Raw genomic sequence first — 57,671 nt, 5'->3', positions numbered from 1 at the left:
CTGTGCTATTGCGGGCTGGAATACGCCCAATAGCCAGTTGCAGTACATTTCGTATATCCGTTCGGTTGATATCATCTTTATCTGTCAGCAATCCAAAATAATCATCAGTCACGTAAGAACTCACAGGATCAAGGGAAGCGGTACTTTGCCAGGAGGGCGCCTGGTTTGTATTATTTTTTACCCGGAAGCGATAATCGTAGGAGGCCGCGCCAAAAAGTAACAGGTATTGGGGCAATTGTCCACGGTCATACTGCATTTTGAGAAAATCCCGCAATGCTGTAGGATCAGGCGTGCCTGAAGAAAACTCGTTATATACCTGGTCCATCGTTATCACCTGCGCATTCAATCCCTGCTGCTGATGCCACTGCGCTAATCGCTGCGCCTGTGCAAAGAGCGCCGGCGTCGTGGCAATTATCATATCTGCCTTTACTGCATGCAGGTCCTGGTTCGTTACTTTACTCACGTAAGCCGGCTGCAATATGGATGCAGGTTGGAAGGCCAGCAGCTCTCTGGGCTTGTCTGAAAGCACAGTACAAGCAAGAGCGTCTCCGGAAAGGGCCGTTTTTAACTGAATGGGAGCCTGTATATTCGTCACATCCCATATCTGCGTTTGTGCATTAGCGTTACTAACGGTGAGGCCTGTCTGTACATTATCCAGCAACGATGCATCTGTACGGAAATCCAGCATTCCCGAAGCCGGTAACTGTGGCGGACATGCAGCAATGATTTCGAGATAATCCAGCCAGCCGCGCGCATTGTTGTCTCCCTGTAAAAAATCTACATCTGCCTGAATACCAGTACTGTTGAGATACACAGCGCCGGTACCGGTTGCCGCTGTGGCAAATGCTTCAAACACATTTCCGCTGACAGGCAGCAGGTATGCTGTGGCCGCATCTTGCTTATTCAAACTCACTTTAAAATTACTCCCGTTGATTCCCCTGGCCGCTACTCTCATATTTACGGTGACAGGCCCTTCTGGCAATGCCGGTAAAGTAAACCGATAGGTATGCCTGCTGCCAGCAGTGGGGTCCAGGCTAAATTCTTCCCCATACCATTGTTTACCGCTACGCAAAAAATTCAGGCTGTCATTTTCATAGAAGGAATGATAGGTATAGAGATGCTGTTCCTTCACTGGCGCCTCTCTCACGGTGGCTGGCAGAATTCTCGCTCCTGCCCCCGGCCCTACGCACAGGAAATACCAGGCGGTATCGCTATATATATTATACTGATGGGAATAGGTACGCGTGTCTGCATTAAAAATCCAGTTATGCGGACCCGGTGCATAAAACAAGAGCGCATCATTTCCGTTAATAATATTGTCGCCATTATCATTTAATTGGAGCGCTATTTCCGGCAGGTCGTCTGTACGGTCGCCATTATGTTCCGGGAGCATCCTTCCGCCGGTACCAAAAAGGCGGATCTGGTTGGCGGGAATTTGATCAGGATTCAGCCCCACTTTCCGAAGAAAGGCTGCGTCAATTTTATAAATACCTGGTTGGGAAACGGCAATTTTATACCACTGACCAGTGGCCAACACGGAGTTGCTCTTATACTTTCTTGATTGGGCAAGGGTTTGCCGGGAAGCATAAAGCAAAATTAACAGGGCCAATATAGTAATTCCGGACAGTTTCATTATCTTGTTCGGGACTTCTAAGTAATAGTCAGGGATGAATACACAAAGTATAAAATAGAAGATAAATTTTTCAAATATATCTTTTTATTCCTTTACAAATGAAGCAATATCCGTGAAAACCAGGCGATATATAAGGGACTGTTACAAATTAAATTATTTCACCATAAAATAAAAAAGATTACATTTGCGTTTACTGTAAATATAATCGACTAAAGCTGTATCACATGCGTAGATTAACCTCTTTGTCATTGCTCGTAGGTACCAGCGTAATGCTATCCATGACTGCCTGTCATAAAGACGGTGGTGGGCTTTTCGGCAAAAAGAAAGAAGCTTCTTCTGCTACCGGCTGGAACTACAACGACCCGAAAATGGGAGGTTTTACCGTAGCTAAGAATAAAAACCAACAGACGGGTCCTGGCCTGGTATTCGTACAAGGCGGTACCTTTGCCATGGGTGCTACTGAGCAGGACGTAATGGGCGACTGGAACAACATTCCTCGTCGTATTACAGTTTCCTCTTTTTACATTGACGAATCTGAAGTAGCTAACGTTCATTACCGTGAATATCTGTTCTGGGTAGCCCGCGTATACGGGGAATCTTTCCCGGATGTATTACGTCAGGCAATGCCGGACACCCTGGTTTGGCGTAGCGAACTGGCTTATAACGAGCCGCTGGTAGAATACTACTTCCGTCACCCTGCCTACAATGATTATCCGGTAGTGGGTGTAAACTGGAAACAAGCTACTGACTATTGTAAATGGCGTTCCAACCGTGTAAACGAAAAACTGCTGATGGATAAAGGTCTCCTTTCCAAAGCAGATGTTGGTAATCAGTCAGACGACAATACCTTCGACACCAAAGCCTACATGGCAGGTCTGTACGAAGGAACTCCGGGCAAAATGTCCAAAGGTTCCAAAAACGAATTCAAAAATCCTGACGGCACTCCCCGCAACGCACAGTTCGAAGACGGTATTATGCTGCCGAACTATCGCCTGCCAACAGAAGCAGAATGGGAATATGCCGCTCTCGGTTATATAGGTCAGAACCCTGGCCCTTCCAAAAAAGAAGGTAAACACGGGGAAGAGCTGATCATGAACAAACAGGTATATTCCTGGGGTACCAATACCAGCGGTCTGCGTGATATCCGCCGCGGTAACTTCCAAGGTATGTTCCTGGCCAACTTCAAACGCAGATCCGGTGATAACATGGGTGTGGCCGGAGGTTTGAACGACCGTGCTTCCATTCCTGGTCCGGTTCGCTCCTTCTTCCCGAACACTTTTGGTATCTATAACATGTCCGGTAACGTTAGCGAGTGGGTACTCGACGTTTACAGACCTCTCAGCCCTATCGATGGGGACGACTTCAACTACTTCCGTGGTAACAAATTCCAGACAGTATATCTCAATGGCGATAAGCAATTGGAGAAAGATAGTCTGGGCCGCATCAAAATGCGTGACGTTACAGACGAAGAATCTGCAAACCGTCTGAACTATCAGAAAGGGGATGTAATCAACTACCTGGATGGTGACTCTCTCTCCCTCGTAGAATATGGTTACGGTATAACTACCCTGATCAACGATAAATCTCACGTTATCAAAGGTGGTAGCTGGAACGACCGCGCTTACTGGCTGTCTCCTGGTACCCGCCGCTACATGCAGGAAGATATGGCAACAAACACCGTTGGTTTCCGTTGCGCTATGGACCGCGTAGGTAGCCCAGAAGGTAACAAATTCAAAACTGGTAACCTGTTCAAAAAACAACGCCAGAAGAGATAAGAACTTTCAATTTACTTCTCATAGAAAATCCCCGGACAATGTCCGGGGATTTTTATTTTTATCAACAATCTGAAGCCACAAAAAAACGGGCATTGACGTCTTTGCCAATGCCCGTTTCTATCTTTTTGTCAGAAGAATAATGGAATTATTTCCAGATCTCCAGTATTTCTTCTGTGTGATTCTTCGTGTCCGGCTTCTTGATGATATGATCAATCACACCGTCGCCATTGATAAGGAAAGTTGTTCTGTGAATACCATCATAAGTCTTTCCCATCATTGTCTTTTCACCCCATACACCATATTGGTTCACTATCTTCTTATCCTCATCTGCCAGTAAAGTGAACGGCAACTCATACTTCTCAATGAATTTCTGGTGACTCTGCTCACTGTCTGTACTTACCCCTACTACTGCATAGCCTTTTTTCAACAGATCAGTATAGTTATCACGCAGGTTGCAAGCTTGTGCAGTACATCCTGGCGTCATATCTTTCGGGTAAAAATAGAGTACCACTCTTTTACCTTTAAAGTCTGTGAGAGACACGGTTTTTCCGTGCTGGTCTTTTCCTTTGAAAACAGGCGCTTTTTCGCCTTCTTTTAATGCTGCCATTATCTGATAAGTTTATTGTTGTTAACGTTTAAATGTCAAACGGTAGGTGCCTTCATTGCCGGCAATATCGGTTACTGTCATCACAAGCGTATGTGTACCAGGAGCGCAATGCTCATCGAATGTATAAGTCAGTACATTTCCTTTACGGGAGAACATCAGCCATTTACCATCCAGCTCTCCACGGTAGCTTTTGATACCGCTTGCATCATTCATGGCAAAGGAAATTTTCCCTGCCTTGGACAAAACAGCGCCCGGTTTGATACCCAGCGGCGTTACTTTTGGCGCGATGGTATCTATTTCCAGATGGAATTTCCCGAAGTCGCGGAAGTTACCGATATACCAGCCATTTTCCAGCTTTGTTGCGGAGGTGCCACTGCCCTCTCCTTCTCTGACCATCACTACTTTGGATTGTAAGTCTTCCGGAATAGGTTTATTCGCTTTCAGTCTTACATCAAAGAAGTCGTGTACTGGAACCAGCGCGGTATGTAGCTGATAATCGTTGGATTTATCTTTTGGTCCGTTGGCAGGAATTTCTGCGTAGCGGAAACAGATGTTATCGTAGAGGGCACGTTCATCCAGATAGAGTTCCACCTGGTTGTTTTCGAAGATATTTTTGGAATCCGGATACATGGTATTGGCGCAAGTGCGCGGTGCAGTGGGTTCGCCGGATTGCTGTAAGGCAAATTTCACCACGCTCATATTACCATAGGCATCTTTCACTTGTAATTCCATTTGGTGTACGGCGCCATCAGAAAGATCGATGGTTCCATCTCCTTTTAGGTCATGGTAGATGTCCAGATGATTACCCGGCAGCGAGAACATTAATTGCAGATAAGGGCCACCGCCTTTCTTCACCTTGTAATCTATGTGAGCGTTGAGATAGCGCGTTTCGTCATAACCGATATTATCCAGTTCGAAATCGATATCTGGTTCATTATTATGGATCAGCGTAGCCTCATAGATACCGTAGGTATTGGGCGCATTATTCATGCGATCTACCGCGGTGAGGGCCAGGCCGGCCTTTGCAGCATTTACATGAATCACCGGTTGTGTGGTCACATAAGTGTTGCCCACTTTCTTTACCGGGATCATAAGCGGTTGTTGTTCATAGATACTTCTTTCCCTGTCATATACGGCAATGCGATATACGTCAGGCGCTTTGGTATCTGCGATATTAAAGCCAAACAACAGCGGATTCAATGGCTTTTCACTGGCTGTGTTCCGGATTTCGAAATGCAGGTGCGGCCCCGCAGAACCGCCGGTATTACCGCTGTAAGCTACGAGGTCTCCTTTACGCACCGGGAATTTTCCGGCAGGAATTTCCAGATCTGTAGCCCAGCTTTCGTTCTGATATTGCTGATGCTTGACATATGCCTGCAAAGCAGGAAAAAAAGTATTGAGGTGAGCGTATACCGTAGTATAGCCGTTAGGGTGGGTAATGTAGAGTACGTTACCAAAACCAGTGTGAGACACGCCTATGCGACTCACATAACCATCTGCCGCAGCATGAACCGGAAGATTTTCCTTTTGCTGGGTTTTAATATCCATTCCCGAGTGAAAGTGATTGGGCCTTAGTTCGCCGAAGTTCCCGGCCAGTTCTATGGGAATATTCAGGGGATTCCTGAAATAGCCCTGGGGGTAATTCTTCTCTACTCCGGGGGTCTGGGCACTTAACAAAGTCGGTAGTAAGCAAAATATTCCAATGACATTCTTCATAGCTGCAAATATAGCAATTCAGTGAGTCCATAAGTTACTGAATTGCGGTCAATTACCACTACGTATATACATCCACGTTATAACCGACAAAGCTGCCGGCTTGTGGCCAGGCAGCTTACAGGGATAAATGAACAGACCTGCATACAAAGTCAACCTAATGCTCCGAATGGCGGAAGGAGTATTTTAACGAGACGATGTATCGGTACTGACTTGACACAGGAAGGAGGTTCCTCCTGTGAAGAACATGAATAACATGAAACTACATTGTTGAATTACTTTTTGAAAACTGTTTGAGTACTGTCCTGTCTTTGCATTTCGTATAGGTATGCTGAATAATGCAATAGGTATGCCAATTTATAAATCTATGTTAAAAATATCATGTTTTAATCCAATTATCTGACGTTCAAAAAATATATAATAATTTCTCATTCAAATAGTTTGAAGTAAGTTTTATCCAGCGCAATAAAACCTCAATGCTTTTCGTACTTTAGATGCGCAAAAGAGGAAATACCGATGTCAATTAAGGTTTCAGCACTTACGAAGATATATGGAGAACAGAAGGCCGTAGACGCCATCTCCTTTGAACTGAAAAAAGGAGAAATAACCGGTTTTCTCGGACCTAACGGTGCGGGTAAGTCGACCACCATGAAAATGATCACGGGCTATCTTCCTCCAACCAGCGGCAACGCTACGGTATGTGGTTTTGACATTGTGAAAGAATCTCTTGAAGTGCGCAAGCGTGTGGGATATCTGCCGGAGTCCAATCCGCTGTATTACGATATGTATGTGAAGGAATTCCTGGAATTCATGGCGGGTGTACATCATCTGGGAAAGGCGGCTCCGAAAAGAATTGCGGAAGTGATTGAAATGACTGGATTGACGCCTGAAAGTCGCAAAAAGCTGGGCGCTTTATCCAATGGTTATAAACAACGTGTAGGTCTGGCCCATGCGTTGATCCATGATCCGGAGGTATTAATCCTGGACGAACCTACCACCGGCCTCGATCCCAATCAGCTGGCCGAGATCCGTCAACTGATTAAAAGTCTGGGTAAGGATAAAACCGTGGTATTGTCCACCCATATTATGCAGGAGGTAGAAGCGTTGTGCGACAGGGTGATGATTATCAACAAAGGGAAGATTATTGCAGATGATAAGTTATCCGTACTGCAGCAGGCTGGCGGCAATACGGGGTACTTACAGGTAAGCTTCGGGGAACCAGTGACGACAGAAGAGCTGATGCAAATTGGCGGGGTGAGTCGCACAGAAGCGCTGGAAGGGAATTATTGGCGATTACATACCGCTGAGGTGGAAGCAGTTAGAAAAAACCTGCTACAATTTGCTTTGATTAATAACCGGAACATACTTTCTTTGCAGAGCAATTCACAAAGCCTGGAGACAATCTTCCGGGACCTGACGAAGTGATCCCCTGGTTTTTGCAATGTAATTGCAGATATTATTAGCTCATTATTAAGCGTTTACAGTACTAGCCATATAACAAATTTATAATTTACGAACTATGAGTATTATTTCAGAGATTCACGCCAGACAAATTCTGGATAGCCGCGGTAATCCTACAATTGAAGTAGACGTAACTACTGAAGATGGTCACTTTGGCCGTGCAGCAGTACCTTCCGGCGCATCTACCGGTAAACATGAAGCAGTTGAACTGCGTGACAACGATAAGAGCGTTTATATGGGCAAAGGCGTACTGCAGGCAGTACAGAACGTGAACGAAATTATTGCTGAAGAACTGGTAGGCTGGGACGTAACTGACCAGGCTGGTATAGATAAAATGCTGATCGAACTGGACGGCACTCCAAATAAAGCGAAACTGGGTGCAAACGCAACCCTGGCGGTAAGCATGGCCGTAGCGAAAGCTGCTGCTGAAGAGTGCAACCAGCCACTGTACCGCTACCTCGGCGGTGTAAACGCTTTCACATTGCCTGTTCCTCTGATGAACATCATCAACGGTGGCGTTCACGCTGATAACAAAATCGATTTCCAGGAATTCATGATCGTTCCTGTAGGCGCTCCTTCTTTCTCTGAAGGTCTGCGTTGGGGCGTGGAAGTATTCCACCACCTGAAATCCGTTCTGAAAAAGAAAGGCTACAGCACTAACGTAGGTGACGAAGGCGGTTTCGCTCCTGAAATTCAGAGCAACGAAGAAGCTATCGAAACTGTACTGGAAGCTATCAAAGCTGCTGGTTACGTTCCTGGCGAACAAATCGCTATCGCTCTGGATGCTGCTTCCAGCGAAATGTTCAACGAAGCTGACAAAACTTATAAATTCTACAAAAGCTCTCAGAAAGTTCTTTCCAGCGACGAAATGGTGGCTTACTGGGCTGAATGGTGCGCTAAATATCCAATCGTTTCTATCGAAGACGGTATGGCGGAAGACGACTGGGCTGGTTGGAAAAAACTGACAGAAGCAGTTGGCGCTAAAGTACAGCTGGTAGGTGATGATCTGTTTGTTACCAACGTTAAACGTCTGAAAGAAGGTATCGACAATAACATCGCGAACAGCATCCTGATTAAAGTAAACCAGATCGGTACTGTTACCGAAACGATCGATGCGGTTAACATGGCACACAAAGCTGGTTACACTTCTATCATGAGCCACCGTTCCGGCGAAACTGAAGATACTACCATCGCTGACCTGGCAGTAGCTCTGAACTGCGGACAAATCAAAACTGGTTCTGCTTCCCGTACTGACCGTATGGCTAAGTACAATCAGCTGCTCCGTATTGAAGAAGCACTGGAAACAAATGCTGTTTACCCAGGTAAAAGCATCAAATTCGGTAAATAATTACTGCTACAGCAGTTAAAATACCTATGAGGGCAGCAATTATCCGCTGCCCTCTTTCTTTTGTAATTAGCCGTTTATTTGTATTTTGCAGTATGCCACAACTGAAGTATATAAAAATGCCACGCCTCTTAAAGAACTTTTTCTTTATTACAGGCGGCGCTTTCGTGTTGTGGGTGGCCTTTTTGGACAAGACCAACCTGATGTATCAATACCAATTCTCGGCAGAAGAAAGTAAACTGGAAGCTCAGAAGGCATTCTTCATCAGCGAAATCAAGAAAACCAAGGAAGAACAACAGGAACTGTTGTCCAGCCCTGAAAAACTGGAGAAGTTTGCCCGGGAAAAATATTACATGAAGAAAGACAACGAAGATCTCTTTATCCTCACTCCTCCCCCAGCAGCCAAATAGCAGCCAGTCCCGTTGCACATCTCAAAAAATTACCTTAAATTAACAATAGATTCTGTACATCTGTCGTTTATATTGTCGTTAACTATATTTCTTGTATAAAAATTCCAATGCATGAGTAATTTTACACAATCTGTACTTTCTAACCTGTGTCTTGTTACTGCCAGCGATTTAACGCCACTCAGTCAGGATCAACCCAGCCTGTCCCAAGAGGTAGAAGCTAATCTGGAGCATGTCAAATCCACCTTAAATACGGTTAGCTACTCTCCCAGGAAAGCCACGCTGCAACTGATCTTTGATTACGCCGCCAATACAGCGCCACAGGATCTTTAGTCCATACATACTATCCCGTTATGATGTAATTCGCCGTTGCTAAAGCGCGAATGCAACTATCATTTTCTCTATCTTTACGGCATGACCAAAAAAGAGCGCTATGCATTTGTGCTGAACTATTTCGAAGCACATGTTCCAAATGCCGAAACAGAACTGATTTACGACAACCCTTATCAATTACTAGTTGCCGTTATCCTGTCCGCCCAATGTACCGATAAACGGGTGAACCTGACCACTCCCGCTATATTTGAAAAATATCCGGATGTGGAAGCGTTGCGTCATGCCACTTTTGATGAACTGTTTCCTCTCATCAGAAGTATTAGCTATCCTAACAATAAAACAAAACATCTGATAGGAATGGCCAATATGGTAGTGGAAGATTTCAATGGGGAGATACCAGACACGGTTGCTGAATTAGTCAAACTACCAGGCGTAGGAAGGAAAACAGCGAATGTAATTACTTCTGTTGTCCACCAACAGCCCAATATGGCCGTAGACACCCACGTATTCAGGGTTTCAGCCAGAATCGGACTTACCACCAACGCTAAAACGCCCCTCCAGGCCGAACAACAACTGATAAAAAATATCCCGAAGGAAAAAGTACATATCGCACATCACTGGCTGATCTTGCATGGGCGATACATCTGCCTGGCCAGGAGTCCTAAATGTGGAGAATGCGCATTACGCCCTGCCTGTAAGTACTATCACCAACTGATAAAAGCCAGCTAATACAAGCCAGCCGCAAGCTGGCCACCAGCAAAACTTTCGAAACAAGAATCGTTTAATTCGGTTCATCAAATTTTTGCTTTCTCATAACGCGATTTTATTATCTTAAAGAACATTTTAAGATGAAACGTTATGAGAACCTCCACCGGATTACGCCTGTCATTCATGATGTTCCTGGAATTCTTTACCTGGGGCGCATGGTTTGTGACATTAGGCACCTTCGTTATCAAAAATTTAGAAAACACAACGGACAATGACATCAGCATTGCCTTCCTGACACAGTCATATGGCGCTGTCATTGCTCCGTTCATTGTAGGCATCCTGGCCGACCGCTTCTTCTCCGCACAAATAATGCTCGGCATTATCCACTTATTAGGGGCAGTATTATTATGGTTCGCAGGAAACATGACCCAATTCAGTGCCTTCTACCCTATTCTGCTGGTGTATATGGTACTGTATATGCCTACACTTGCACTGGTCAATTCCATTTCATTCCGACAAATGAAAGACCCTGGTAAACAGTTCGCGGTAGTGCGGGTGTTTGGCACCGGCGGTTGGATTATTGCCGGATTAATCATTGGCCAGCTAGGTTGGGAACAAGGGCACCAGCTGCAGCTAACCTTTAAAATGGCGGCTGTTTCCTCACTGATACTGGGTGGCTACAGCTTCACACTGCCAGCTACTCCTCCGCTTAAAAAAGGCACTAAAATCAACATACGGGAAATACTGGGACTCGATGCCATCGGTATGTTGAAAGATCCTTCCTATCGCACCTTTTTCGTCGCCTCTATACTCATTTGCATTCCGCTGGCCTTTTATTACAACTTCACCAATCCTTTCCTGAATGAAATTGGAATGAAGGCAGCAGCATCCAAACAGTCGCTCGGACAGGTTTCAGAAGTCTTATTCATGATGATTATCCCTTTCCTGTTTCATCGCCTGGGCGTAAAATGGATGTTAGGAATTGGGATGTTGGCATGGGGACTTCGCTATACCCTCTTTGCGCATGGCGATATAAACGCCCATTACTGGATGTTGATTGTAGGTATCCTGTTACATGGGGTTTGCTATGATTTCTTCTTTGTGACGGGCCAGATTTATACAGATCGTAAAGCTGGAGAGAAATTTAAAAGTTCCGCCCAGGGCTTCGTGACCTTAGCCACTTATGGCGTTGGGATGTTGATAGGTTTCCTGCTGAGCGGCCCTATCGTGGAGAAATACAGAACGGGCCCCTCTTCGCATGACTGGGAAACTATCTGGATGATTCCGGCAGGTATTGCAGTGGGTGTATTGGTATTATTTGTAATCGCATTCAAGGATAAGCAAAATGATCAACAAGCAGTATTAAACCAATAATCAACTGTACTATGGCAAAGATAGCAATGCTGGGCTCGGGCTTTATCGGGCGTTTTTATGCAGACTCGCTGCAGGGCCAGCGAAGCAGGGACAAAATTGTGAGTATTTATTCCCGTCGGGAAGAAAGTGCCCGGAAGTTTGCCGAAGATTACCAGGTAGCGCATTGGACGACAGACCTGGAAACCGCCATTGCGCATCCGGAAACGGAAGTAGTATGTGTTTCCCTACCTAATAACCTGCATGAAACGGCGGTTTTACTCTGTTGCAAACACAAAAAAGCGGTCATCTGTACCAAACCTTTGGGTAGAAATGCAGCGGAAGCCAAACGAATGCTGGAAGCGGTCGAGAAAGCCGGTATTTTCCACGGATACCTGGAAGACCTGGTATATACCCCAAAATTCCTGAAAGCCCTGGAAAGCGTTCAAAATGGGGCATTAGGACGTATACTCTGGGCCAAGTCCAGAGAAACCCATCCTGGCCCTCATAGCGAATGGTTTTGGGATAAAGAGCAGGCTGGCGGAGGTTGTATCCTGGACCTGGGCTGCCATTGTGTAGAAATAGCCCGTAGTTTTATTGGGAAAGACATCAAACCTTTGGAAGTAATGTGCTGGGCGGATACGCAGGTAAAGCCCATTGACGCAGAGGATCATGCCATTGGCCTGGTAAAATATGAGAATGGCGCTATCGGGCAGTTTGAAGTAAGCTGGACATTCCGCGGAGGCCTTGATTTGAGGGATGAAGTGATGGGAACGGAAGGTACTATTTGGCTGAATAGTTTCCTGCGTACAGGATTTGACATGTTTACCACCGGAAAAGGGGCAGATTATGTAGCCGAGAAAGCCGAATCAAACAGCGGCTGGCTGTTCCCTGTGGGAGATGAGCTGAACGAACTGGGCTACAATCACATGTTTACAGATATGTTTAATGCCATGGAAGCAGGGAAAGCAGCCAGGGAAACGTTCTACGATGGATATGTAGTCAATGCTATTTTAGATGCAGCCTATAAAAGCGCTTCCAGCAAACAATGGGAACCAGTACAACTGGAAGTATGGCGAGGTCAGGAGGGCATTTCAAAAGTGAAGACACAACAGGATTATGACGCTCAGTATTATCTCGTGAAGGAAGAGATGACACATTTTGGCGCGAAAAAACTGATCCTGAAAGACAAGGTATCAGGACAAATTATAGAGAAAACAATCAGTTAAATTTTTCCGGAGATGACAACCAGGCCCACCAGAGCGGTTGTCATCTCCCTACAACAGAAAAACAAGCCGGGATTATTACTTAATTAATCCTTTGGATTGATAAAATGAAAAACCCTTATCCAGCAACAGCCGGATATCCTTCATTACAGCTTCATCTCCGGATTTAATGTGAAAGCAGGATTTACCTTTCAGCATTTTTCGCAGTCCTTCCGGCACTTCCGTGAATTCAGCAGGATGGCTATAGATTGGGAAGAAATATAGTCCGACATATTTCTCAAAAGCGGCAACACCTGCAAAGTATAGTTCCGGATATGTTCTTCCGAAGAGTTCAACGCTGTGCGGGTAATACATATCGTATCGGTTATTGCTTCCCTCAGCTCTTGGAGTCAGCGGGGGTACATAGTTATCCAACAGCATATGAATAGTGCTGTAGATGTCAGGTATGGAAGCAGTCATAAATTAATGATCAACTACTTTTTACAATAATGGCTTTTCCGAAAGTATGATCTACTTCAACCTGCACCAAAGTTCCATTGTCATACTTGTAAATATTTTTCTTTCCTTCCGGCAACTGGAGTTCGTATTCTCCGCCTCCGAGCGCCTTCAGGGGGAGGAATTTTCCTAGTGTTTCAGAGAACGTGCGGGTTACATGTTTAGGTTCGCTGAAATACAGGTCGCCAACACAATGTTGGATTTCTGTATTTCCCAAAACGCTTCTTTCCCCATTCATTACGATTGTATATGTATTGCCCTCTTTATGTGTTGTTGTCATTTTGTCCTCTCCATTTTTCCCTGTAATCCTGGAGGATTTCGCATGGGTAAGGACGTTATGCGAATATTCAGTGGTGATCACACTATTCACTTTTGACAACATCACCTGAATATGCGTCTGAATACTGATCATTTTCTCATGGCCATTTACCTTCTGCCGGGCTTCAATGGTTCCTACGGCACGGTTGGCGACTCTTACTTCATAGGTATTCGTCTGAGCCATGGCAGGCGAAGACACTACAGCTAATATGCAAAGCAATACACGAAAAAGGCTGTTCATAAAAATGTACTTGAAACTTAATAATGTGTGAAGATGTAGCTGTAATAATCTTCATATTGTTAAAGTACAAAAAAATCTCCGGTTTTAATGGCATAAAAAAGGGGAAAGTTCGCTATACGCTTACTTTCCCCTTAAATCATATTAAAGTGTTATTACCTTATGCGAGCATTTCTCTGATTTTGGTAACCAGTTCTCCTTTCGTAATAGGTACACCCATAATTTTGTTATATCCTTGTGCATCAATAAGATATTGATCGCGGATGATCTTGATCAGTTGACCATTATTGATTTCCGGAATTAATACTTTATCGTAGCTATTAAGAATTTCGGCCAGATTTTTCGGGAACGGACGGAGATGACGGAGGTGTGCATGTGCCACTTCGTGACCTTCTGCCAGCAGTTCCAGTACAGCACTTTTAATGGCGCCGAAGGTAGAACCCCATCCCAGCACCAGTACTTTACCTTTTTCAGGGCCAATTTCAATTTTCTGCAATGGAATATGATCGGCGATTTTATCCACTTTTTCCTGGCGGATTTTCACCATAACCTGGTGGTTTTCCGGATCATAGCTCACATTACCGGTGATATTTTGTTTTTCCAGACCGCCGATACGATGTTCCAGTCCTGCGGTACCAGGAACGGCCCAAGGGCGTACCAGGTTTTCATCGCGTTGGTAAGGCATGAATTGCTCTTCTCCTTCAGCGAGGCCTGTTTTGAATTTCACGGTAATATCCTGCAGGTCGGCGGCTTTAGGGAAGCGCCAAGGTTCTGCGCCATTAGCGATATAACCATCGCTTAGGAAGATAACCGGCGTCATGTGCTGCACGGAGATACGGAAAGCTTCGAAAATTGCGTCGAAGCAATCTGCTGGCGTGGAAGCAGAGATGACAGGCATCGGGCATTCTCCGTTACGGCCATAGTAAGCCTGGAGGAGATCCGATTGTTCTGTTTTGGTAGGCAATCCGGTAGAAGGGCCACCACGTTGAATATCCACAATCAGCAACGGGATTTCCAACATTACAGCCAGGCCCATTGCTTCCCCTTTCAGGGCTACACCCGGACCGGAAGTAGTGGTTATACCCATATGACCGCCATAGGAAGCGCCAATAGCAGAAGTGATACCTGCGATTTCGTCTTCCGCCTGGAAGGTACGTATGCCGAAGTTTTTGAGTTTACTCAGTTCATGGAGGATATCTGAAGCCGGCGTGATAGGATAAGTACCCAGGAAGAGTGGCAGACCGGATTTCTGGGAAGCCGCTACCAGGCCGTAAGCGAGGGCGGTGTTACCAGTAATGCTGCGGTAGGTACCTGGTTCCATGCGGGCTTTTTCCACGCGGTATCTGGTACTGAAAGCTTCTACTGTTTCGGCAAAGTGGTAACCAGCGTGCAGTACTTTCAGGTTGGAATCGAGGATATCCTGTTTTTTACCGAATTTATCACGGAGGAAGTTCTCTGTGCTATCCATGTTACGGTCGTATAACCAGTAAAGGAAACCGAGAACGAACATATTTTTGGCGCGATCTTTCTCTTTCATGCCCAGGGTCGTGTCTTTCAATGCCTCGCGGGTCATTTTGGTCACGTCCATGGTATGTAACTGATAAGCGGCCAGGGAGCCGTCTTCCAGGGGATTGATTCCATCCGGATAGTTGGCCAGGCGGAGGTTTTTAGAGTCGAAACCATCCGTATTGGCGATGATGATACCACCTTTTTTCAGTCCTTTCAGGTTAGCCTTCAGGGCGGCAGCGTTCATGGCTACGAGTACATCGCAGGCATCGCCGGGAGTGAATATACGATTAGAGGAGAAATGGAGCTGGAAACCACTCACACCTGCCAGGGTCCCTTGCGGGGCGCGGATTTCAGCGGGAAAATCCGGGAAGGTGCTCAGGTCATTACCAATCAGGGCAGTGTTATTGGAAAACTGACTACCTGTAAGCTGCATACCGTCACCACTGTCGCCTGCAAATTTTATCACTACATCCTCCAGCTGTTGAATCGAAGTATTAGGCATCTATAGTTCTTTTTAGGTATTCTGTATTAGGGTGTAAATTTAGGCAATCGGGAAATAGTAATCCCTATCTAAAATGAATTTACCTGACCCTGCCTACAAAAGTACACAAAGTTAGTAGACTATAACCGCCGAAAACCGTGATTATCATTACTTCTTGTTATGGGTTATAACCAGAAGTTATTCCCTTTCGAAATGCTAATATTTTTACAAAAAATATATGTATAAAGAGTAGGTATCAGGAGTAATTAGTAAATTGGCATTTAAATTTAAACTATATTTTATGGCATTATTTCAATCGAACAACCCTGTACTGAAGGAAAGCATGTTTGGCCAGGCGGCTCAGCAGGGAGAGGCCATGACCATCCGTGGTACTGTTAACAAGATGTCATTTTTACTGGTGTTGTTGATGGCAGCAGCAGCCTTCTCATGGGGCCAGTTTATGCGTAATACAGGGAATGCGTTCCCATTGATGATTGGAGGAGCGATAGGCGGCTTCATACTTGCTCTGGTAATTATTGCAAAGAAAGAATGGGCAGGATATCTTTCTCCGGCATATGCACTGGCAGAAGGTTTATTCCTGGGCGCTATTTCAGCGGTATATAATGCACAGACCGGCGGTATTGTATTACAGGCGGTTGGTCTGACATTCGGTACTTTCATCGCAATGCTGATACTGTATCGTACAGGTATTATCCGTGCTACGGAACGTTTCAAAACAATTATTTTCACAGCTACTGCAGGTATTGCAGTATTTTATCTGATAGCGTTTGTACTGCGTTTATTCCATATACAAATGCCTTTGATTTATGACAGTGGCATGGTAGGTATTGGATTTTCCCTGGTAGTAGTAGCTATTGCGGCGTTGAATCTGATTCTTGATTTTGACATGATTGAGCAAGGTGCAGCTCAGGGCGCTCCTAAATACTTTGAGTGGTATGGCGCTTTTGGTCTGATGGTTACTTTGGTATGGTTATACCTGGAAATCCTTCGCTTGTTGAGCAAATTAAACAGACGCTAGTAGTCGGTATAAAGTTATTTACAGTAAATACAGAGGTCCCACCGTTCGTAGCGGTGGGATTTTTATTTTGTTAAGATCTTTCAAAAGAATTGTTAAATGGGATGCATCTGGATTTTATGGCACCGTAATTGCAAAATTGATAATTAGTTAAGCATTAAAGTACAATTATAGCCAAAGAGCAATAGTTGGTTTTCATAGGGGTTAATCAAAAGCCGGCCGTATCTCTATACGGCCGGCTTCTTTTTTTGTGAATGAGTAGTTATCCTCACTGTTACTTTTTTCATTTGAATAGGGGTATATGATGAACATCGCGTCTTATAAATAAAAACGCATGTTATTATTATTCACCAGTAAGATGGCGAGCATTAAACGCACGGTCTTCATAACCTATGTTTCTCTGGGAATTGGTTGGGTGTTGCTAATGATGGTAATATTCAGCTATATTCTCTAGTGGCGAAGCCGGCCAGGCTGTAACGGCCGGTGGAGCTGCCAGAGATAACTTATATCCTGCACTGTTATGCGCTTGTAGCAAAAAAGGGTCCGTTTGCAGACGGACCCTTTTCATTTATGTTTAGGCTGGAGCTGTTATTAAGCGCCGCCCAGTTTGCATTTCTGCAGTACTTCCCATGATTTGCCGTTGTGACGGAGGAAGTACAGGTTATTTACCTTAAAGCTAGCCTGGTATTCTTTGTTTTCGTATTCAGGCCATGCTTTATTGAACTGATCATCATCGAGGTCTTTGAAGGCCACGGTAACGTGAGGAGTGAATCCTGTACGGGCGAGCATAGTACTGAAGCCAAATTCCTTGCGGAGGAAGTTGATCAGTTGACGGTGCATAGCCGACATGGTTTCGCTTTTTTCCACGTTGATGAAGAGTACGCGGTTTTGTTTGTTCGGGAAGGTACCGAAACCGTTGAGGGACACTTCAAAAGGCGCTTGTGTTTTAGCGAACTCGGTGAGTTCATCACAGAATGCTTTTTCCAGTGCAGGATCAGCGGTGAAAGGTACTTGCAGGGTAATGTGAGGCAACACTTTCAATGCGTACATTGGGCCGTATTGTTCAGCAAATTCCTGTTTAATTTTTATGATTTCTTTACCTACTTCTGCTGTTGGCAGCAGGGCGATAAAGTAAATTTTGTTATCTGGTTTTGGCTCAAATTTTCTGCGCTGCATGCCAGGGCGTCCGCCACCACGGCTGTAGTTTCCACCACCGCCGCCGCGATCGTAACCACCGCCGCCGCCGCCACGGTTGTAACCACCGCCGCCACCGCCGCGATTGTAACCACCGCCGCCACCGCCGCGATCGTAGCCGCCACCACCGCCACCGCGGTTGTAACCACCACCACCGCCGCCGCGATCGTAACCACCGCCGCCACCGCCGCGATCGTAGCCGCCACCACCGCCACCGCGGTTGTAACCACCACCACTGCCGCCACGATCGTAGCCGCCACCACCGCCACCGCGGTTGTAACCACCACCACCGCTGCCGCCGCGATCGTATCCACCGCCGCTGCCGCCACGGTTGTAACCGCCGCCGCCTTCGCCACGATCGTAGCCACCACCGCCACCGCGGTTGTAACCACCACCACTGCCTTCACGGTTGTAGCCTCCGTCGCCGCGATCACGATTGTAGCCGCCGCCGCCGTTACCACGGTCATAGCCGCCACCACCACCTTCACGGTTGTAGTTGTTGTTGCGATCGTAACCGCCGTTACCACGGTCATAGCCACCGCCACCATCGCGATAGCTGTCACGATTGTAATCGCGCTGGCGATATCCGCCATCACGGTCTCCATTGTAGCTAGGACGGCCTTCGCGGTCCCCGCTGTTGTAGTCGGGTTTTCCACCTTCCCGCTCACTGTTTAAGTTGGGTTTGAATTCGCCCCTCTCCTTATTGGGATCATTCTCTTTGTTGGTATCAGAAGAGTAGGGCCTGCGGGGGCGTTCGTTTCTCTCAAAATTCATCTTACTTAATTAAGCGTTTGAAGCAATATTTGCTATGATTTCATAAAAATGAAACACATCCTGATAAGAGTTATACATTGGAGCCGGCGAAACCCTGATGACTCCGGGTTCTCTCCAGTCAACGATGATACCGGCATCTGTCATTCGCTGATGTATCTCTTTACCTTTATCCTTGAACAACAAAGATAACTGTGCGCCACGTTCATTACAATTATTAGGTGTAATTATTTCGAAATTTATGCCTTTAATCTGGCTCAAAAGGAATTCCAAATAGTTGGTCATTCCTATACTTTTTTCTCTTAATGCCTTTATACCGGCTGATTCAAATAATTCCAGGGATGCCTTTAAACTAACCATGTTAAACACCTGGGCAGTACTATGCTGCCATCCTTCTGCTGTATCCTTCGGCACAAATCCCTTTTCCATTTTAAAACGTACGCTCTCTTCGTTGCCCCACCAGCCACCTAAGCGGAGGAATCCGCGGTTGCCGGCATATCTTTCGTGCACAAATGCGCCGCCTACAGCGCCGGGACCACCATTCAAGTACTTATAGGAGCACCATACGGCGAAGTCCACATTCCAATCGTGCAATGATACCGGTATATTTCCTGCTACGTGCGCCAGGTCAAAACCTGCATATGCTCCTGCCTTATGTGCGGCAGCCGTAATTGCCGGAAGGTCAAAAAACTGACCGGTATAATAATTTATTCCACCAAATAAAACTAATGCTAAACTATCACTTTCCCTGTTAATAATATCTAAAATATCTTCAGTTCTGATTAATTGTTCGCCAGGTCGGGGTGAAACCTCTATAATCGCGTCTTTTGGTTCAAATCCATGAAATTTAACCTGCGTTTCAACTGCGTATTGGTCACTGGGAAAAGCTCCTGATTCCATTAACACTTTAAACCGCTGTTTGGTTGGCCTGTAAAAACTTAACATCATAAAATGTAAGTTCACAGTCAGTGTATTCATTACCGTTAGTTCCTGCTGACTAGCCCCCATTATACTGGTAAGAGGTTTGCTGCAATATTGCTGATAGTATAACCAAGGATTTTTTGCCCCCCAGTAACCTTCAACTGCACATTGCTGCCAGTCTGCAAGCTCCTGATCTATAGCCGCTTTAACATTTTTAGGCTGTAAACCCAATGAATTTCCACATAAATATATTGAATCCTTTCCGTTACGCTGAGGAAAATAAAACTGCTCTCTGAATCTACTTAACGGATCCTTCTGGTCCTGCTCTTTAGCAAACGCTAACGATGCTACGTACTCCATGGTCTTCCAATCTTTACCTAATTGCTAATGCTTTTAATGGCTGCTTATCTCTCTTACCCGTTAAAATGTCCGCTATTCTAACACTTATTTATATATATCTCTGTAAACAGGCAAACAGTCATAACTGTTTAAATCAGAACGTTTTCATTGGTAATCACTATATTACGTGGTTACGTGGCTAGGATTTTACAAGGTTAGTAACGTGAAAAACAATCTGAAGCACCAAAAGTAATAAAGGCTGCCCAATTGCCCACAATTCCAAATGTTAAAATTTGTTAATGAAAGTAAAATTACTCTCTTCTACCCAAATATAACGAAAAAACCGTCCCGAAGAATCAGGACGGCGTCTGTTAACCTACAACTGTTACACTGTATAGAAAAATTTATACTTTCTTTAATTCATAGCCACTTTATCGAGGGTCTCCTTCGGCGCCTGCACTATCTCTTCCGGTTTTTTGAAGAAATGGTAAGGTTTGGGAGATACGTAGTCCGGCTGATGCAATGTTCTCACTACATCCCGCTTCATAAATATCTTCAACACCAGTACCAGGAACGGCACATACTTCAATCCACGCGGTAACTTATACCAATCCAACACATCAATGCAACGCTTGTTCATTGCATACATGGTTGGCACCAAAACCAGTGTCAGGAACGTCGCAAAAATCAGCCCGAAAACCATCGTCCAGGCCAACGGACCCCAGAATGCTACGTTGTCGCCACCAAAATAAATGTTCGGTCTGAAGTGAGTGAATAACCCTTCAAAGTCAATATTGAAGCCTACTGCCAGCGGAATCAATCCCAATATGGCGGCAATAGCTGTTAGGAGTACCGGCGTCATACGGGTTCTGCCCGCTTCTACTACTGCATCATTTACTTTGGCATCCTGCTGTATCAGCAAATCCGTAAATTCCACCAGTACGATACCATTCCTCACCACAATACCTGCCAAAGCCATAATACCTACTCCGTTCATGACAATGGAGATATCCATACCAAAGATGGAGAACCCAAGGAATACCCCTATGATACTGAACAAAACTTCTAACATGATAATCGCAGGACGTCCGATGGAGTTGAACTGCGTTACCATAATCATCAGCATCAGTCCAATTGCACCCAGCATCGCCATTAACAGGAAGTTCATTGTTTCCATCTGGTCTTCCTGCTCTCCGGTCATTTTGATCGTTACATTATTGGAGCGAGGGAAGTCCTTCAATGAACCTTCTATCTGCTGCACTACTTCATTGGCATTATAGCCTGTGAGCACATTAGAATACAGAGAGATCACACGCTTCTGATCGATGCGTTTAATACCTGCATAGGTGTTCGTGTACTTCACGTCTGCGACAGCCGACAATGGTACTTGTCTTACCGCTCCTCCCATATTCATGTCCCTGTACACAAGGTTCAGGTTCATCAGATTGTTGATATTATTACGCTGATCTTCGCGCAGTCGCACCATAATCTTGTACTCATCTTTGGCATCTCTTATTTTAGATGCTTCGGTACCGAACAAGGCGGTGCGTAAGGCTCCGCCAATCATGGCGGTGGAGATTCCTTGTGCATTCGCGCGCTGGCGATCTATCGAAACAACTACTTCTGGTTTGTTGTCTTCAAAATCACTCTTCAGTTCTTCTACGCCATCAATATGTAATGAATCTAGATAACGTTTAAGCCTGAACGAAGTAACGGTCAGATCATTAAAATCATCACCACTGATCTCGATATTAATCGGTTTACCGGTGGGAGGTCCGCCTTTCTCCTGCTCTACCGTGATGTTAGCGCCAGGGATTCCTTTTACCGCATCGCGGATTTTGTCGAGATATTGCACTGTAGATTGTCCTTTTCTCGCTCCAAATTCCACAAAGGCAACGGTCACTTTACCTTTCTGCGGCTCCGTACTCTGGGTCATTTCCTGAGGATCTCCGGCTCCTTTCGCCACGTTCGAAATAATAGACTCTACAATCGGATTATTGGCGCCTACTACTTTTGTGATACGTTGTTCTACGAGACGGGTGATGGAATCTGTATATTTCTGATCCGTACCGTTAGGTAACTGGATATAAGTATAAACAAAGTTCGGATCTGCTGAAGGGAAGAATACCACTTTAGGGTTTCGCATAGCCGTAATCATTATGCTCATGATTAACAGCCCGAAAGTAGCCACCAGCGTCCAAACGGGTCTCCAACCCACCAGGCACCACTGCAATATTCTCTTGTAAGTATCTTGTACTTTCGGCCAGAAGTTATGTTGAAAACGACGGGCCACGCCTGCCAGCCAGAAGCGCTCCAGCACGATTACTAAATAAACGAAGATCACGAAGTTTCCTACGCCCGGACTACCATTGACATATCCCAAAAGGGCTACCAGTGCAAATACAACGGAGAGAATAGTAAACTTCCTGTTGAATTTCGGTTTAGGATGATTTTCGCCTTCATGTCTGTCCATGAAATCCACTGCGAATACAGGGTTAATGATATAGGCAACAATCAGGGAAGCTCCCAATGTGGTAATCAGTGTTACCGGCAGGAAGAACATGAATTTACCAATCACGCCAGGCCAGAACAACAATGGGAAGAAAGGCGCTAATACGGTGAGGGTTCCTGAGAAAACTGGCAGAAACACCTCTCCTGCGGCCACTTTCGCCGCTTTTACAATACCAAGATCTTTACGTTCATTGAAGATACGATGTACGTTTTCAATCACCACAATCGCATCATCCACTACAATTCCCAATGCCAGCAGGAAGGAGAACAACACCATCATATTGAGTGTGAACCCATATACCGGCAGTAAAAGGAAGGCTATGAACATGGAGATCGGTACAGATAAGGCCACGAATATGGCATTTACCGCTCCCATAAAGAACATGAGGATTAATGTTACCAACAGGAACCCGATGATAATGGTGTTAATCAGGTCGTGCAGCGTTACGCGTGTGGCTTTGGACTGGTCTGCGGTAATGGTTACACTCAGATTTTTAGGGAAATGGTTCTTCACCATATCTTGCTCAATGGCTCTGATTTTATCAGAAGCATCGATGAGGTTTTTACCGCTTTGTTTGATGACGTTGAGCGTGATTACGTTCTTGCCATTCAGTCGCGCATAACTTTCCTGTTCGAGGAATCCATCTTTTACCTCAGCGATATCGCGGAGATATACGGTGGCGCCTGATTGTCCTCTGACGATGATATTTCCTATCTGTGAAGGATCTTTGTATTCTCCTTTAACACTGAGTGTACGTTTTTGCCCATCCATGGAAACAAGTCCCCCGGAAATGGTAACGTTTTCTCCCTGTATAGCGCCGATGATATCACCGAAGCCGATCTTTGCCGCATCCATTTTATATTTATCGACATTGATCTGGATTTCTCTTTCCAGTGCGCCGACGATATCCACGCGGGTAATTTCCGGAAGCGCTTCGATCCTGTCTTTCATATCATCTGCATACTGTTTCAGTCTTTGCAGATCGAAGTCGCCAGACAGGTTGACGTTCATGATAGGAATCTGGGACACGTCTACCTTAGTGATAGAAGGGTCCTGGGTAAGGTTTTGCGGGAGATCTCTCTTCGCATCATCTACTTTTTCCCTTACTTGCTGACGAGCGGATTCAATGTCAACATTAGTATTGAATTCAATATTGATAATAGAGTAATCCTGCATGGAGGTACTCTTTATCTTTTTCACGCCAGCGATACCATTGAGTTGTTTCTCAATGGGTTTGGTGATGAGCGTTTCCACATCCTCCGGGGAAGTACCCATGTTTACCGTACTGATGATAAACTGCGGGAATATTACTTCCGGGAATTGTTCCTTTGGACGGGCGTTGTATGCGAGTATACCAGCGATGGTCAGGAATAAGGTAGCCAGATAGATGCTCACCTTATTGTCTATGGCCCAACTGGTAGGCTTAAACTCTTTGTTAAGATTATCTTTCATAAGCTTGCATTAATCAGTTGGCCTAGGATTTAATAAGGTCGTTGTCGTTCAGGCCCTGGAATCCGATGGTAACTATTTTGTCGCCTTTCTGGAGACCGGATTTTACTTCTGCCTTATCGTTATAAGTACGTCCGAGCTGGATATCACGGCGCATGGCTACTATTTTGCCATTTTGCTCCTGGGCTACCATTACGTATGGTTTTCCGGCAGCATACTGGATAATACCAACTGGAATCACGATGGCGCCAGGAGCGCTATAGTCGATAATTTTCAGTTGAGCGATCATATTCGGGCGCAAAGTAGCATCTGGTTTCAGTGGCACTTCCACGTTGATAGTGCGGCTAAGCGGATCGATGGTGCGACTAGCAAAGCCAATAATGGTGCGTATTTCCTTACTGATATCCGGGAAGTTCAGGACTACGGCGCCTCCTGTTTTCACGAGTCCTGCATAGGCTTCTGCTACGCTGGCAGTCACTTTCAGATTAGAGGCGTTTACTACGCGGAATGCGGGCATACCAGGAGCGGCATTGTCGCCCAGCTTGGCAATAACTGCATCCACTGTACCAGTAATAGGAGAAATTATTTTGGTTTGCGCGAGCTGGTCCTGCATGGTAGCCAGTCGGCGCTCCAGGGATTCCTTATTACTTTTTGCGTTGAGGTATTGTACTTCGGAGCCGATTTTTTGGTTCCAGAGGTTTTGTTGTTTGAGGAAGAGCGTATTGGCGAGATCCAATTGGGTATGGAGTTCCGCGATGGTAGCGCGTAAAACCTGATCATCTACCTGGGCCAGCATCTGACCTTTGGTAACTGCCTGACCTTCTTTCACTGCGATATTGGTGATTACGCCGGGTACGCGGGCGGAAACGTTCACGTTTTCGCGGGCATCCACAGCGCCTTGCACATCGATATAGTGTTCAAATAAAGTAGCTTCAACAGGAGTAATCACCACATCCTTAATACGGGCGCTATCGTTGGTTCCCAGCTCTTGTTCCAGGGCTGCAATCTTTTTATTGATGTCTTCAACGTATTTGGCTTTATCTGTTTTCAACTGTTGCAATTGCTTCTCCTTTTCAGCCTTGGAATTTTTTTGTCCGCCGCATGAAGCCATGATAACAGCAGTAACTGGCAGCAGGAAAAAATACTTAGTATTCATATAGAAAGAGATGAAGTGATTTAAAGTTTACCATATGCTTTCAGCAGATCTATTTTTGCCACGACAGCATTATAGAGCGCTGTGAAATAATTGTTCTGCGCTGTTAGCAGATCGCTTTCAGCGGTGCTCATTTCCAGGCTGGAGCCTACCCCTTCGCGGTATTTGACGCGGGTGGTGCGATATACATCTTCTGCAAGCGCCATATTTTTTTCTTGTGATTGCAGTGTCAGTACGTTATTGCGGAAAGTAGAAGAAGATTGTTCTCTTTCCAGGTCTATAGCTAGTTTCACATTTTCGATCTGCACATCAGATTTTTTCACGGCCAGTTCTGCCTGGTCTACCTGGCGGCGGCGTTGTAAACCAGTGAAGAGTGGGACGCTAAGATTCAAGCCTGTATTGAGATAGCCATACCACATATGACTTGCGAAGTAGTCAAATTTATCGCTTCCTCTGAGGGCGCCTGTAGCTGCAAATAATTGGAGGGAAGGCAGTCCTTTTAGTTTGTATCTCTTTAAATCATATTCATTTGCTTTCTTCTGTGTTTCCAGGAGTTGATATTCGATACGTTGGGAGTAGTCGAATTTATCAACATCCAGGACATCAGCTACGATCTGGTTGGTGCTGAGGGAATCTGTCAGCACAATTTGTTGCTGCAGGGGCATCCCCATCTGATATTTTAATGCGGCGGTACCGAGTTCTATCAGGTTATTCAGTTTGGTTTGTTCTGTTTGCAGATTGGTGTATTGTACTGTCAGACGGTCTACATCCAGTTTTTCCACGAGGCCATTTTTGTAGATCTCCTTGGTTTCTTTGAGGAGATTATCCATGGTGGTGAGTGTACCGCTGAGGATATTCAGTGCTTTCCGTGCGGAGAGTACGTTATAATATGCTTTGTACACGCTGGTTTTCACATCTATTTCAGATTTGGTGATATTTTTATTCACCAGTTCTTCCAGTGTTTTACGTGCCTGAAGTGCTACGAGTACGCTGGGATCGAAGAGTGTCTGATTTAATCTGATTTCGCCCATCAGGTTATGTGGCAACTGGAAGGAGGCCACGGTGAAGGAATCCACGGGAAGACCGAAGTTCTTCAGGTTGAATTGTTGTTTCTGGGTGATGGGATTATATTGATATTGACCGTTACCATTGATGGATGGTAGCGCCATGCCGCTGATTTCCTTGTTTTTAGCGAGTTGAATCAGCTGGTCCAGTTTGGCAGTTTTCACTGTAGCTTGGTTGGCCAGCGCGTAGTCCACTGCGTCTTTAGCGGAGAGGCGGATAGGTTCCGGGCTCACCTGCTGTTGGGCTTTGGCGGTTCCGATTGATAGCAGCCACACCAACAAACCAATGCCGGTGAGCCTGTTGAAGAATAGCATAGTTTATATGTTTTGCGATAGTTGTTTGTACTTTTCAATGAGTTTATACCCCTTTGACGAAGCCACACCATATAAAAAATTCTCCAGCAGTACCTTTTGTACTTTGTCCATATCATGTTCTCCGGGGAAGTTTTCCGGCTGGAAACTAGCCGTACAGCCTTGTATGCGATAATTTACGAGTATACTGATATTAAGATCCGGACGATACAGCCCATCGTGGATGCCTCTTTCCAGGTTTTCCTTGATCATGGCGGCGAGGTCCTGCTGTTGATAGTCCAGGAATGCCTGAAAGGCTTTCGCGTGGTATTTCTGGAGGTCCAGCATTATTACGGGATTAATATTCCGGAGTCTTTTATCAATCATTTCCATCACGAGGAACATCTCATCGATAGCATCTTTGGATCGTTGTTTATTGGCCAGGCATTCCTGGTGGATGTTGTGGATAAACCCGGAAACGGACTGGAATACCAGATCGTCTTTATCGGTGAAGTGGGCGTAGAGTGTTTTTTTCGAGAGGCCCATTTTCAGCGCGATATCATCCATTGTAATGGAGCGGGTTCCGAACTGCCGGAACAGGCTAAAAGCCTTATCCAATATACGTTCCTGTACTTCCATAGAATAATTTGGTGCTAACGATTTTCAATTCACAACAAAACTATGGAAACTTTTTAAACTTCAAAAGTTTCCAGTAATATTTTTTTACATGTCACAACATACATTCATGAGGGGGTAAAAAGCGGGGGGCATTCCGCATTATTGAGTAATTTGCAGCATCAATTATTGACCATGTCGCCAAAGCTTAAATTAAAAGTATTTGCGTCGCGTTTATTGCGATATTTTTTTCAGGGACTGCTTATTCTGGCGCCGATCAGTATTACGGCATTGACCTTATACTGGGCTTTTGTTACGATAGATAATCTGATTCCCAGGGAGTTGATTCCAGATGGAGCTGCCTTTAGTTTTTTGCACTTTAAAGGAGTGGGATTTATATTGGTATTCCTACTGATAATAGTGGTGGGGTATTTGAGTTCCTCCTTTATTTTGGGGCGGATATTCGCCTTATTTGACAAGTTACTGGAGCGTACGCCGTTTATTAAATACATCTATTCTTCTATTAAGGATGTATTTGATGCATTTGTGGGAGAGAAGAAGAAATTTGATCATCCGGTATTGGTGCAGATTTATGGAGTAGATGTATGGGAGATGGGATTTATCACCCAGGGAGATGTCAGCAACTTTGGACTGGAAGGGTACATGGCGGTATATGTGCCGCATGCTTATGCCATTACGGGCAAGGTGTTTATGGTTCCTAACACCAAGGTAAAACAGTTGACGAATATTTCTGCTGGCGATGCCATGAAGTTTGCTGTGAGCGGGGGTGTTACCAATATTGGGTAAAGATGTTGAAAATGTGGTTCGGGGATTTATTTCTTCCGAACCACGTTTTTCGTGTTGCAGAATGAACTAATTTGGTCGTCTCAAAACCAGATTGTTATGTTAACCCGGAAGTCTATACGAATTTCCCTCCCCTTTTTATGCTCATTTTTATTGACTGCTGTCAGTCTGCATGGCTGGGGCTTTTTCGCGCATCAGCGGATAAACCGGCTGGCGGTATTTTGTTTACCGCCGGAGATGATGGTATTGTATAAACCTTACCTGGAATATCTGACGGAGCATGCCACAGATCCGGATAAGCGCCGGTATGCGGTAGCGGCGGAAGCTCCCCGGCATTATATTGATATAGATGTTTATGACAGCATGCCATTCCGGAATATACCCAGAAGCTGGGATTCGGCGGTGGCAAGGTATTCAGCGGATTCACTGCAGCGTAACGGCATTCTTCCCTGGCATCTGGAAAAGATGATGGCCGTGCTGACCAAGGCTTTCCGGGAAAAGGATCAATATCAGATACTACGATTATCGGCGGATCTGGGGCATTATATTGCGGATGCTCATGTACCATTGCATGCCTGTTCCAATCATAACGGGCAGTATTCCGGGCAGCAGGGCATTCATGGATTATGGGAATCCCGGATACCGGAATTGCTGGCAGACAAATCGTTTGACTACTGGGTGGGGAAGGCCGTCTATATTCCTGCGTTGCAGCCATATTTCTGGAAAGTGGTAACAGCCAGTGGAATGGCAGCAGATACAGTATTGAAAGCAGAGCGGCAAGTGACTGCCAGGATGCCCGCATCAGCAAAATATAGTTTTGAGCTTCGTAATGGTAAGCTCGTTAAAAACTATTCTTCTGCTTTTACCATAGCTTATGACCGGTCCATGCATGGAATGGTGGAAAGACGCATGCAGCTGGCCATTCAGGGAGTAGCCAGTTGTTGGTATACTGCCTGGGTTAATGCCGGACAGCCGTCGCTAAAGGAATTATCGCATACAGGTTTCAGTGCGACAGCTTTGCTGGATTTCGTAAATTTACAGCGTCAATGGCTGCACGGACAGATGCTTGGAAGATCAGAAGAATAGCAGAGAAAATAATATATTAAGGCTTACTAAAAATTTTGAAAAGATATTTTATCTTTGTCGCACTAGCTTTAGCCTATCCTACACCACGCGCCTTACAGGTTTTAACACCCGTGCCGTTTTTTTTCCGTTTCCTTAGAAAAACCAAACAAAGTGGAAAGATCAAAAAATGAATTTAATCTGGATCGCAACATGAAGGTGCACAATTTTAACGCAGGTCCTTCTGTATTACCTAACGAGGTATTGTACAAAGCCAGCAAAGCCCTGATAGATTTTGAAGGGTCAGGAATGTCTATACTAGAAATAGGTCACAGGACAGAACCGTTTATCGCGGTAATGGAAGAGGCCCGTAGCCTGGTAAGGGAACTGATGCAACTAGATGACGACTTTGAAGTACTGTATCTTCACGGAGGTGCAACTACGCAGTTCATGCAGGTTCCAATGAACCTGTTAGAGAACAGCAGCACTGCAGCCTATGTAGATACCGGTGTTTGGTCCAATAAGGCTATTAAAGAAGCCAAATTGTTCGGCTACGTAGATGTTGTAGCCAGCTCCAAAGAAAGCAACTATAATCACATCCCAAAACAGTTTACTATTCCTCCGCAGGCAAGTTACCTGCACATCACCACGAACAATACCATCTATGGTACACAGTGGCAGATGACCCCGGTTACTGACGTACCCCTGGTAGCAGACATGAGTAGTGACATTATGAGCCGCAGCATGGACTTTAATAAGTACTCGCTGATTTATGCAGGCGTACAGAAAAATATGGGCGCCGCCGGCGCTACCATGGTAGCTGTACGTAAAAGCATGCTCGGAAAGGTTTCCCGCAAGATTCCTTCCATCCTCGATTATAAAAATCATATCGAGAATGGCTCCATGCTCAACACCCCTCCGGTATTTGCCGTTTATATTTCCATGCTCACACTCCGCTGGCTCAAAGAACAAGGCGGCATACCAGCAATCGAGAAAATAAACGATAAAAAAGCAGCCCTCCTCTACGATGAAATTGACCACAACCCACTGTTCCGTGGCACCGTTGTCAAAGAAGACCGTAGCAAGATGAACGCCTGCTTTGTAATGGATAAACCTGAAATGGAGGAAGAATTCCTGAAATTCTGTAAAAAAGAAGATATCGTAGGCATCAAAGGACATCGCCTCTCTGGCGGGTTCCGCGTATCCATGTACAACGCACTTCCTTATGAAAGTGTAGAAGTAATGGTAGAAGCCATGAAATATTTCAGTCTGAAAAAAGCGTAATCCGCTTCATCAGCAATTCTTACAGGAGGTAAGTACCCGCCAATGGCAGGAACTTACCTCCTGCTCTTTTTGTAGCCAATGGCAGCTGCCTTTTTATTGTTATATTTAGTATTCATACACATCTAACAATTATGGCTATTATCAAACCCTTCAAAGGATTAAGGCCTCCAGCCGCAATTGCCGCCAAAGTAGCTGCAAGGCCCTACGATGTACTCAGCTCCGCAGAAGCAAAGCAGGAAGCAGCAGGAAACCCAGTCTCCTTCTATCATGTTTCTAAGTCGGAAATAGATCTCCCCGAAAATACCGATGTTCACAGCCAACAAGTATATGAACAAGCCGCTGCCAATCTTCATAAGTTTGTATCGGAAGGTACCCTGTTCCAGGATGATCAACCCTGCTATTATATCTATAAACTGGTCATGAACGGACGCGCCCAAACCGGCCTGGTATGCGCTTCCTCTGTGGCTGACTACAACAATGGGATCATCAAAAAACATGAATTCACCCGCCCTGATAAAGAACTTGACAGGATCAACCATATAAAAACAACACTTGCCCAAACGGGGAATGTATTCCTGGCCTATAACGACGTTCCTGCCATCAATGCCATCATTGATCAATGGCAGGCCCAACATCCACCCATATACGATTTTACTGCCGAAGATGGTATAACGCATACGGTTTGGTCGGTAGACGCGCCTGCTGCCGTAAACAGTATTACCACCTTATTTGCAGACAAAGTACCGGCCACCTATATTGCCGATGGACACCACCGGGCAGCATCTGCGAGTCTTGTACAGAAAGAGTTTCAACAAAATGGTAAGGTTACAGACATCGATCAGCCGGTCAACTATTTCCTGACTACCATATTCCCAGCCAGTCAACTCGCCATCATGGACTACAACAGAGTGGTGAAAGATTTGAATGGCCTGAGTAAGGAGGCGTTTCTTTCGCAACTGGATTACTCATTTAATGTGGAAGAAGTAGGTCATCTTCCGCAGGCCCCTTCTATGCTACATGAATTCACTATGTATCTGGATGGCAGATGGTACCGATTGGTAGCAGAAGAAGGCACGTTTACCACAGATCCTATTGGCGTATTAGATGTCACTATTCTCTCTAATAATATACTGGACAAAATTCTGGGAATCAAAGATCAGCGCACAGATAAACGGATTGACTTTGTAGGAGGCATCAGAGGTTTACAAGAATTAGTGAAAAGAGTAGACAGCGGGGAGATGAAAGTGGCCTTTGCCCTTTATCCGGTAACGATTCAGCAGCTATTTGACATTGCGGACAGTGGTAATGTAATGCCACCTAAAAGCACCTGGTTCGAACCTAAGTTGAGAGACGGACTCATTACTCATCTTATCAAGTAGGAAATTTATAGTTGCTTCCGGCAAAGAAATATAACTTTAGGTCTGCTAGTACAAGCAGACCTATGTTTTTTATTGAGCGCGTATTGCAATACTATGAGCACGTGTCTCCCTATCACCTAACAGCAAATTTGTAACAACCATTACTAACCTATGTCAATGGAGCATCAGGAATCATCTATTTTTGAAGACAAAGCATTTAAATCGGCCATCGTCAAAGGGAAAGCATATCCCAATATTGGACAGCTATTTATGTTGCTACCTGTAGCATTGGGTCTCCTAATAATTATGGCAATTATCAGGGCCATCATTATCATTTTCATCCTGGGAGAAACAGGCATGGACCATCTGGAGCATCCGGATCTTAAAACCAGTACCATCTCAAATGCCCTGCTGCTATCTGGGTTAATGATAGGCTTATTGTTCTTTATGTATTGGAAGAAAAAAAAGACTGAACCTGCATTTATCATTAAAATTGAAAAGCCAGACATACTGCTGCTGGCAAAGGTTGGTCTGACTATATTCGTTTCCTATATCACAATCATATTGCTAGGCACATTCATCACTCCTTCTCCCCTGGCGGTTACGTTGAATCTATATGATATGGAATTAAGCATTTTAGGAATGCCCCTGACCATTATATTATTCGCCCTAATTATGCCGGTTGTCAATTCCCTGGTGGTATATAGCCTGGGGTATGATGGGTTGCTGAAAAATTATCCCTACAAGCGCCTATTAATTTTTGGAGTGATAGGGTCTGGTTTATTATTCCTATTGCCGGCATTTATCCTACTTTCATTACCCTTCAGCATCCTGTATTTCCTGATCTTTTATAAGTCGCAAAACGTATTATATGTTATTATTCCCAGCATTGTATTACAGCTGGCTATTATTATAACCATTTTGTTGGTGGGCGATGCAAATTTGCGGGAATTCCCCTCCTCCATTCCCATTTGGATTTCCGGTATGATCGCCATCATAGCAGGACTGTGCTGGTATGTACTGTTACAGGATCTCCGGAAAATGGAGCACCCCTATTTAATCGCGGCTATAGAATGAGTATAGCCAGTGGGATTATCATTTGTCTTGCTAAAAATTACATTCAAAACTAAATAACACTACATATGTCAATGGAACAAGAAGAAACCTCCATTTTTGAAGAAAGTGATTTTAAAACGGAGATTGAGAAGGGGAAAGCCTATCCCAGGGTTGGACAGCTATTCATGCTGATACCTGTGGCTTTGGGGTTGGTATTTCTGTTGGTCGTTCCCTGGGGCATTTATCTGCTTTCCACGCGCCAGGTAAACGGTCAGCCAGACCTGACTGCGATACAAGAGAGTAGTCAATCTAGGCCTGCAGTATTGACATTTGGCGTATCGATAGGGTTGTTTCTGTTTATGTACTGGAAGAAAAGAAAGCAGGAGCCAGGGTTTCAAATTAAAATGGAGCAACCTGGTGTTGGCTTGTTGGCAAAGGTTTTCATGACCTTATTCCTGTCATATACCACTGTTATGTTGCTGGGACAATCTCTGGGTAGCAGTCCACTTCAACTCACTTTGTTTAGTATGGAAGAGCAACTGCATTCGATTGGGGTTCCGTTAACTTTCCTGATATATGCCCTGGTTATACCTATCCTGAGTAGTCTGATGGTATATAGTATCGGCTATGATGGATTGCTGAAAAACTATTCTTACAAAAGTGTTTTCTATATTGGAGTAGTAGGGTTGAGCATACTGTATATTCAGCCTGGCTTGATTCTTATTGCTTTACCAATTGGTATTCTGAACTTTCTTGTTTTCTACAAGACCCGCAATATTTTAAACGTTATCATTCCGGGTATTGCCCTACAAATTATACTGCTGCTGACGATCAGCTCCAGTAATACAGATGATATTCTTGATATTGCCCGTTCTATTCCGGTTTGGGGTTCCTGTATTATTGCCGCTTTAGCTGGGCTCTCCTGGTATGTGTTGTTGCAGGACCTTCGTAAAATGGAGATCCCTGACTCCAATAATTTCGAATCAGATAACAACTATATTTAATATTAAAAATGTGTCGCAGTTTGGACTGCGACACATTACCTCAATTTCCTTACTTTTACAAGAAACGAAGGACAGGAATGCATAAGAGGTCTTCTTTATTGAAAACATTATTTGTTGCGGGAGTATTATTTTCTCAGACGGTATTTGGTCAGGATGCTGCCGAATTATACAAAACAGCTACTGGTTTCCAGCGTACGGGGGATTATTCCAATGCTATCCTGGTATTCAACCAGGCATTACAGCTGGACCCGGATAATTTTGAAACCAAGAAACAGCTTGCCTATACCTATTACCTGAAAGGGGATATGAACAAGGCCAAGACTATCGTTGACCCGCTCCTGAGCAAGAAAGAAGTAGATGTACAGGCATTCCAGATTGCAGGCAATATTTATGTTAGCCGGGAAGAATGGAAAACTGCCCAGAAGATATATGAACGTGCCCTGCGTAAGTTTCCAGAAAGCGGCGAACTGTACAACGATAACGGCAATCTGCTGATGAATTTCAAGATGTATGACGCTTCGCTCAACAGCTGGCTGAAAGGCATCGAGAAAGATCCGGCGTTTCCGGGCAACTACTATAACGCCACTAAAACTTATTATTACAGCAATAATCCACTCTGGTGTATCATATATGGAGAAATCTTCATGAATATGGAAAGTTTCACCACACGTACAGCTGAGGTAAGGAATATCCTGCTGGAATCTTATAAACGTCTTTTTAATGATCCTGCATTGCTGAACAGTGTGATGCCGGAAGAGGGTAAGAAGAAATCCAGATCGGCCAACAGCGGGTTTGCACAATCCTACAAACAGGCCATGGGCAAACAACTGGGCGTTGTGACCGGTGGAGTGGATCTGGATGCGTTGATCATGGTTCGTACCCGTTTCCTATTGGATTGGGATAATAACTATGCTGCCGATTATCCGTTCTCACTGTTCGATTTTCAAAGAAAGCTCCTGCGGGACGGACTGTTTGAGGCTTATAACCAATGGTTGTTTGGCCCGGCTATCAATCAGGCCAGATATAAAGCCTGGACATCCCTCCACAAGCAGGAATATGATGCCTTTAATAAATTCCAACGTGACACGCCGTTTAAGACAAGGCCGGATGAGTATTATAATGATGGGAAGTTTTCGTTGGTGAACACAGGATATTAATTACCTCAGAAACCACAAAATCCAAATATGCTTGTTGCTAAACACCAAAACACGATTGACAATGCCGTAAAAGCTAATCATGAAAGGACTTTTTATGCGCATTATCCTGAGCACCCCAAAGCATACGGCGATGAAGCACATGCAATAGGCATGCAGAGCTATCAGCAGATGCTTAACAAACCTTTTAAACAATTATTGCAGACTGGTGAAACTGGTTGGACAGGAGAAGAAGTGTCTCCCTACAGCGGCGAAGTGCTGGGTGTTACTTACCCGGAATTTGCAGTAAAAGATCTGATTGAAAAAGCGACTGAAGCAGGCAAATCCTGGGCGAAAGTACCAGCAGCCGAAAGAGCAGCAGCGTTGGCAGAAACGCTGGACCGCATCAAAGATCATTTCTTCGATATTGCCAATGCCACCATGCATACTACTGGTCAGAGCTATATGATGAGTTTCCAGGCATCCGGTCCTCATGCGAACGACAGAGCGCTGGAAGCTATAGCTGCCGGTTATCATGAATTGACCCGCTATCCGGAAAATCTGCTCTGGGAGAAGCCAATGGGTAAAGTAAGCGTGAAGTTATCCAAGTCGTTCCGCGCGATTCCTAAAGGGATCGGTGTGGTGATTGGTTGTTCTACTTTCCCGGTATGGAATTCTCTTCCAGGTATGTATGCTGATTTGATTACAGGCAACCCTGTAATTGTGAAACCGCATCCGAGAGCTATTCTTCCAATAGCGATTGCTGTAAGCTGCATTCAGCAAGCCTTACAAGATAATGGCTACAACCCGGATATTTGCCAACTGGCGCCAGACAGCACGGAGCACTTAATTACTAAGGAGCTTTGCGAGGATCCGGCAGTTAAGCTGATTGATTATACCGGCGGTAGTGCATTCGGCGAATATGTTGAATCCCTGAAGGGTAAAACAGCCTTTACAGAAAAGGCGGGTGTCAACTCCATCATCCTTGACAGTGTCAAAGATCTGGACGCCGTTATTCAAAATCTGGCTTTTTCGATTAGTTTATATTCCGGGCAGATGTGTACTGCACCACAGAATTTCTTCATTCCGGAGCATGGTATCCAGACCAGCAATGGATTGGTTAGTTTCAACGATGTAGTGCAGAAATTCAAGGAAGCGGTGGAAGCCCTGGTAAACAATCCGAAAATGGGAGCTGGTACGCTTGGCGCAGTACAGAATGAGCAAACGCTCCAACGTGCAAAGGACGCACAGATGTTGGGCGGTAAGGTTGTTTTGGCTGGTCAGACGATCAACAATGAAGAGTTTTCCAAAGCGCGTATGTTCACCCCAACAATTTTGGAAGTGACGAGCGCTGATAATAAAATTTACGAGCAGGAATTATTTGGTCCTATTGTATTGATTGTCAAAACAAAGGACACCCAACATTCCGTTCAACTCGCCAAACAGATGGCCTTAAAGCATGGCGCTATTACTTGTGGCGCATACACCACTGATCCGGCTGTAAAAGCAGAGATTACCGAAGAGATGAACAGTGTCTTTACTCCGGTATCTTTTAATCTTACAGGGTTTATCTGGGTAAACCAGCATGCAGCCTTTTCAGATTTCCATGTCACCGGCGGTAATCCGGCTGGTAATGCCAGCTTTACCAACCAGGAGTTTATCCTGAAGCGGTTTGTATGGGTAGGCAATCGTGAATTGGCCGAATAATGGGAAAAAAATTCAGGGGAAACCCGGCACAGCGAACAGTTGTGCCGGGTTTTTTCAATAAAATATGTTATATTCAGCTATGATTCGACAGACGGTATACATACTTACATTGGTGGCGATACTGGCATCCTGCCAGGAGGCGCCTCATGCAGACAAGGCTAAGGTAAGCGATGCGAGGACAGTAAAAGTAGGGGAAGGACACGCCTTTCTGGCGGATACGGGAGCCAGCATTATTGGCTGGATAGGCACCAAGCCTACCGGGAAGCATCATGGTATTTTGAAATTGCGTAGTGGGGTCATTTATGTAAAGGACACTACCATTACTGCGGCAGAGTTTGTCATAGATATGCTTAGCTTGCAAAATGTAGATCTGGCGGCAGATACAGCTATGAGAAACAAGCTGGAAAGCGAATTGAAAGGGCCGTTGTTTTTTGATACGAACCAATTCCCTACGGCGAGCTTTGATATGACCTCTATAGAACCATTTAAGCCTACTTTAGATGAAGATGTTGCACTGAAGGATGCTACACATAGAATTCAGGGAAATTTTACCATTAAAGGAGTGACTAAGAATATCTCCTTTCCGGCAGTGATCAATATTTCTTCCGGCAAAGTGACTGCGGAGGCCAGCTTTAATATAGACAGAACTTTATGGGGAATTAGTTACCGTGCAGATAAGAGTCTTCAGGATAAACTGATCAATTCTCAGGTAAATATTAGTTTCAGTATTGCCGCTTCCAGGTAGTGAGAATTTAGGATTTTTTTTACTATAAAAGCCGGGAAAAAAGATTAAATTTAAACAGCAGCCGTCTATCGCTAAAAGCTGAAAAACTATGGAAAATCTCCAAGATCGGGATGCGCAGCTATGGCAAATAAAATCCAAAGCAGCAATGAAGTCCCATATGATCCTGTTCTTGCTGGTGAATGCCGGCTTATGGGGAGTATGGTTCCTGGTTGACAGTGAGAAGCACCATGGTTTGCCCTGGCCGGTATGGCCATCGCTGACTTGGGGAATTATCCTGGCCTACAGATATTACAACGGTTTTCACAAAGGGACCCGGTAGATTGGGAAAACCTGACAAACGCGAGCAAACACGTTATTAAGATAAAGCCAAACAAAAATATAGCAAAATGGACCAGCCGCAACGACTATTTGACGTCATTAACTATCAGCTCGAGCATTTTCCTAAAGAGGATATGTTGGCAGCCAAAGAGAATGGTCAATGGAGGAAATACAGCACCCGTGAAGTAGGCGATATCGCCATGAAATTCAGTTCTGGATTGCTTCGCCTGGGTATCAGAGCGGGTATTAAGGAAAATGAGGAAAAGGATAAGATTGCTATCATAGCGCCTAATCGTCCGGAATGGATCATGACAGATCTGGCCTGTCAGCAACTGGGCGCAGTACTCACCCCCATTTATCCGACTATTAGTCAACATGAACTGGAATTTGTATTGAACAATGCAGAAGCCAGAATCTTGTTTGTAAACGATAAAGAGCTGCTGGATAAAGTCCTCGAAGCAAGAGATAAGTTTCCTACCATTCGGGAGATCTTCACCTTTGAAAAGGTAGAAGGAGCCCGTCATTGGACAGAAGTACTGGCATTGGGCCAGGAAGAAGATTATGAAAAAATTGACCTGATTAAAAAGAATATATCTCCGGAAGAACTGGTAACGATCATCTATACATCTGGTACTACCGGAACTCCGAAGGGAGTAATGTTGAGTCACCATAACATTGTCAGTAATGTCACTTCCTGTAAGTCTTATCTGCCTGTCAATAAAGACGCCAGGGCGCTCAGTTTTCTTCCGCTGAACCATATCTTCGAACGCATGGTTACCTACCTGTATCTGACTGCAGGCGTACCTATTTACTATGCAGAGAATATGGATAAAATTGCGGACAACCTCAAAGAGGTGAAACCGACTATTTTCACTACTGTACCTCGACTACTGGAGAAAGTATATGAGAAGATCATGGCTACCGGCCTGGAACTGAAGGGTATCAAGCGGGCGCTTTTCTTCTGGTCTGTGGATATAGGCAAACGATATGAGATCAATAAGCCTCAGGGATTCTGGTATAATCTGGAGCTGAAAATTGCCAATAAGTTGGTGTTCAGTAAGTGGAGAGCCGCCCTGGGAGGTAATATCCAGGCTATTGTTAACGGAGCCGCTGCCTGTCAGGTTCGTCTGCTGAAAATATTCACTGCCGGCGGTATTCCTATCCTGGAAGGTTATGGTCTTACGGAGACTTCCCCAGTAATCAGTGTAAACAGATATCCTGTAGAAGATCGTATGTTCGGTACCGTTGGACCTATCATCAGCGGGGTACAGGTAAAGATTGCTGAAGACGGGGAGATCCTCTGCAAAGGACCTAACATTACCATGGGCTATTATAAACGCCCGGACCTCACAGCCGATGCGATCAAGGACGGCTGGTTCCACACCGGCGACATCGGGGTTATCCTGGATGATAAGTTCCTTAAAATCACCGACAGAAAGAAAGAACTGTTCAAAACCTCTGGCGGTAAGTTCGTGGCGCCACAGCCAATCGAAAATAAGTTTAAGGAATCTCCTTACATCGAACAGATCATGGTGGTGGGAGAAGATCGCAAATTCACAGGCGCGCTGATCGTTCCTTCATTCGGAAATCTGAAGAAATGGAGTGAGAAGAGAGGCATTGCCTGGACTACCAATGAGGCGATGCTGAAGAATCCTGACATCAAGGAGCTTTTTAAGCAAGCCGTTGAGAAATACAACCAATTTTTCAATCATATTGAACAGATCAAGAAATTCGCGCTTTTACCCCGCGAATGGACTGTTGACGACGGAGAATTGACTCCTACCCTCAAAGTGAAAAGGAAAGTGATCCTGGAGCGTTATAAAGGTGAAATAGACGGTATTTACGCCCCTGCTGCCGGAAAAGTTGACATAGAAAGTATTTAAAAATTAATATAAATACCTTACTTTTGCCACCCAATCCTGAAAAACGGGATTGGATAAGGCCCGGTAGTTCAATGGATAGAATAGAAGTTTCCTAAACTTTAGATACAAGTTCGATTCTTGTCCGGGCTACTAAAATATTATTTCGCCTGAATTTAGCTTTGCTAGATTCAGGCGAATTTCGTTTAGGGACGTGGGTTTCAGAGGAAAGAGAGATTAAGACTAGTAAAACCAGACAAACAAAAACTGGCCCCAAAACAGTCCCCAACTGTCCCCAAGACTGTCCCCACATTTTTGGATTCGGGGAAGTAACTGCAAACTATGCCCATGCGCTTACTGAAACATTGTTAACTCTAAATGCACAGTGACAATGGAAGTAAGTTTTTATTTGAAAAGACCGCAGGCGGAAAGCAGTACACTTTTCGCAAAAATCTGCTATGACGGGCGCATCCTCCGCTATTACCTATCTGAAAAAATCCCTTGTATATTCTGGAATAAAATCAACCAGCGGGCACATAAAACAAATAAGGATTACCCAGACCATTTTGAATTTAACACTCGTTTAGATACCCTAGAACATACCATCCGTACCACCTACCGGCGCTATCGAAATGATAATGAAAATAGCATCCCCACGCCAGAACAGTTAAAAGGATTACTGGATATTGCTACGGGAAAAGTAACTGCTGTTCGCCCAACCTTCCTATCCTATTTCAATGATTTCATTGAACGGTCAACGAAAGGAACCCGTATCAGCCCCAAGACAAAGAAAACCACTGTACACAACACTAATAAAGGGTATTCGACAACTTATAATCACCTGTTAGAGTTTCAAAAAGTATCGAAAAGGAAAATTGACTTTGATACAATTGATATTCGTTTTCATAGTGAGTATACAGCATATCTCACCCACACCAAAAAGCTTTCCCTGAATACAGTCGGCGATCATATAAAGCGAATAAAAACGGTGATGCAGGAGGCTAAAACTAACGGCATTAAAGTGTGTGATGCCTTTGAAAGTGATTACTTCTTTAAACCCAATGAGGAAACAGATAGCATTTACCTGAATGCAGCGGAGCTTACTGCCCTGGCTGAACTGGATCTATCGGATACCCCCTCATTAGACCGCGCCCGGGATTTGTTCTTGGTTGGTTGTTATACTGGGTTACGTTTTTCAGACTATAACCGGCTAACGGCGGAGCATATACAGGATAATCTATTTTCCATCAAACAAACGAAGACTTCAGGACGTGTTGTTATACCTGTTCATCCAGTGATTCAGCGGTTGCTGATCAAATATAACAGGCAGCTACCTAAATCACTATCAAACCAGAAACTAAACCAGTACATTAAAGAAGTTTGCAATAAGCTTGAACAGCTCCAAACATCGGTAACAATAACTTTCACCAAAGCCGGGCAAACCACATCCTGCACTTTACAAAAATGGGAGCAGGTAACTTCCCATACAGCCCGCAGGAGCTTTGCTACAAATGAGTATCTAGCGGGAACGCCCGTACTTACAATTATGGCAATCACTGGCCACAAAACAGAAAAGGCGTTTATGCGGTATATCAAACTCACATCCAATGAGCATGCCCAGCTATTAAAGCAATACTGGGAGAAACGACACAAAAGCTAATTTTATCAAGCCCCGCTTTATTTGGCGGGGCTTTTCTTTGCACGCATATACATTGCGTAGGCTGGGTGTAACTTATAGTTAAGATGGAGCAAATAGAGAAAATATTCGAACAAGCTAAAGCCTGTATTAATGAAATGGAGGAATACAGCGAACGCCTATTAGTAAAGATTAATAATTTCACCCCTGATGATAACGAATTAACCTCCAACCTGTATACAATTGGAGCTGATCTACATACCCTTATCGATACCCTTTCAGCTCTCTTGGGTCCATTAAAAACGGAAATCCGTTACCAATTACTGCATGCTACCAGCGACCAGTATATGCAGAATTTCCTTTTCCTCCTGCTAAAATTGTACACCGATTTCAGACGCTGTACTAGGCCTCTGTATGTTATTAGCAAAGACCTTAGGGCCCCTTTTGATAAGCATGTACGTCATGTGTTCATAAATATGCAAAAGCAAAACACAGAGGATGAAGACTTTTCCGACATAGGAAAAGTAATCCTGATAACAGGTTATATGCTTGAGTGCGGAATATCCTTTAGGAAAGACATCATGAAGATTATACGCCAGGAATATAGTCTGAAAATAGAGGATATCAGCGCCTTGTTTGATGAAAGTAAATATGGGCCTGTCCCGGTACCATTGCATTTATATAAGCAGCAGCTTACAAAAGGGCAACCGCCAAAGCCTGCTAACAGAAAATTGAAGTGGGAAGGAAATTTGAAACAGTTTGCAGAGCTAGTAGTTGAGCTGGAGCAAAAAGGGTGGATAGCACCAATCCCCCCTGGAGAACTAACTACCACAGTAAATGCAATTCTATCTATCATTGATTTATCAGGAACCCAGGTAAACCCTAGTACAGATACAGCAAGTAGCTTGTTACAGTACTTAAAACCTAGCGAACGAGAATATAAGATTTATAGCAAGCGATATAAACGAAATTTCGATTCAATAAACCCAAACATAAACTAGGACTCATCCGGCAGTAGTTTCTCCCTACCGGATGAGACATAGTTAAATCATTCTTGTAGTAATATCCAAAAAAGTGTACTTAATGCTTCGTGCATTTGAGTTGATACTTTTAAAGGCCATATCCTACTTGAAAACATTGGTGTACCATCATAGAATGTCATTTTCTCAATAGTACCATCTTTATGATTTATTACTAAATGGTATTGGCTTTCCTCAGCCAAGAATGTAAGGCATCTTGTGCCAGATTGCGTAACAAAGTACAATGGGAACTTTTTCATATCAAAATGACGCTAGAAATATTATTTCGTACTCAACATTTACAATTCTATAACATCTGCATCGATAATTAGAGATCATTTAAACGATAAATAGTTACAAACTAGTTACCGTAATTGACTCCCCTTTCCTTCATTTGTTCCTTTGCACTGAACTAATAGAACAGTGTACAATGAAAAATGACTTTGTGTTAACTCCAATCCCATTGGAACAACTACGGTTGATGATAGCGGAAACTGTAACCTGTGAACTTTCCCGACACCTGGAACAGGCCGCAATCACTAAAATCAATGACGAATTGATTACCAGGAAAGAGGCTGCCGCCCTTCTGGGGATCTCCTTACCTACTCTACTGGAATTTACCAAAACCGGGAAAGTAACCGGCTATCGTATAGGCACCAGGGTTAGGTATAAACGCACCGAGATAATTGATTCCTTAAAGCAGATACAGGTAGCTAAATATCTAAGGAGGTTGCAATGATGGAAAAAGAGAATGCAACAACTATTAACCCGGATTTTGTAGCCCAGAACCTGCCAAGCTTTGCTAAGGTTGAAACAGGGGATATCACACTTGAAGCGATACAGAACCATTCCAACCTGCTACGGCAGTCGTTTTCCGTCATGACTCACCAGGACATCTTGGGAAAATTGCTGAAGAAAGTTGAAAAACTGGATTTTCAGCTATTAGCTTTTCCTGAAATAGCCAGTCTGCGCCAGCAGCTTACACTGCTTCAGGAAAGCCCAGATAACGCTGAAAAATCAGACCGAGCGGGAGTTATCAACCAGGAGATTAAGCGCAAGCGCCTAAAGCAACGTCACTTGCTTGTAATCTGTATTGAGGAAATATTGCGATTAGCGGCTGCAAACAATTGGGGACTGTGCAAGAACAATGATTTTATCTATGTCTATAACGGGGCCTACTGGAGCTTACTAGATGCAGAAGAACTAAAAGCCTTCCTGGGAGAGGCAGCGGAAAAAATGGGAGTTGAAAAGTATAACGGCCGGCATTATCAGTTCAGGGAACACCTTTACAAACAATTCCTGGCCCTGGCATATCTGCCAACACCTAAAAGGAGTACCGAAACTGTCCTGGTCAATTTGCACAATGGCACATATAAAATAGGTGAAAAATGCACGCGCCTGGATAGTTTCAGCCGGGATGACTTTATCACTTATCAGCTACCATTCGACTATAATCAGGATGCACAGGCACCGTTGTTTACTCAGTATCTCAATACTGTTCTACCAGACAAACAGCGCCAGCAGGTACTGGCGGAATACCTGGGGTACCTGTTTATACATCCTGGTATTTTAAAACTTGAAAAAGCGTTGTTGCTATACGGTACTGGTGCCAATGGCAAATCTGTCTTTTTTGAGATTGTAAACGCCCTTTTAGGTCCTGAGAATGTATGTAGTTACTCTCTACAGAGTTTAACCGACAATACAGGCTATTACAGGGCCAAACTGGCCAATAAGCTAGTAAATTATGCCAGTGAGATAAACGGTAGCTTGGAAGCCTCTATTTTCAAACAGCTGGCATCCGGGGAACCGGTGGAGGCTCGGCAACCATACGGGCAGGCTTTCAACATGACCCAATACGCCAAACTGATTTTCAATTGCAATGAGCTTCCCAGGGAAGTAGAACACACGCAGGCTTTTTTCCGGCGCTTCCTGATTATCCCCTTTGACGTTACCATCCCGGAGGATCAGCAGGATAAGGAACTATCCAACAAAATCATCAAAAATGAGCTTTCGGGCGTATTTAACTGGGTGCAGGAAGGACTAAACCGGCTATTAACCCAGCGTCGCTTTTCTGACTGCGAAGCAGCACGTATCAAAGTAGAGGAATACAGAAAGCAGTCAGATAGTGTAATTATGTTCCTGGAAGATGAAGGTTACAAAACTTCGTTAACCCAATACCTCCCCCACAAGCAAGTGTTTTCCGAATACCGGATCTATGCTGTGGACAATGGCTATCGCCCCTGTTCTGCTAAAACTTTTACTGAAAGACTGCGCCAGCAAGGATTTTCCATGGAGCGGAAAAATACGGGCATGGTGATTTACACTGAAAAATAATTGTTTTCCCCGGCCCTACACAACCTGCACACTCTACACAAAAGTGCAGGGAGTGCAGGTTGTGTAGACGCTAACAAAAGACTTTTTTTCATGCATTCCTACAGATATACTTTAGAAAGAGGCAGTAAAAAGCTCGTCTGTCCTGCCTGTGGAAAGAAAACCTTTGTTCCGTTCATTGATAACCTGAATAATGAAAAGCTACCTGGTGAATATGGTCGGTGTGATCGGGAAGTAAATTGCAGCTACTTTAAGAAACCCAATTATGGCACAATGGCACAGGTAAAAAAAGAGGAAAACAGCCTGTACGGCCAGCCAAAGCCCTACCAGCATCATAAAAAGTGTGCAAAAACATCTGCTTGTTATATACCAATCGAAGTACTGGAACAAAGCCAGCAAGGCTATAACGTCAACCGATTCACGCTGTATTTAAATAACCTGTTCGGTGCTGATATAACCGATGACCTTATCAAACATTATCATATTGGAACTTCTGGAAGCCGTTGGCCGGGGGCCACTGTCTTTTGGTGGATGGATATTACCGGAAAGGTCAGAGCTGGGCAGGTAAAGCAGTTTGATATTACAGGTCATACAGTAAAATCGGCCACCGGCAAATCACACACCACCTGGATACATAGCATATTACAGTATACCCATGAGCAAAAACAGGAAAATTTGCCAGCATGGTTAACTGACTATTTACAGCAGGGGGGCAATTATGTAAGCTGTTTATTTGGTGAGCATCTGTTAAAAGAGAATACTGTAAAACCGGTTGCCCTAGTGGAAGCACCAGCAACAGCCATCGTTGCCAGCGTATATATGCCAGAATTTATCTGGTTGGCCACTGGTAGTCTGTCTTACCTTTCAGTTGAAAGGGCAACCGCATTGAAGGGCAGAAAAGTAGTATTATTCCCTGATCTCTCGCAAAACGGGAATGCTTATGCCAAGTGGGAACATGTCGCGAAAAAGCTTTCAGATTTCATGTTTATTCAGGTTTCGGACCTGTTGGAAAAGAACGCAACTGAAGAAGAACGGCGGCAGGGGCTGGACTTACGGGATTTCCTGACACGCTACCGATTTTCCTCTTTCAACACTGGTGCTGAAAATTTCCTGAAAATCAGTATCAATAATAAAATCTTTCATGTCAAATCGCTGATAACTGTTTCCTGTCCGGGCAGTTACACTAAGGGCCTCCAGATACCTACATTCGAACTTGAAAAGGGTGGTTATTGTGATGTAATTGTTGATGAGCAAGGGGAATTTTATACCGGGGAGTTAACAGATTCCATAAAGGAGATGTGGGGGAATGGGTTTAAAATAGGTCGCGTGGGTGCGACCAATGCCCTTTTGAGGGTATATGAGGCTTAAAAAACGGAGCCTAAAGGCAAAGAGATATACTTATCAAGCATTGATTTAATGGACATCAAAATGATACACATAGGAAGGTTTTTTGACGGTCTTTATATGCGTGATAATTAGAACTTAAATAGCTCCCCTGGTTCAATTCCTAAAGCAATGGATATTGCCCGGATCATTCCCAATGAAGTGTTAACCTCTCCCTTTTCAATTCTACGTATTTGCTTCTCATCTACTTCCATTGCTACAGCGAGTTCCAGAATTGTCATTTTCTGCTTCTTACGTATGGTTCTCAGGTTCGCTCCCCAAGCCTTAATATAATCAGTGTCATTGAAGTTCATACTTACAAAACTGACGATCAACCACGCTTCAAAAACGGACATATATGTCCGTTTTAAGAAATTATTATTACTTTTGATCTGAAATAAATATTCTGAACTAAAATCATGTTCAATGCAAAACACACCAGATGCCCAGAAGGGCAACTACCTTCAACAGATACACAAAGCCTTTGCTGATCTTCCTATTCAATTCCGGGAACGACTATGCCAGGAATGCCAGTGGAGCATACCTACTTTCTACAGAATGATACGGTCAAGGAACCGGTATGATTCCAATGGGGAAATAGTCAGATATGCCTTAAGCAATTCTGATGCATCCATGATTGAAATAGTAGGAATGGAATTTTTAGACACCTTGCAGACGGAGTTTGACGCCTTCACCCGTCAGCAGTTTGGTAAGAAGTCACAAATTCATCTCATCACCCCACATCCTAGTTATGAACCAGCACCCAATGACGGAAACCCAGCTGAAAGCTGAGTTGCGCACTTACAAGCACCTTTGTTATATACTAATCATTTCCCTAACCCTTGTGGCCATTTCAGCCTTGTTTGTTTTTGTGATTTCATGGAAATGTGAAGCGGACTACTGGTATCACCAGTCTATCACCCCAATTAAATTGGGCTTGCAGGTCTTTACCCTCCAGCGGTAACCCCATGCCCGGAAAAGGCGTTAGTTTATACTAACCCTTTTTTATGGACTCGGAAAACTTTCCCCAAAACTGTCCCCAACCACTGAAAACAACTCTATAACAATATATAAATCAATTATTTATGACAACAATTAATATTCTTGTCCGGGCTACGAAAATATTATTTCGCCTGAATTTAGCTTTGCTAGATTCAGGCGAATTTCGTTTAGGGACGTGGATTTCAGAGGAAAGAGAGATTAAAGGAAGTAAAGCTGAGAAAAGCGTTTTTATCCCCAAAATCTTCCCCAAAATTCCCCAAAACCTTCCCCAGGAATTACCGCCACTATTGAGTTTGGCGACATACTATACCCAATTGCTTCCCCACTATCTGTTAACTCGAAAATTACAGTGGCAATGGAAGTAAGTTTTTATCTAAAGAGACCGAAGGAGGAACGCAGTACAATATTCGCTCTCATCAGCTATGAGGGTGAAACATTGCGATATTATTTATCGGAAAAAATACCTACAGTTTATTGGAATAAGGTGTTACAACGGGCCGACAGGGCTGGAAAAGAATTTCCAGAGTATCCGGAGTTTAATGCCCGGCTAGATCTATTGGAACATACTATTAAAACACCTATCGCCGTTATCGAAATGATAACGATAACGCCAAACCATCACCCGAACAGTTGAAGGAGTTGCTGGACATTGCCACCGGAAAAGTTGTTCACACCAGGCCCGCCTTTTTAAGCTATTTCAATGATTTCATTGAACGCTCAACAAAGGGAACCCGCATTAGTCCGAAGACATGAAAAAACACTGTACACCTTTGCTAGATTCAGGCGAATTTCGTTTAGGGGAACCGCTATTCCCCACTTCTTTTCGAAGGATAACCATCACAATTCCCTTTCACCCTTTTACGCTTACGAAAAGCGTGAAGATTAACTCTTAATAATCTTTGCTCACCTGTTTGTTTAAGCTGCGTTTTGTTTACAGTTATACTTTCGGCATTTAGCGCTATTACAGATCTTATGATCTCCACATTCATAATGCAAAGCAATACGCCCATTATAGGAAAGAAAATGTACAATATAAGCTCTGTCATATTCCATTCAATCATTTCAATTTTAAAAAAAATCATTCATCAAACTCTATCACCCATCTTCAACTAACACCACATATGGTTAAAAATATCTTTGAGTTCAGTCGAAAAGGCATCGAATATAACCTGGAGGAGTGGAGGAAGGTTAACTCAACAACACTATAAATGTATGAAATATCAAATCATTAAAAGTATCATGGCACCCTTTTTCAAGGAAAAAAATACCAGAATACATCACAATATCAAATCGTAAAAATCAATACCACATTAACTTACAGCCTATCATTACGATCATATCTTTCTCAAACAAAAACAACTTTACAGTTCATAAATTGAACCATAAAGTTGCCGTAATAATTACCTACGATGATATCTACACTTTTTAAAATGATCAACAAAACGATGCCACCAGGAAAATTTCCGCACACAAACTACATATCCCATCATCGTTGTTACTTTTTTGAAGCCAGAGGCCACTACCTGCAACTCACTTAAATTGGTAGCGGATCTTTGCAACATAATCTGCTGGGGCCCGGAGCCGGTTTGCGCATCCAATAAAATATTTTGTTGTCCATACCCAATTCCACCGAATTCAAACTCCAGCTTTCTACGCTGATATCCTTCTGGTATATGGAAATGAAACTTCCCTTCAGATGAAGAAGCTGTTCCCAGATTGGTACCTTTACATTTAATAGTCACACCAGGTATCGGTATCTTTTCCACTGCATCCAGCACCACACCATAAAATTCGAAAGGGACACAACTGGTATCATAAGAAGGCTTACTCGCATTTATGGTCGTATCTACCTGCTGCGCTTTCAACACATCAGGAAATACCAGCGATAAAAAGGAAGACATTGCAAAGGCAGGAAGTAAAGGACGACGTGATTTACTCTTCTCCGTAATTATTCTGTTCACCTGAGAAGAGTCAAACCTACCGCAAATGTTCTCTGGCGAATCACTCAGCTTATCAAGTAACTCCTGATCCGTTAATGCAGTGAAGTCCATAACTGTCTTCTGGCACTGTTTACAGTAATTACCACCACAACGGGACTCCATACGTTCCCATTGCTCATGGCAGGGTTCTGGGATAGAAATAGTAATAGTTCTTTTCATAGGCGGAATAGGATTCACTATAATTTAATGAAATCTACATTACAAAAAGAACTACTCCCAACTATTTATTCAACAACTGAAAATTATTGAAGATCAAACGATGTAAACGTTTGGACGAAATCCCTCCTGACGTCTTATTCCTTCCGTGCATCCAGATACGATCATTCAGCATATAACCTTCCCCCTTATGCAACTTGATACTGAATTTATGCTTATCCATCACCTGATGTATCTTTTCAGACCAATGATACTGCTCATCATACAACAGTGCATACAACTCATCATAATTATCTTGCCTGGTGTCGTCATAAATCAGTTTTTTCATACGCTGGATTGTGCTGGCTGGCACCTTTCCCAGTTTTGGTATCACGACCTCAAACAATTCAGATAATTCCAGGAAAGCAGAGGAGCCACTCGCATCGCGAGGCACATGCTCATACACATTAAACAGGATCTTCGGAATGTATAAATCACAATGCAAAGGAAACTCACTCTCCTGTTTGCCAGATGTCAATGGGGAATATAAGGCGCCCATTTTATCATTGGTTATTTCTGTTAGCGAGGAACGAAACAAAGCAAACAGAAAATGGAAAAGCTTTGCATTGATCTTTCTGTCGATCAGATTGGTGAAGAACACGATGCGATCCTCCGGATCAAAATGAAATAAGGAATAGGCGTAGTTACGAAAGTCATGCAGGAAAGATTTATCCAATTTAGACAAGGCCACAGAAAAACTGTAGTTGTAATCCTTATACTTGCTCAGATAGATAAAATCTACTTCACTTATCTTACTAAGTTGTTTGTCAAAATCTGCATGACTTTTTCTAAAGGTATCACTCCATGTAAGCCATACGAGGTTCCTGGAGGAAGTGAGTTTCTGTAATTCAGGGCGGGGCGCCGTTTCCTGGAATAAGATCATAGCGATAGCATTGAAGGGGTACTTATATGAGGTTAGTAATCTTTTGAGGACTTATTACTACCTAAATATAAATAATTCCACTCAGGGAATTACTTTGTTCCGCTTCAATTCATCGAAAATCCCCAGGAACATTTGGATAGTATCCACATATTCATGAAAACCTAGTCTCCTGGCTTTGGAACCATCTGCGAAGAAATCAAAGTCCCAGGAAAATACGAAGTCGCCGAAACCCCACGAAGCGACGTCTTTATAATCATATAGCAAACCATGCTGCGCTTTCATCTTTTCCCACAATCCCGCTTTCGCCGGCATTACTTCATTCAATGACATCGGTAATGGGGCTTCTACTTCCAGGCCAAAATAAGCCCCTATTTCCGGCCACATTGCCTCCCAGCGGAATAAGTCTCCATTCGTAATGTTAAACGCCTGATTTGCCGCCGCAGGCGTCGTTGATGCCCATACGGTAGCCTTGGCCAACAGACCGGCATCTGTCATCTCCATAATCTTGTTATATGCCCCCGGCTTACCCGGAAATCTTAAAGGCGCCCCCATTTCCTTTGCAATACTGGCATAAGTGGCGATCAACAATGCCAGATTCATAGGATTCCCCAAGGCAGTTCCCCCTACCACAGATGGCCTGATAGCCGACCAACTCCAGGATTTCCCCGCTTGCAATGCTTCCAGGTAGTGCTGCTGATCCATGTTAAAATCGGCCGACATATGCTTTCCCGCTTCCGATTCCTTAGCCGGCGTAGTAAATGCTCCTAAATGCGCGCCATAGACCTTATACCCCTGCATCAGACTCACATGTTGCAGCTGAGTGGCCACCGGCTCCACTACTTCCATCAGGTTCTGAAGCATCGTCATATTGGGCGCTACCAGCTCTTCCCAGGTAGGCTTATCCACATAGGCAGTATAAAATATATGCGTTACCGTAGGGAGATGCGATAACCGCTGTTCAGTATCAGCCCTGTCCAATAAGTCTACCGCTATATGTGTCAGGCGCCCGGAGGAAGCGCCTCCCCTTCTGGATAATCCTATTACTTCCCAATCTTCCAACGTCATCAGATAATCCGCCAGATTCTTTCCTATGACACCTTGCGCGCCTGCTATTAATGCTACTTTTTTCATCTTTCATCTATTTTTGATGACACAAAGTTCAGTTGCAGACGAGAGGTATCTGTTGTACATTCGTATGGATAAATGGTATTTTTTCGGGAATGAAACGTTATATCCAGCATGAATATCTCCGGATCTCACATTTTACCGGAACCGAATGGCAACATCCGGTACATAACCACAATCATTTTGAACTGATCTTCGTACATGAGGGCGCAGGGAATCACTGCATATCCAACATGCAAATCCCATTTGAAGGCAAAGCTATCTTCATACTCGGCCCCAGTGATGCGCATCACTTCGAGCTACATGCCCCTACCACCTTCACATTTTTGAAGTTTACGAATACTTACCTCGGCGATCCCCATTGGAATCAGACCCTGGAACATTTGTTACAGGCCGGGCGTCAACAACGACTGACTCTCCCTGCCACCGCGGCCACAAAAACAGATCAGCTCATACGACTCATCGTACAGGAATGGAAGGAAAACCACCAGGAAAACAGCCCTACCATACGTTACCTGATGCAGGGATTATTATCTATGGTACAAACATTCATTCCCTCCACGCTGGATAATTTGGGAACCAAACACCAACAGAAAATTACATCCCTGATAGATTATATTCACGATAATATTCACCTCGCTGATCAGCTCCAAACAGAACAGTTAGCTGCTCAATTCGACCTCTCCAAACACTATCTGGGCGTATATTTCAAAGAACAGACCGGCGTTACACTACGAGATTACATCACGAAATATAAATTACATCTCATCGAAAATAAACTATTACACAGCGGTCTCTCATTGAAAGAAATCAGCCATGAGTTTGGCTTCAGCGATACAAGTCACTTTAATAAATTCTTCCGCAAACATCATCAGGTCAGTCCTTCTGTTTTCAGAGCAAAAGCAAAAAACAGGTAGTACTGTTGCCCCTTACATCCGACTTCTTTTCCGTAAATTTCTTCCACTATGAAAAAGTTATTCATTAGCATATTCCTGCTATCCATGCATATCTGCACCCATGCGCAATCAGGCAATGCAGACCTCGCCAAACAGGCTACTGCCATTAAAAGCATAGATCCGGCAGATCATGACTATACCGACCTATCCGCTCTTCAAAAAGCAATTGGCGATAGTCGCATCGTAATGCTGGGCGAGCAAACTCACGGTGAAGGCTCTACGTTTTTGGCCAAAACTCGCGTTATTCAATATTTACATGATCAATTAGGTTTTGAAGTATTAGCTTTTGAAAGTGGATTATATGATGTAACGAAGATCTGGAACAATATACAGCAAGGCGCTTCTTTCAAAGCGGAAGTCCCCGGCAGCCTTTTTTACATGTATTCCACTTCTCAACAGATGTATCCGCTGTTTGACTATATTCAGGCACAGCTTAAAGGCGCCAATCCTTTAGTAATAGCAGGCTTCGAAAGTCAACACTCCGGCAATAAAGCGAAGAAGGAAATGTTCCAGGATTTTGAATCATTTCTCCAACAGCAATCACCCCAAACGCTGGACAGCAACTGGCAACTGTTTCGCCGGTTGAGCGAATCCACCTTTGCTTCCAGGGAATTCCATCCCTCTGCTACTGAACAGGCAGCCTTCTTCCAGGAATTACAAAAACTCAAACAATTATTACAAGACAAGACAACTCCCGTAAAAGGCAACTTTTTACAACATAAAAGCTTCTGGTATCAGGTGGTTAGCAGCATCGAATCACAGACCAAACGTTACTGGCAGCTGGTGGAAGGAAATGAAATAAATGTGCGCGATAAACAGATGGCAGAGAATATTATCTGGTTGGCTGAAAGAGCCTATCCTGGTAAAAAGATCATCATCTGGGCACATAATGGACATATTGCCAATAGTACCGGAAAGATGGATGGGAATGGTCCACTGCAACAGTTTTACAACACGTTCATCCCTATGGGAAATACCTTAAGAACACGCTTCGGTAAAAACGTATATGCGTTAGGGTTTTCCGGCGCCGAAGGGAAATATATGGATTACGTCAGTATGAAAATTATGGAAGTCCCAGCTCCAACGCCTAACAGCATAGAGGCCGCATTGGCTGCCAAGCCTTTTCAAAACGCATTATTGGACTACCGCAAAGCAAAAGGTCCTTTAGCCAGTCTACAAACAGGATGCATCGGAGATTTTATGCCAGGACAGGCCATATGGCCCAATGTGTTCGATGGGTTATTCTACATTCGAAAGTCTACACCTGTAGACCGGTAATCAGATATATCCAATCACCTTTAATACCACGAGGGCAATTAGCACCAGTGAGATGACATACAAAATCCAGTTGGCGGTAACTCTCCTGGCATCGGAGAAGATACGGTTTCGGTAAACGGCTTTTACGAATACATGGAGGAATAAGAGCAAGGCGATACCGGATAGAATCAGGACGAAGGGGTTTGTGCTGGTGTTTAGTCCGAAGAATCCGCCCAACATCAATAGCAGTCCAACATACCAGAATTTTTCATGAAACGCTTTGATATCGGATTCATCAAAAGGACGAATTTTTTCCAGTTGTTCTTCCAGTTCGTCATAGTTATCCAGTGCGGATGGAATCTGCATTATTGCACCTGCGGATTCCCCCCGAATGATGATACCATTTCGCACTCTGGACATGCGGGAGATTTCAAACACTGAAAGCGTAAGATCCGGAGATCCTTTCTGACGGCGGATAATATGGAGGTCATTCACTTCTATTTCCAGGCTGTTATAGATATCCACTGCTACCTTAATGCGCCGGTAGCTGGACCATGCAAAATACAGCAGTAATATCACAGGAAATACGTACAAACTATAAGCATCTTTAAACCGATCGTCATACAGGTAGAAATAGCCAAACATCAGTACCAGTATAAAAAATACGATGGCCTGACTACGGATAAATTTATTTCTTATCGCTGTGATTCCGTCTTTGCCTATTTTGTAAATGCCCATTTAGTAGCTATTGATCTATAGCCTAATTTAAAATAAAAAAGGGATCATGTACGATACATGATCCCTTTTCTTTATAAAAAGACTATTCTTCGTCTTCCTCTTCTTCGCCGTCATCTTCCAGCCATTCCATGTAGGAATAGTACCAGTCTTCCAGCTGCTCCAGCAGTTCTGCTTTCTTTTCAGGAGCGTTTTTGAAGAATTCTTCCACGTTATCGATCTCATGAACGATATCGATGTAAGCGGTTTCTTCATCCTCTTCTACGCGTTTTGCAAAGAAGCGCGGGGACTGGGTATGGAAGATATATTCATTTTCTGGATCTGTAACTGGATCGTCGGCAATTAAAAACTTAGGTAACTGTGCCATAATACGTTATTTACTTTTTAATAAATCATCCTTTTCAGGGTGCTACAAAAATATTGATTAAATGATTATAAAAACGGCAGCGATCAATAAAAAACCGTTATAAAAATCTGCATATTTTTTTTAATCTTTATAAACACTATAAACCCATACTAAATGCAGGAGTATTGGACAAGATGGGAGTTATGGATGCGCAATCACGCCCCAAAGATGGTAAGTATCCTTAACCCTGGTACCTCTTATAACGATATGAAAGACCTGGAAACCCTTACTGGTCTGCCCATACCGGATTCCTTTCGTATTTTCTACGCTATCCACAATGGTCAGAAGTCCTCCAGGGCTGGCCTTGTTAACGGCGACAAACTCCTATCTATCAAAGAAATTGCTGAGGAGTGGACTTCATGGAAAAACCTACTGGAAAATGGCGCTTTTACCCACAATGGCGAAGTATTGCGCTCCGAACCGGATACAGGTATCCGCCCCGAGTGGTGGAATACCAACTGGCTGCCTTTCACCAGCGACGGATTGGGCAATCACCTCTGCCTGGATTTTGACCCGGCTTCCGGCGGAAATATCGGACAGATCATTACCATGTGGCATGATGATACGCACCGCGAAGTAATCGCATCCTCCTTCGAAGACTGGGTAAAAAATTACATTACCAGCCTGGAAAACGGAGAATATGTTTACCAGAAAAAATGGGGTATTGTTCGTAAGGATAGCCGGTATAATTTTAAAGATTAGAGAGACGACTGCCCATCTATCATTAACGAATACACGAAGTAAGGTTACTGATGTGGTTTAACCATGGCACTGTCCTCTTTCTGCACGGGTTTCGAATCCGGAATTGGCGGAGGCGGAGGCGGTACCACTGCCGTTCCCGTGACATTTATATCCTCAAGCAATCCTACCTCTACCCCAGTGCCCAAAGTATATGTCTTGATTTTTCCTCGTCTTTTCTTTGCTGTCCCAGCGGGTTTTACCTTTTTATGTGAAACTTTCTTACATGGCGGAGAGGTCTTCGCATGTACAACAGTAGCGGTGGTATTTTTAGTTTGTGGAGGTAATTGTTGAGCAGTAGTGGCTACGCCGGATAGCAACATTCCTACGGTTAGCAACATCACCGGCATTAAGCGTAACTGTGGCGTCATCGGCTGCAGGCGTCGACCTAATTGAGTACTACGGAAATGCCCACACACGGACCCTTTTTCTTTACTGAAAAATTCAATTAACTGCACATCAGAATATCCTGTAAAATCAATCACTGTTTTGGCACAGCTGCCACAGTATCTGCCGTCTCCCGTTACCTGCATTTCTTCCCAACGCGCACTACATGGGACAGGAACAGCAATAGATATATAATTATTTTTCATATTAGTGCGCTAATGTATGTATTTCCCGGCATCTTTTACCGGTGGCACTTAGGCTATGGCTATTCTTCCTAATGGCAAAATGTAATTCCCCTGCTCCATCTTGAAACAAAGAGCATGGGTATACGCAGGCATAAATCCTCCGATGTGAGGTTATGCTGTTTTAATTAGTGACTGGATTTACGTTTTGGGCGCTTATTTACTGATTTGACCGGCTTCACCTCATACTCTACAACAACAGCCCCTGTATAAGGTATGTCATCAGTGGTTGCAGGTACAGTAACATTCTGATTGACTGGAGATATGCTGTCTGTATTGACAGGCTTACAGTTAGTTGATTTTATACCATACAGTTTATAGGTAATAGTTGGTTGGGGCTTTATCTGCTGGGCCTCAGCGATACCCGTCAACACCATTAATCCTGCCGTCAATAACAGCACTGGAATTAACCGCTGTTGCGGCCTCATTGGCAAGAGATAACGTTTTAACTGTTCGCTCCTCAATCTGCCGCAAACAGCTCCCTTCTGGCCTTTGAAGTATGCCAGTAATTGTTCATCGGTAAACTGTGTGAAATCCATCACCGTTCTCTGGCAGCTCTTGCAGAACCTGCCATCCGTTACGGCAACCATTTCATCCCAGCTCTCTTTACAAGGTGAGGGAATAGACAGGTACAGACCATCACGTTTCATAGGTACCAAGATTTAATAGGAATTTACGAATTCTGCCAGGTAATCTGTTCACAGGCAGCGTCTCCTCCTCAAATTAATCGAATTTAGACCTGTATATAATTGATTAACAATTTATTTGTTCTTCTGGCATTATTGTTGAAACTATCATGTTGAACATTAAATATCATATTTTATGAAAGCTCCAAAAAACCTAACCATGTTAATGTTTGCTGCCTCTTTTGGCGTAGTAGCGTCTCTGACCGGGCAGCGAGCATTTGCACAAGGAATCGACAGCACCGTTAAAAAGATCGGTCATAAAACGGCCTCTATCGCCGTAAAGGGGACTTCTGCAGTAACAGATAAAATCTATAAAGGAAAAGAAGGCCCAAATGGAGAAACCGTTTATATCGATAAGAAGGATCGAAAATTTATTGTAGATGAAAAGGGGAAGAAAGTATATCTGAAACCGAGTCAGATCCACAATAAAGTGAAGAAAGATTAATAGGTGCTCACTAACCGAATAGCCAGTTTTAGTCTCAAATAGAAAAAGCCGCCTCTGATAGAGACGGCTTTTTTATGTTATTGAAACCAGGTTGAGATTAACTTGCTTTGCTTAATAAAGGCTGTGGATGATCCGCTTTCTCTGCTGCGAGCTGTTGCCAGTTCTCATCATAGTACACGAAAAATGCCATCCATACAGCGCGGGAAAGTCGCATAATTAATGGCTGTAAAACCACTAGCAGCGCACCATTCACGCCCAACCACCAGAAGATACTGTTATCGTAAATAGAGAATCCGAAGAATACCCACCACGCAATCAAGCTGGCTACACAAATCGCAATGGATAACGCATAACTTACATAACCGGTACCGAAATAAAATCCTACTTCCACTTCTACTTTCTGCCCACAAACTGGACAGTAATCAGGCATCTCCATGAAATGCTTCAGATCATATGGATTCTTCGTTTTATAAATACTTCCGCGGCGGCAACGGGCACATTTGTTACCCAGCATGGAAAGAAAAAAATTAGGCTTTTTATCGTGACTTTTTTCAGCACACATGGCTATATGTTTTTATTATCAAACAATATTCTTTCTAAATTCTTCGGGAGTGACACCGGCATACTTGCGGAAGAACTTCGTGAAGTAAGAGTTATCCGCGAAATTCAACTGGTAAGCGATGTTGGATATAGGCGTATCTGCATTCACCAGTAAACGCTTCGCCTCCAGCAATACCCGGTCGCGGATCACCTCGCCCGCAGATTTTCCCAGCATATGCTGACAGAAAGCATTCAGATAATTCGGTGTTACATACAACATGGCGGCATAGTCTTTCGGCAATCGTTGCTGCATATAATGCTGCTCTACCAGCTTACGGAAATTCCGTAATAGCAGGTTGTTATGCAACATTTCCTGTTTTACCGGCCCTGCTTGGGTACTTCTGCTTACCCGGATAAACATTTCCAGCATC

The 57,671-nt window shown here is 44.0% G+C and carries 53 protein-coding genes, 1 tRNA gene and 1 pseudogene (2 of these 55 running past the window's edge); 33 read left to right on the top strand and 22 right to left on the bottom strand.

What is annotated here, in order from left to right:
* A protein-coding gene (gene porU / locus CLV59_RS08220) for a type IX secretion system sortase PorU (RefSeq protein WP_111591524.1) crosses the window boundary here: on the bottom strand, positions 1-1,633 show its 5' end (the start). 1,763 nt of this gene lie to the left of the window's left edge; the window shows 1,633 of its 3,396 coding nt (coding positions 1-1,633); it begins with the start codon at positions 1,631-1,633; its stop codon lies off the left edge, out of view.
* A 224-nt stretch (positions 1,634-1,857) separates the two neighbouring features.
* Here porU and CLV59_RS08215 point away from each other — a divergent pair, with 224 nt between their 5' ends.
* A complete protein-coding gene (locus CLV59_RS08215; protein ID WP_111591523.1) occupies positions 1,858-3,408 on the top strand; it encodes an SUMF1/EgtB/PvdO family nonheme iron enzyme in 1,551 nt (516 codons plus the stop codon).
* A 145-nt stretch (positions 3,409-3,553) separates the two neighbouring features.
* Here the strand turns inward: CLV59_RS08215 and bcp are convergent, their stop codons facing one another.
* Positions 3,554-4,015 (bottom strand): thioredoxin-dependent thiol peroxidase, encoded by a 462-nt coding sequence (bcp, locus tag CLV59_RS08210; protein ID WP_111591522.1) that lies wholly within the window; start codon positions 4,013-4,015, stop codon positions 3,554-3,556.
* A 21-nt stretch (positions 4,016-4,036) separates the two neighbouring features.
* Positions 4,037-5,731 (bottom strand): peptidoglycan DD-metalloendopeptidase family protein, encoded by a 1,695-nt coding sequence (locus CLV59_RS08205; RefSeq protein ID WP_111591521.1) that lies wholly within the window; start codon positions 5,729-5,731, stop codon positions 4,037-4,039.
* Positions 5,732-6,244: 513 nt separating this feature from the next.
* On the opposite strand from CLV59_RS08205, the gene gldA reads away from it, so the two are divergent.
* The 7 genes from gldA to CLV59_RS08165 all read left to right on the top strand — a co-directional run bounded on the left by gldA (position 6,245) and on the right by CLV59_RS08165 (position 12,561).
* Positions 6,245-7,153: a gliding motility-associated ABC transporter ATP-binding subunit GldA gene (gene gldA, locus CLV59_RS08200; RefSeq protein ID WP_111591520.1), complete on the top strand. Its 909-nt coding sequence runs from the start codon at positions 6,245-6,247 to the stop codon at positions 7,151-7,153.
* 94 nt (positions 7,154-7,247) lie between these two features.
* Positions 7,248-8,537 (top strand): phosphopyruvate hydratase, encoded by a 1,290-nt coding sequence (eno, locus tag CLV59_RS08195; RefSeq protein ID WP_111591519.1) that lies wholly within the window; start codon positions 7,248-7,250, stop codon positions 8,535-8,537.
* 92 nt (positions 8,538-8,629) lie between these two features.
* Complete coding sequence (locus CLV59_RS08185) at positions 8,630-8,944, top strand: FtsB family cell division protein (RefSeq protein WP_111591701.1); 315 nt, start codon at positions 8,630-8,632, stop codon at positions 8,942-8,944.
* A 111-nt stretch (positions 8,945-9,055) separates the two neighbouring features.
* Positions 9,056-9,274, top strand: coding sequence for a hypothetical protein (locus CLV59_RS08180; protein WP_111591518.1), 219 nt, complete (start codon positions 9,056-9,058; stop codon positions 9,272-9,274).
* An 81-nt stretch (positions 9,275-9,355) separates the two neighbouring features.
* Positions 9,356-10,003 (top strand): endonuclease III, encoded by a 648-nt coding sequence (nth, locus tag CLV59_RS08175; RefSeq protein WP_111591517.1) that lies wholly within the window; start codon positions 9,356-9,358, stop codon positions 10,001-10,003.
* A 129-nt stretch (positions 10,004-10,132) separates the two neighbouring features.
* On the top strand, positions 10,133-11,356 hold the full coding sequence (locus tag CLV59_RS08170) for a nucleoside permease (RefSeq protein WP_111591516.1): 1,224 nt from the start codon (positions 10,133-10,135) through the stop codon (positions 11,354-11,356).
* An 11-nt stretch (positions 11,357-11,367) separates the two neighbouring features.
* Positions 11,368-12,561 carry a Gfo/Idh/MocA family protein gene (locus CLV59_RS08165; protein WP_111591515.1) on the top strand — a complete coding sequence of 398 codons (1,194 nt, stop codon included), beginning with the start codon at positions 11,368-11,370 and terminating at the stop codon, positions 12,559-12,561.
* A 75-nt stretch (positions 12,562-12,636) separates the two neighbouring features.
* Here the strand turns inward: CLV59_RS08165 and CLV59_RS08160 are convergent, their stop codons facing one another.
* From CLV59_RS08160 to CLV59_RS08150, 3 genes are all read right to left on the bottom strand, one after another.
* Positions 12,637-13,017 (bottom strand): DUF1801 domain-containing protein, encoded by a 381-nt coding sequence (locus CLV59_RS08160; RefSeq protein ID WP_111591514.1) that lies wholly within the window; start codon positions 13,015-13,017, stop codon positions 12,637-12,639.
* A 10-nt stretch (positions 13,018-13,027) separates the two neighbouring features.
* The gene (locus CLV59_RS08155) at positions 13,028-13,612 is read right to left on the bottom strand and encodes a DUF6134 family protein (protein ID WP_146616148.1); all 585 of its coding nucleotides are present in this window, start codon (positions 13,610-13,612) and stop codon (positions 13,028-13,030) included.
* Positions 13,613-13,769: 157 nt separating this feature from the next.
* Positions 13,770-15,620 carry a 2-oxoacid:acceptor oxidoreductase subunit alpha gene (locus tag CLV59_RS08150; protein WP_111591512.1) on the bottom strand — a complete coding sequence of 617 codons (1,851 nt, stop codon included), beginning with the start codon at positions 15,618-15,620 and terminating at the stop codon, positions 13,770-13,772.
* Between the two features lie 280 nt (positions 15,621-15,900).
* On the opposite strand from CLV59_RS08150, the gene CLV59_RS08145 reads away from it, so the two are divergent.
* Positions 15,901-16,638, top strand: a complete 738-nt coding sequence (locus CLV59_RS08145) for a Bax inhibitor-1/YccA family protein (protein WP_111591511.1) — start codon at positions 15,901-15,903, stop codon at positions 16,636-16,638.
* A 588-nt stretch (positions 16,639-17,226) separates the two neighbouring features.
* Here the strand turns inward: CLV59_RS08145 and CLV59_RS29155 are convergent.
* From CLV59_RS29155 to CLV59_RS08110, 6 genes are all read right to left on the bottom strand, one after another.
* Entirely contained in the window at positions 17,227-18,603 is a 1,377-nt protein-coding gene (locus CLV59_RS29155; protein WP_245950829.1) for a 2'-5' RNA ligase family protein, read from the bottom strand.
* Positions 18,604-18,612: 9 nt separating this feature from the next.
* Positions 18,613-19,881 (bottom strand): kynureninase, encoded by a 1,269-nt coding sequence (gene kynU, locus CLV59_RS08130; protein WP_111591510.1) that lies wholly within the window; start codon positions 19,879-19,881, stop codon positions 18,613-18,615.
* Positions 19,882-20,275: 394 nt separating this feature from the next.
* On the bottom strand, positions 20,276-23,824 hold the full coding sequence (locus tag CLV59_RS08125; RefSeq protein WP_111591509.1) for an efflux RND transporter permease subunit: 3,549 nt from the start codon (positions 23,822-23,824) through the stop codon (positions 20,276-20,278).
* 22 nt (positions 23,825-23,846) lie between these two features.
* The gene (locus tag CLV59_RS08120; protein ID WP_111591508.1) at positions 23,847-24,977 is read right to left on the bottom strand and encodes an efflux RND transporter periplasmic adaptor subunit; all 1,131 of its coding nucleotides are present in this window, start codon (positions 24,975-24,977) and stop codon (positions 23,847-23,849) included.
* 20 nt (positions 24,978-24,997) lie between these two features.
* Positions 24,998-26,353, bottom strand: coding sequence for a TolC family protein (locus CLV59_RS08115; RefSeq protein ID WP_111591507.1), 1,356 nt, complete (start codon positions 26,351-26,353; stop codon positions 24,998-25,000).
* Between the two features lie 3 nt (positions 26,354-26,356).
* Positions 26,357-26,968 carry a TetR/AcrR family transcriptional regulator gene (locus CLV59_RS08110; RefSeq protein ID WP_111591506.1) on the bottom strand — a complete coding sequence of 204 codons (612 nt, stop codon included), beginning with the start codon at positions 26,966-26,968 and terminating at the stop codon, positions 26,357-26,359.
* 171 nt (positions 26,969-27,139) lie between these two features.
* On the opposite strand from CLV59_RS08110, the gene CLV59_RS08105 reads away from it, so the two are divergent.
* The 18 genes and pseudogenes from CLV59_RS08105 (at position 27,140) to CLV59_RS08025 (ending at position 45,628) form a co-directional block, all read left to right on the top strand.
* On the top strand, positions 27,140-27,751 hold the full coding sequence (locus CLV59_RS08105) for a DUF502 domain-containing protein (RefSeq protein WP_111591505.1): 612 nt from the start codon (positions 27,140-27,142) through the stop codon (positions 27,749-27,751).
* A 96-nt stretch (positions 27,752-27,847) separates the two neighbouring features.
* The gene (locus CLV59_RS08100; RefSeq protein WP_111591504.1) at positions 27,848-28,834 is read left to right on the top strand and encodes a zinc dependent phospholipase C family protein; all 987 of its coding nucleotides are present in this window, start codon (positions 27,848-27,850) and stop codon (positions 28,832-28,834) included.
* A 150-nt stretch (positions 28,835-28,984) separates the two neighbouring features.
* Positions 28,985-30,094 (top strand): 3-phosphoserine/phosphohydroxythreonine transaminase, encoded by a 1,110-nt coding sequence (gene serC, locus CLV59_RS08095; RefSeq protein WP_245950828.1) that lies wholly within the window; start codon positions 28,985-28,987, stop codon positions 30,092-30,094.
* Positions 30,095-30,225: 131 nt separating this feature from the next.
* Entirely contained in the window at positions 30,226-31,473 is a 1,248-nt protein-coding gene (locus tag CLV59_RS08090) for a DUF1015 domain-containing protein (RefSeq protein WP_111591502.1), read from the top strand.
* 156 nt (positions 31,474-31,629) lie between these two features.
* Positions 31,630-32,529 carry a hypothetical protein gene (locus tag CLV59_RS08085; protein ID WP_111591501.1) on the top strand — a complete coding sequence of 300 codons (900 nt, stop codon included), beginning with the start codon at positions 31,630-31,632 and terminating at the stop codon, positions 32,527-32,529.
* Between the two features lie 65 nt (positions 32,530-32,594).
* Positions 32,595-33,512: a hypothetical protein gene (locus tag CLV59_RS08080; protein ID WP_146616147.1), complete on the top strand. Its 918-nt coding sequence runs from the start codon at positions 32,595-32,597 to the stop codon at positions 33,510-33,512.
* A gap of 77 nt (positions 33,513-33,589) precedes the next feature.
* Complete coding sequence (locus tag CLV59_RS08075; RefSeq protein WP_170137674.1) at positions 33,590-34,669, top strand: tetratricopeptide repeat protein; 1,080 nt, start codon at positions 33,590-33,592, stop codon at positions 34,667-34,669.
* Between the two features lie 27 nt (positions 34,670-34,696).
* On the top strand, positions 34,697-36,352 hold the full coding sequence (paaN, locus tag CLV59_RS08070) for a phenylacetic acid degradation protein PaaN (protein WP_111591498.1): 1,656 nt from the start codon (positions 34,697-34,699) through the stop codon (positions 36,350-36,352).
* A gap of 79 nt (positions 36,353-36,431) precedes the next feature.
* Positions 36,432-37,097: a YceI family protein gene (locus tag CLV59_RS08065; protein ID WP_170137673.1), complete on the top strand. Its 666-nt coding sequence runs from the start codon at positions 36,432-36,434 to the stop codon at positions 37,095-37,097.
* An 88-nt stretch (positions 37,098-37,185) separates the two neighbouring features.
* A complete protein-coding gene (locus CLV59_RS08060) occupies positions 37,186-37,416 on the top strand; it encodes a 2TM domain-containing protein (protein WP_111591496.1) in 231 nt (76 codons plus the stop codon).
* 67 nt (positions 37,417-37,483) lie between these two features.
* The gene (locus tag CLV59_RS08055) at positions 37,484-39,298 is read left to right on the top strand and encodes an AMP-dependent synthetase/ligase (RefSeq protein ID WP_111591495.1); all 1,815 of its coding nucleotides are present in this window, start codon (positions 37,484-37,486) and stop codon (positions 39,296-39,298) included.
* A gap of 57 nt (positions 39,299-39,355) precedes the next feature.
* Positions 39,356-39,427, top strand: a tRNA-Arg gene (locus CLV59_RS08050).
* Positions 39,428-39,665: 238 nt separating this feature from the next.
* On the top strand, positions 39,666-40,934 hold the full coding sequence (locus CLV59_RS08045; protein WP_111591494.1) for a site-specific integrase: 1,269 nt from the start codon (positions 39,666-39,668) through the stop codon (positions 40,932-40,934).
* 83 nt (positions 40,935-41,017) lie between these two features.
* Entirely contained in the window at positions 41,018-41,911 is an 894-nt protein-coding gene (locus CLV59_RS08040; protein WP_111591493.1) for a hypothetical protein, read from the top strand.
* 463 nt (positions 41,912-42,374) lie between these two features.
* A complete protein-coding gene (locus CLV59_RS08035; protein WP_211323768.1) occupies positions 42,375-42,668 on the top strand; it encodes a helix-turn-helix domain-containing protein in 294 nt (97 codons plus the stop codon).
* Positions 42,665-44,263: a DNA primase family protein gene (locus CLV59_RS08030; protein ID WP_211323767.1), complete on the top strand. Its 1,599-nt coding sequence runs from the start codon at positions 42,665-42,667 to the stop codon at positions 44,261-44,263. The genes CLV59_RS08035 and CLV59_RS08030 overlap by 4 nt, the downstream gene beginning before the upstream one ends.
* Before the next feature lie 90 nt (positions 44,264-44,353).
* Positions 44,354-44,512, top strand: a pseudogene (locus tag CLV59_RS29410) (PG0870-related protein); the annotation flags it as partial.
* A gap of 21 nt (positions 44,513-44,533) precedes the next feature.
* Positions 44,534-45,628 carry a DUF6371 domain-containing protein gene (locus CLV59_RS08025; RefSeq protein ID WP_146616146.1) on the top strand — a complete coding sequence of 365 codons (1,095 nt, stop codon included), beginning with the start codon at positions 44,534-44,536 and terminating at the stop codon, positions 45,626-45,628.
* A 107-nt stretch (positions 45,629-45,735) separates the two neighbouring features.
* Here the strand turns inward: CLV59_RS08025 and CLV59_RS08020 are convergent, their stop codons facing one another.
* Positions 45,736-45,999 (bottom strand): helix-turn-helix domain-containing protein, encoded by a 264-nt coding sequence (locus tag CLV59_RS08020; protein WP_111591491.1) that lies wholly within the window; start codon positions 45,997-45,999, stop codon positions 45,736-45,738.
* Between the two features lie 70 nt (positions 46,000-46,069).
* Here CLV59_RS08020 and CLV59_RS08015 point away from each other — a divergent pair, with 70 nt between their 5' ends.
* Positions 46,070-46,435: a hypothetical protein gene (locus CLV59_RS08015; protein WP_111591490.1), complete on the top strand. Its 366-nt coding sequence runs from the start codon at positions 46,070-46,072 to the stop codon at positions 46,433-46,435.
* A gap of 293 nt (positions 46,436-46,728) precedes the next feature.
* Positions 46,729-47,010: a hypothetical protein gene (locus CLV59_RS08010; RefSeq protein ID WP_111591489.1), complete on the top strand. Its 282-nt coding sequence runs from the start codon at positions 46,729-46,731 to the stop codon at positions 47,008-47,010.
* A 1,035-nt stretch (positions 47,011-48,045) separates the two neighbouring features.
* On the opposite strand, the gene CLV59_RS07995 is transcribed toward CLV59_RS08010, so the two are convergent.
* From CLV59_RS07995 to CLV59_RS07985, 3 genes are all read right to left on the bottom strand, one after another.
* Positions 48,046-48,804, bottom strand: a complete 759-nt coding sequence (locus CLV59_RS07995) for a carboxypeptidase-like regulatory domain-containing protein (protein ID WP_111591486.1) — start codon at positions 48,802-48,804, stop codon at positions 48,046-48,048.
* Positions 48,805-48,865: 61 nt separating this feature from the next.
* Positions 48,866-49,723: a hypothetical protein gene (locus tag CLV59_RS07990; protein WP_111591485.1), complete on the bottom strand. Its 858-nt coding sequence runs from the start codon at positions 49,721-49,723 to the stop codon at positions 48,866-48,868.
* 81 nt (positions 49,724-49,804) lie between these two features.
* The gene (locus CLV59_RS07985) at positions 49,805-50,854 is read right to left on the bottom strand and encodes an SDR family oxidoreductase (RefSeq protein WP_111591484.1); all 1,050 of its coding nucleotides are present in this window, start codon (positions 50,852-50,854) and stop codon (positions 49,805-49,807) included.
* A gap of 89 nt (positions 50,855-50,943) precedes the next feature.
* On the opposite strand from CLV59_RS07985, the gene CLV59_RS07980 reads away from it, so the two are divergent.
* The gene (locus CLV59_RS07980; RefSeq protein WP_111591483.1) at positions 50,944-51,765 is read left to right on the top strand and encodes a helix-turn-helix domain-containing protein; all 822 of its coding nucleotides are present in this window, start codon (positions 50,944-50,946) and stop codon (positions 51,763-51,765) included.
* Positions 51,766-51,813: 48 nt separating this feature from the next.
* The gene (locus CLV59_RS07975; protein WP_111591482.1) at positions 51,814-53,082 is read left to right on the top strand and encodes an erythromycin esterase family protein; all 1,269 of its coding nucleotides are present in this window, start codon (positions 51,814-51,816) and stop codon (positions 53,080-53,082) included.
* On the opposite strand, the gene CLV59_RS07970 is transcribed toward CLV59_RS07975, so the two are convergent.
* Entirely contained in the window at positions 53,083-53,799 is a 717-nt protein-coding gene (locus CLV59_RS07970) for a hypothetical protein (RefSeq protein WP_111591481.1), read from the bottom strand. It lies immediately after the preceding gene.
* 82 nt (positions 53,800-53,881) lie between these two features.
* A complete protein-coding gene (locus CLV59_RS07965; RefSeq protein WP_111591480.1) occupies positions 53,882-54,163 on the bottom strand; it encodes a hypothetical protein in 282 nt (93 codons plus the stop codon).
* A gap of 153 nt (positions 54,164-54,316) precedes the next feature.
* Between CLV59_RS07965 and CLV59_RS07960 the strand changes: the two genes are divergently transcribed.
* Positions 54,317-54,904 (top strand): SMI1/KNR4 family protein, encoded by a 588-nt coding sequence (locus CLV59_RS07960; protein ID WP_111591479.1) that lies wholly within the window; start codon positions 54,317-54,319, stop codon positions 54,902-54,904.
* 44 nt (positions 54,905-54,948) lie between these two features.
* Here CLV59_RS07960 and CLV59_RS07955 read toward each other — a convergent pair whose 3' ends face one another.
* Positions 54,949-55,533: a hypothetical protein gene (locus tag CLV59_RS07955; protein WP_111591478.1), complete on the bottom strand. Its 585-nt coding sequence runs from the start codon at positions 55,531-55,533 to the stop codon at positions 54,949-54,951.
* A gap of 164 nt (positions 55,534-55,697) precedes the next feature.
* A complete protein-coding gene (locus CLV59_RS07950; RefSeq protein WP_111591477.1) occupies positions 55,698-56,219 on the bottom strand; it encodes a hypothetical protein in 522 nt (173 codons plus the stop codon).
* A gap of 172 nt (positions 56,220-56,391) precedes the next feature.
* On the opposite strand from CLV59_RS07950, the gene CLV59_RS07945 reads away from it, so the two are divergent.
* Positions 56,392-56,700, top strand: coding sequence for a hypothetical protein (locus CLV59_RS07945; RefSeq protein ID WP_111591476.1), 309 nt, complete (start codon positions 56,392-56,394; stop codon positions 56,698-56,700).
* A 97-nt stretch (positions 56,701-56,797) separates the two neighbouring features.
* Here CLV59_RS07945 and CLV59_RS07940 read toward each other — a convergent pair whose 3' ends face one another.
* Together CLV59_RS07940 and CLV59_RS07935 are read right to left on the bottom strand one after the other, a co-directional pair.
* Positions 56,798-57,262, bottom strand: a complete 465-nt coding sequence (locus CLV59_RS07940) for a DUF983 domain-containing protein (RefSeq protein WP_111591475.1) — start codon at positions 57,260-57,262, stop codon at positions 56,798-56,800.
* Between the two features lie 18 nt (positions 57,263-57,280).
* Positions 57,281-57,671, bottom strand: partial view of a helix-turn-helix domain-containing protein gene (locus CLV59_RS07935; RefSeq protein WP_111591474.1) — the 3' portion only. Its footprint extends 488 nt past the window's final position; 391 of the gene's 879 nt are visible here — the last part of the coding sequence; its start codon lies off the right edge, out of view; the stop codon is at positions 57,281-57,283.

Origin of the sequence: Chitinophaga dinghuensis, assembly GCF_003259435.1 — a bacterium.
GTDB classification, from domain to species: Bacteria; Bacteroidota; Bacteroidia; order Chitinophagales; family Chitinophagaceae; genus Chitinophaga; species Chitinophaga dinghuensis.
This window is presented reverse-complemented; position numbering and strand designations above follow the sequence as displayed.

What these genes read in the sequence shown, in the direction of transcription:
- CLV59_RS08215 (WP_111591523.1), top strand. Translation starts at nt 1,858, where the DNA reads ATGCGTAGATTAACCTCTTTGTCATTGCTCGTAGGTACCAGCGTAATG.
- bcp (WP_111591522.1), bottom strand. Translation starts at nt 4,015, where the DNA reads ATGGCAGCATTAAAAGAAGGCGAAAAAGCGCCTGTTTTCAAAGGAAAA.
- CLV59_RS08205 (WP_111591521.1), bottom strand. Translation starts at nt 5,731, where the DNA reads ATGAAGAATGTCATTGGAATATTTTGCTTACTACCGACTTTGTTAAGT.
- gldA (WP_111591520.1), top strand. Translation starts at nt 6,245, where the DNA reads ATGTCAATTAAGGTTTCAGCACTTACGAAGATATATGGAGAACAGAAG.
- eno (WP_111591519.1), top strand. Translation starts at nt 7,248, where the DNA reads ATGAGTATTATTTCAGAGATTCACGCCAGACAAATTCTGGATAGCCGC.
- CLV59_RS08185 (WP_111591701.1), top strand. Translation starts at nt 8,630, where the DNA reads ATGCCACAACTGAAGTATATAAAAATGCCACGCCTCTTAAAGAACTTT.
- CLV59_RS08180 (WP_111591518.1), top strand. Translation starts at nt 9,056, where the DNA reads ATGAGTAATTTTACACAATCTGTACTTTCTAACCTGTGTCTTGTTACT.
- nth (WP_111591517.1), top strand. Translation starts at nt 9,356, where the DNA reads ATGACCAAAAAAGAGCGCTATGCATTTGTGCTGAACTATTTCGAAGCA.
- CLV59_RS08170 (WP_111591516.1), top strand. Translation starts at nt 10,133, where the DNA reads ATGAGAACCTCCACCGGATTACGCCTGTCATTCATGATGTTCCTGGAA.
- CLV59_RS08165 (WP_111591515.1), top strand. Translation starts at nt 11,368, where the DNA reads ATGGCAAAGATAGCAATGCTGGGCTCGGGCTTTATCGGGCGTTTTTAT.
- CLV59_RS08160 (WP_111591514.1), bottom strand. Translation starts at nt 13,017, where the DNA reads ATGACTGCTTCCATACCTGACATCTACAGCACTATTCATATGCTGTTG.
- CLV59_RS08155 (WP_146616148.1), bottom strand. Translation starts at nt 13,612, where the DNA reads ATGAACAGCCTTTTTCGTGTATTGCTTTGCATATTAGCTGTAGTGTCT.
- CLV59_RS08150 (WP_111591512.1), bottom strand. Translation starts at nt 15,620, where the DNA reads ATGCCTAATACTTCGATTCAACAGCTGGAGGATGTAGTGATAAAATTT.
- CLV59_RS08145 (WP_111591511.1), top strand. Translation starts at nt 15,901, where the DNA reads ATGGCATTATTTCAATCGAACAACCCTGTACTGAAGGAAAGCATGTTT.
- CLV59_RS29155 (WP_245950829.1), bottom strand. Translation starts at nt 18,603, where the DNA reads ATGAATTTTGAGAGAAACGAACGCCCCCGCAGGCCCTACTCTTCTGAT.
- kynU (WP_111591510.1), bottom strand. Translation starts at nt 19,881, where the DNA reads ATGGAGTACGTAGCATCGTTAGCGTTTGCTAAAGAGCAGGACCAGAAG.
- CLV59_RS08125 (WP_111591509.1), bottom strand. Translation starts at nt 23,824, where the DNA reads ATGAAAGATAATCTTAACAAAGAGTTTAAGCCTACCAGTTGGGCCATA.
- CLV59_RS08120 (WP_111591508.1), bottom strand. Translation starts at nt 24,977, where the DNA reads ATGAATACTAAGTATTTTTTCCTGCTGCCAGTTACTGCTGTTATCATG.
- CLV59_RS08115 (WP_111591507.1), bottom strand. Translation starts at nt 26,353, where the DNA reads ATGCTATTCTTCAACAGGCTCACCGGCATTGGTTTGTTGGTGTGGCTG.
- CLV59_RS08110 (WP_111591506.1), bottom strand. Translation starts at nt 26,968, where the DNA reads ATGGAAGTACAGGAACGTATATTGGATAAGGCTTTTAGCCTGTTCCGG.
- CLV59_RS08105 (WP_111591505.1), top strand. Translation starts at nt 27,140, where the DNA reads ATGTCGCCAAAGCTTAAATTAAAAGTATTTGCGTCGCGTTTATTGCGA.
- CLV59_RS08100 (WP_111591504.1), top strand. Translation starts at nt 27,848, where the DNA reads ATGTTAACCCGGAAGTCTATACGAATTTCCCTCCCCTTTTTATGCTCA.
- CLV59_RS08090 (WP_111591502.1), top strand. Translation starts at nt 30,226, where the DNA reads ATGGCTATTATCAAACCCTTCAAAGGATTAAGGCCTCCAGCCGCAATT.
- CLV59_RS08085 (WP_111591501.1), top strand. Translation starts at nt 31,630, where the DNA reads ATGGAGCATCAGGAATCATCTATTTTTGAAGACAAAGCATTTAAATCG.
- CLV59_RS08080 (WP_146616147.1), top strand. Translation starts at nt 32,595, where the DNA reads ATGTCAATGGAACAAGAAGAAACCTCCATTTTTGAAGAAAGTGATTTT.
- CLV59_RS08075 (WP_170137674.1), top strand. Translation starts at nt 33,590, where the DNA reads ATGCATAAGAGGTCTTCTTTATTGAAAACATTATTTGTTGCGGGAGTA.
- paaN (WP_111591498.1), top strand. Translation starts at nt 34,697, where the DNA reads ATGCTTGTTGCTAAACACCAAAACACGATTGACAATGCCGTAAAAGCT.
- CLV59_RS08065 (WP_170137673.1), top strand. Translation starts at nt 36,432, where the DNA reads ATGATTCGACAGACGGTATACATACTTACATTGGTGGCGATACTGGCA.
- CLV59_RS08060 (WP_111591496.1), top strand. Translation starts at nt 37,186, where the DNA reads ATGGAAAATCTCCAAGATCGGGATGCGCAGCTATGGCAAATAAAATCC.
- CLV59_RS08055 (WP_111591495.1), top strand. Translation starts at nt 37,484, where the DNA reads ATGGACCAGCCGCAACGACTATTTGACGTCATTAACTATCAGCTCGAG.
- CLV59_RS08045 (WP_111591494.1), top strand. Translation starts at nt 39,666, where the DNA reads ATGGAAGTAAGTTTTTATTTGAAAAGACCGCAGGCGGAAAGCAGTACA.
- CLV59_RS08040 (WP_111591493.1), top strand. Translation starts at nt 41,018, where the DNA reads ATGGAGCAAATAGAGAAAATATTCGAACAAGCTAAAGCCTGTATTAAT.
- CLV59_RS08030 (WP_211323767.1), top strand. Translation starts at nt 42,665, where the DNA reads ATGATGGAAAAAGAGAATGCAACAACTATTAACCCGGATTTTGTAGCC.
- CLV59_RS08025 (WP_146616146.1), top strand. Translation starts at nt 44,534, where the DNA reads ATGGCACAGGTAAAAAAAGAGGAAAACAGCCTGTACGGCCAGCCAAAG.
- CLV59_RS08020 (WP_111591491.1), bottom strand. Translation starts at nt 45,999, where the DNA reads ATGTCCGTTTTTGAAGCGTGGTTGATCGTCAGTTTTGTAAGTATGAAC.
- CLV59_RS08015 (WP_111591490.1), top strand. Translation starts at nt 46,070, where the DNA reads ATGCAAAACACACCAGATGCCCAGAAGGGCAACTACCTTCAACAGATA.
- CLV59_RS08010 (WP_111591489.1), top strand. Translation starts at nt 46,729, where the DNA reads ATGACAACAATTAATATTCTTGTCCGGGCTACGAAAATATTATTTCGC.
- CLV59_RS07995 (WP_111591486.1), bottom strand. Translation starts at nt 48,804, where the DNA reads ATGAAAAGAACTATTACTATTTCTATCCCAGAACCCTGCCATGAGCAA.
- CLV59_RS07990 (WP_111591485.1), bottom strand. Translation starts at nt 49,723, where the DNA reads ATGATCTTATTCCAGGAAACGGCGCCCCGCCCTGAATTACAGAAACTC.
- CLV59_RS07985 (WP_111591484.1), bottom strand. Translation starts at nt 50,854, where the DNA reads ATGAAAAAAGTAGCATTAATAGCAGGCGCGCAAGGTGTCATAGGAAAG.
- CLV59_RS07980 (WP_111591483.1), top strand. Translation starts at nt 50,944, where the DNA reads ATGAAACGTTATATCCAGCATGAATATCTCCGGATCTCACATTTTACC.
- CLV59_RS07975 (WP_111591482.1), top strand. Translation starts at nt 51,814, where the DNA reads ATGAAAAAGTTATTCATTAGCATATTCCTGCTATCCATGCATATCTGC.
- CLV59_RS07970 (WP_111591481.1), bottom strand. Translation starts at nt 53,799, where the DNA reads ATGGGCATTTACAAAATAGGCAAAGACGGAATCACAGCGATAAGAAAT.
- CLV59_RS07965 (WP_111591480.1), bottom strand. Translation starts at nt 54,163, where the DNA reads ATGGCACAGTTACCTAAGTTTTTAATTGCCGACGATCCAGTTACAGAT.
- CLV59_RS07960 (WP_111591479.1), top strand. Translation starts at nt 54,317, where the DNA reads ATGCAGGAGTATTGGACAAGATGGGAGTTATGGATGCGCAATCACGCC.
- CLV59_RS07955 (WP_111591478.1), bottom strand. Translation starts at nt 55,533, where the DNA reads ATGAAAAATAATTATATATCTATTGCTGTTCCTGTCCCATGTAGTGCG.
- CLV59_RS07950 (WP_111591477.1), bottom strand. Translation starts at nt 56,219, where the DNA reads ATGAAACGTGATGGTCTGTACCTGTCTATTCCCTCACCTTGTAAAGAG.
- CLV59_RS07945 (WP_111591476.1), top strand. Translation starts at nt 56,392, where the DNA reads ATGAAAGCTCCAAAAAACCTAACCATGTTAATGTTTGCTGCCTCTTTT.
- CLV59_RS07940 (WP_111591475.1), bottom strand. Translation starts at nt 57,262, where the DNA reads ATGTGTGCTGAAAAAAGTCACGATAAAAAGCCTAATTTTTTTCTTTCC.